A 54,599-nucleotide genomic window follows, 5' to 3' on the forward strand; every position below is an offset into this window, starting at 1 on the left:
TATCAAATGATGCTAAAACTATCTTAGCGCCTATGGGCGAACGCCGGGACCCATAACCCCAGGGAGTGGTTTGGGGCACGCGGGACGACCAGTCTTTTCCAACCGCGAGATCACGCGGTATGGGTCCCGGCGTTCGCCGGGACGACGGCGGAGTATGAGGGAGCACAGCAGCCCTCATCGTCCGTCCGCCGCGTCCGGGCGCCAGACCAGCAGCCGCCGTTCGACCAGTGTGACGCAGATGTCGATCAGGATGACGAAGGCCGAGAGCACGAACATGCCGGCGAACACGCCGGCGACGTCGAACACGCCCTCGGCCTGCTGAATCAGGTAGCCAAGCCCGGCCGCGGAACCGAGATATTCGCCGACGACGGCGCCGACCACCGCGAAGCCCACCGAGGTGTGCAGCGAGGAGAACATCCACGACAGCGCCGACGGCCAGTAGACGTGGCGCATCAATTGCCGCTCGCTCATCCCCAGCATGCGGGCGTTGTCGCGCACCACGGTCGAGACCTCCTTCACGCCCTGATAGACGTTGAAGAACACGATGAAGAACACCAAGGTCACGCCGAGCGCGACCTTCGACCAGATGCCCAGGCCCAGCCACAGCGTGAAGATCGGCGCCAGCACCACGCGCGGCAGCGCGTTGGCCATCTTGACGTAGGGATCGAACACGGCTGCGACCAGCGGCTTGCGCGCGAACCAGAAGCCGACCAGCACGCCGCCGAGCGAGCCGATCGCAAACGCCAGGATCGACTCCCACAGCGTGATCGCGAGATGCTTCCAGATCGCGCCGGTCGCGAACCACTTCACGACCTGGGCAAACACGTCTTGCGGGTTCGAGAAGAAGAACGGCGGCAGCCAGATGCGCCCGAACAATGGCACGGTGGCAAGGAGCTGCCACAGCGCGAGCGCGACGACGGCGACGAGAAGCTGGAGTGCGAGCAGACCGAGGCGCGACATCAGGCTGCTCCGAAGTGGATGGCATGAGCGGGCTGCGCACCCCATGGGCGGTGCGCCCCCTCCCCCCTTGCGGATCGCGACGAGCTTCGCTCGCGCTGAGAGGGTCGGGGTGGGGGGTCCACACGGGAAGTCTTTGCTGGGACCCCCACCCCCGCCCCCTCCCCGCAAGGGGGAGGGGAGTTCGGCCTGAGTGCTTGGCTGACAGTCGCACGCGCCATCACACCGCCTCCGCCTGCTTGTAGGTCTTCTCGACCTCAGTCTTCAGCGTCTGCCAGATCTCGCGGTGCAGCTCGTGGAACTCGTGCTTCATGCGCACCTCGAAGATGTCGCGCGGGCGTGGCAGCTCGACGCGCCAGTCGCCGATGATGCGCGAGGCAGGCCCGGCCGACATGATGACGACGCGGTCGGCGAGCGCGATGGCCTCCTCGAGGTCATGGGTCACGAACAGCACCGCCTTGCGGTCGGCGTTCCAGAGATCGAGCAGCAGATTGCCCATGATCTGGCGCGTCTGCGCATCGAGCGGCCCGAACGGCTCGTCCATCAGGATGATGCGGGGATTGCGGATCAAGACCTGGGCGAGACCGACGCGCTTGCGCTGGCCGCCCGACAGCATGTGCGGATAGCGGTTGCCGAACGCGCCTAGGCCGACCGAGGTCAGCCATTGCTGCGCCTTCGCTGCCGCCTCGCGCGCCGGCGTGCCGGCAACCTCCAGCCCGATGGCGACGTTCTCCAGCGCCGTCTTCCACGGGAACAGCGCATCGGCCTGAAACAGGTAACCGGCCTCGCGATTGAGGCCGGCGAGCGGCTGGCCGAAGATCCGCACATGGCCGGCGGCGGGCTTCAGCAGGCCCGCCGCAACGTTCAGAAGGGTGGACTTGCCGCAGCCGGTCGGCCCGACGATGGCGACGAACTCGCCGTCGGCGACGGCAAGATCGGCCGTCTCCACGGCGGTGTAGGTGCGACCGCCGGCGAGACGGAATGCGACCGTTGTCCCGTCCAGCGAGACGGCGGCGGCCGTTGATGGCGTCACGTCCAAGTTCCTCCCCCGAAAATGGCCGGGACGGCTTAACCGCTTGCGCGGCGAAGTTCAACGCGCCGGCCGGACGTGCTAGGTGCTGTCTGGCGCGCTGCTCACCCTCCCCTGGAGGTCGGCAGCGCGAGCTTCGAGATCGCCGAAAGGCCGCATGCCGCCCACGCCTCTCATCACCTACAGCAACGTCCGCAAGCGTTTCCCCGGCCCGGCGGGCGCCGTGGTCGCGGTCGACGACGTCTCGCTGGAGATCGCCGAGGGCGAGTTCCTGGCGATCGTCGGCGGCTCCGGTTCGGGCAAGACCACCTTGCTGCGGCTCACCAACCGGCTGATCGAAGCCGACAGCGGCACGATCCGCATTGCCGGCGAGGACATCAACGGCATTGATCCGGTCGGCCTGCGCCGCCGCATCGGCAACGTGTTCCAGAGCGGCGCGCTGTTTCCGCACATGACGGTTGCCGCCAATATCGGCATCACCCCCAAACTGCTGGGCACGCCGGCGAGCGAGATCGCCGCCCGCGTCGACGATCTGCTCGACCTCGTGCAGCTCGATCGCAAGGCGCATCGCGACCGCCTGCCCGACGCGCTTTCCGGCGGCCAGCGCCAGCGCGTCGGCGTCGCCCGCGCGCTCGCCGCACGCCCCCGCATCGTGCTGATGGACGAGCCGTTCGGCGCGCTCGATCCGCTGACGCGTGATACGCTCGGAAGTGACTACCGCGCGCTGCACGAGAAGCTGGCGCTGACCACCGTGATGATCACGCATGACATCACCGAGGCGCTGCTGCTGGCCGACCGGATCGCGGTTATGCGCAGCGGCCGCCTGGTCGAGGTCGGTACGCCCACGGAGCTTGCGGGGAGCCGCGAGCCTTACGTGTCGGAGCTGATGACGACACCGCGCCGCCAGGCCGCGCGGCTGAAGGCGCTGCTGCCCGAGAGCGGCGCCGCATGAGCCTGTTGTCGGACCCGCGCTTTACCGAGGCGCTGTCGCATCTCGCCGACTATCTCGGCAGCCATCTGCGCGTCAGCATCGCCGCGCTCGCGCTCGGCCTTATCGTCAGCTTTCCGCTGGCGCTGCTCGCGCGCAACCGCCCCGCGCTGCGCAACCTGCTGCTCGGCGTCGCCAGCGTGGTGCAGACCGTGCCGGGACTGGCGCTGCTCGCACTGTTCTATCCGCTGCTGCTGGCACTGGCGGCGCTGAGCCTGCGCTGGTTCGGGCTGTCGTTCTCCGCCTTCGGCTTCCTGCCGGCGGTGCTGGCGCTGGCGCTGTATTCGATGCTGCCGGTGCTGCGCAACACCATCACCGGGCTCGATGGTGTCGACGCCGGCCTGATCGAAGCCGCCAAGGGCGTCGGCATGACCGAGCGTCAGGCGCTGACGATGGTGGAACTGCCGCTGGCGCTGCCGGTCATCATGGCCGGCATCCGCACCGCAGCGGTGTGGGTGATCGGCACCGCGACCCTGTCGACGCCGATCGGGCAGACCTCGCTCGGCAACTACATCTTTGCCGGATTGCAGACGCAGAACTGGGTGCTGGTCGTGTTCGGCTGCGTCGCCGCCGCGGTGCTGGCGCTCGTCGTCGACCAGCTGCTGGCGCTGATCGAAAATGGCCTGCGCGCGCGCAGCCGCGCCCGCGTCGGCCTGGGGACGGCGACGATCGCGCTGATGGTCGGCGCCAGCCTGCTGCCTTCGCTCGCCGGCAGCGCCGCGCGCTACACGATCGGCGCCAAGACCTTCACCGAGCAATATGTGCTGGCGGCGCTGCTGAGCGAGCGGCTGCAGGCCTCGGGCCTGTCCGCGGCGTCGCGCGCCGGCCTCGGTTCCAGCGTCATCTATGGCGCGCTCAAGAGCGGCGACATCGACCTCTACGTCGAGTACTCCGGCACGCTGTGGGCGAACCAGTTCCACCACACGGAGCAGCTGCCGCGCGCCGCGCTGCTCGACGCGTTGAAGGCCGATCTCGCCAGGGACAAGGTCACGCTGCTCGGCGAGCTCGGCTTCGAGAACGCCTACGCGCTGGTGATGCCGCGCAAAAAGGCCGAGGCGCTCGGCATCCGCTCGATCGCAGACCTTGTGCGCCATACGTCGCAGATGTCGATCGCCGGCGACTACGAGTTCTTCTCGCGTCCGGAATGGGCGGCGTTGCGCGATGCCTATGGGCTCGCGTTCCGCACCCAGCGCCAGATGCAGCCGGATTTCATGTATGCCGCGGTGGCCTCCGGCGAGGTCGACGTCATCGCCGGCTACACCAGCGACGGGCTGATCGCCAAATACGATCTCGTCGTGCTCGATGATCCCAGGCAGGCGATCCCGCCCTATGACGCGATCCTGCTGCTGGCGCCGAAGCGCGCCGACGATCGCGCCTTGCAGGAGGCCTTGCGTCCCCTGCTCGGCCGCATCGACATCGCCACGATGCAGCAGGCCAATCTGCGCGCCTCCGGCAACGATGCGGAGTCGTCGCCGCAGGCGGTGGCGCGCTGGCTGTGGAGCAAGATTGCGAAGTAGGCCACCGGTCTCTCCTCGTCATTGCGAGCGAAGCGACTTGTCGGCCGAAGCTCGAAGAGCGAAGGCGGAAGCAATCCAGAGTCCTCGTGACGCTCTGGATTGCTTCGCTTCGCTCGCAATGACGGCGGGGGTGGCGCGACGACCACCCTCACCCATCAGCAAACGCCGCTCACATCCCCGGCTCGATCGGCTTCTCCACCGCGCCGCCATTGTCGGCCCAGTCCTTGAAGCCGCCGACGTTGAACACCTTGTCGTAGCCGAGGTCCTTCAGCGTCTTGCCGGACAGCGCGGCGCGGCCGCCTGAGGCGCAGTACAGGATCACGCTCTTGTCCTTGGCAAAGGCCTTGTCGTGATAGGGCGAATCCGGGTCGGCGCGGAACTCCAGCATGCCGCGCGAGACGTGGTGCGCGCCTTCGATCTTGCCGCTCTTCTCGACCTCCGGCGCATCGCGCACGTCGAGCACCAGCGTGTTGCCCTTGGCGATCATCGCCTGTGCCTCGGCGGGCGTGATCTTCGGCACCACGGCGTTGGCGGCGGCCATCAGCTCCTTGACGGATGTGGACATGTCGATCCTCCCATTGAACGGAGCGCAGGGGTAGCCCGGCACGGGAGACACGGCAATCCCTCGAACAGATGAGGGGTCGATCGCAATGCCGTGAGTAGGCTCCTCGCGTCGGACGGCAGCCTACAAGCCCCGGATCAGCTCGGCGTCGATCAGCATGCGGTTGAAGCGGCGCGCCTCGGCGCCGTCGCCGCAGGCGTAGAACACGCCCTTGCAGCGCAGCATGATGTCCTTCTGCTCGGCGAAGGACGGATCGAGCGGAATGCCGGCCGCCTCCAGGGTGACCAGCGGCAGATAGGCAGCGTCGATCCGGTCCATGACGACGTCGCTCCGGCGCGGCTCGAAATTGACGGCGTCGATGGCGAAATAGGTCGCATAATAGCGCGGATCGTAGCTCTCCAGCCTCTCACCGATGCCGGCCTCGTCGAGCTTGGGATCGAGGATGTGCGGCGAGAATTCCGGCTGGTGATCGCCATAGCGCACGATCAGGAACGGCTGGTCGCCGAAGCGCTTCTTCAGGCTGGCCAGAAACTTCTGATAGTCCGACGCACTCATCGCCTGCCGGCGCATGTATTCGTCGATCGCCGGCAGATTGCCCGGCGCGCGCCAGGACGGCGTCAGGTCGGGCCGGAACGTCGTCTCCCAGGGAAAATGGTTGGCGGCGAGATAGACGAACATGAACAGCGGCTTTCCGCGCTGCCGCTGCTGCATCAGGTCGAGCGCGGCATCGTAGAAGAATCCGTCGGGCTCGACGCCCTTGGCGCCGAGGTCGCGGGCGTCGAGGAAGCGGTCGACGCCGACCGTGGTCTGGAAGCTGCGCGCACTCATGAAGGCGCCGTGCGCGGGATACAGCGACACGGTGTCGTAGCCACATTGGCGCAGCGTCAGCGGCAGGCCACGCTCGACCCGGCCGGAGGCGATCCGCGTCACGAAATAGGCGAAGCGGCCGAACGAGCGCGACGACAGGCCGGCGAGCACGTTGTATTCGGTGAACCAGCTCGGCCCGCCATTGCTCTCGGCCATGAACTGGCGCGCCTTGCCGTCGAACGACTTGAAGTGGCTGCCATAGTCCGCGGGCACCTTGATGCCCGGCGCCGAGCGGATGTCGAAGCTGGATTCGTCATGGATCAGCACGATGTTCGGGCGGCGCCCGGCCGGATGGCAGGAGTCCGGGATCGCGGCGGCCAGCTTGCGGTCGGCGGTGGCATCGGACTCCATGAAGCCGTTGGCGAGGAAATCCGACACCGCGGTGACGCCGGAGCGCGCGAACTTGGAGAGATAGCCGTCGTCGTAATAGCCGCGCCAGGCCTCGTCGCGCCAATTGAGTGAATACAGCGTCAGCGCCGCGAGGCAGGCGAGCTTGCCCGCCAGCGCCGGCAGCCGCGCAATCCGGTACGGATCGGCCCACCACAACAGCCCCATCAGCGGCAGCACCACGGCCGCCGCCAGCAGCACCGACAGCTTCAGGTTCGGGAAGATCGTGAACAGGAACGCCGCGCTGTCGTGGTCGATCAGCATCACGTCGACGAAGTTCGCCGTCATCTGCACCACGGCATGCTTCAGCTGCGACAGCAGCACCAGCACGACGACCATGGTCAGCGCCAGCGCGCCCGACACCGCGGGCCGCCGCAGCAGCACCAGCCAGAAGCCGTTCAAAATGCCCCAGGCCAGCAGGAAGCCGAGCCGCGCGCCGAAATCGGTCTCGGTGTGCAGCATCAGGGCCAGCGCGGCGATATGCGGGGCCGCCACGGCCGAGAGCCGCATCACAGCGGAACGGGTCGCGTTCGCCGCGGCGAGCGTCGTGATCGGTCCGTGGTTCGGGGTCAATGACATGCGGCGGTCGTAACGCGGCGCCCTTCGCCGGCGCATGCCGGCAGATCAGGGACCGCCTATCCTGTCATGCGACCGTAATGAAATCGTCACAAATAACAACAGTCCGGATTTACCCGGAGTGCCCTTCGCGGTCTGTCGCGTCACAGCAGCGCGGCGCTGCTGCGGCCGTTGTCAGACGTTCATCATTCGCCGCTGCGGCCGCGCCGCACCCGCTGCGGTCCGCGGCACGGCGCGGCCGGATGTGCTGGACCCCCGACGCTGCCGCATGCGGCGGACGAAGGACCAGCCGAACCACAGCGCACCGCAGAACGGCAGCAGAGGAAGCAGCAGATTCGAGCCGCGATCGCGATCCACGATCGCAAACCGCGACGTCTCCTCGCTACGGTAGCGCACCGTGACCCGGTCGCCGACCCAATAGCGCGGCGAGCTGCCGCCGAAATCCTCGAAGCGCAGCAGCGCCCCGGACGCGGTCGCAAACTCGATCACGGGGTAATATGTCGGCTCCCGGCCCGGGCCATCGGCATCTACCCTGATCGTGACGACCTGGCCCTCCGTCCGCAGCCCCGTCAATTCCATGCGGATGACGTATCCCGCCAGCGCGATCGTGGTCGCGAGCAGGATGGCCGCCATGATGGCGGCCAGCCGCGCCGACATCCGCGAGGCGCGCCGGCGCGGCGCCTTCGCTGCGGCGGCCATGGACAGCAGAGCGATCTGGTAGTCAGCAGCCCCGCCAAAGAAATGATGATCGAACATTCCGATGCCCCCCCGCCGGAAGCTGCATCGAAAAAACCAAACGTGGGTAAAATACGACGCTCAAATTCTGCATAACCCTCGGATCGCAGGTGCGACCGATCGGAAGGCTCGCCAATTCCGCGGCTTGCGCGTGATCCACGATCGCGTTCAAAGCTGCGCGACCATCACCGCGTGCCGGCCGGTGTTGCTCTATTTCCCCCCAAGCGCGTGTTTCCCTCAACGCACGAACCGCGCGGTGATTCGCGTGACGCGTCACACCGCCGCCGCCACATGATGTCCCGTGCGCGCGCGGCCGTTCGTTTGATCCGCCATGACAGGCAGCCGCGGCACGACCGCCCTGCGTGCGAAATTCACTGCTGGCGGCGCGGCGGTCCTCGGCGCCCCTCAGCGTTCGGAGCCGCCGGTCTCGAGCAGCCGCTCGCGCACCAGCCTGACCGCGCCGCGACTCCAGGAATAATTGGCGCCGAGGCGCAGCCCGCTGTCCCCGGCGGCGACCAGAGCGCCGGTATCCGCCTGGCGGACCCGGAAGCCGACGATATATTCGGTGCGGCCGATCCGTCGGATGATCCCGAGCAGCGACTGCTGGGCGCCGACCGCGCGGGCGGCCCGGGCCTCGCAATCGTCGCACGCCAGCAACGGCTGTCCCGGCTTGATCTCGCCGGCCGCGTCCTGCAGCCGATAGCGCCCTGACTGCGCCAGCAGCTGCCGCACCGCCTCGGTCGCCTCCTGCAGCCCCTTCTGGTCGGACTCGGTCTCGCCGAGCGCCGCACCCGCGCTGGTGTCATCGAGCTCGAAGGGCAGCAGCACCAGCTGGATCGGCTCCGGCGCCAGCGCGTCGCGAACCTGGCGCGACACGAAGATCTCGGCGCGCTCCCAGGCCTCGTCCGAGTCGCCCCGGAACGTGAAGATCTTGTCGAACAGCACGCGATTGGACGCGACGTCGATCGCCGACGCCCGCGCCCATTGCACCAGCGTCGACAGCTTCTGCACGCCGCCGGTAATCACGACGCCGGCGCCGGCGCCGGCGGCCATGTGCAGCCGGGCGGCGGGCGGCGCATCGGCTGCCGGACAGGAGGCGCCGCAGGCCGGACTGACGAGGCGCAGGCGCGCATCGTCCGCGACGTCGCGCCTGAGTGCGGCGATGAAGGCCTCCAGCCGCCGCTGATGCGCCGCCGTCTGGTCGGCCGGCTCACCGGATGTGTCGAGATAGCTGAAATCGTCGACCAGCACGGCCGGGACATGGTCGGCGGCGCGGACCGGGCCGGCAGCGAGCGTCAGGACGGCGAGAGCAAAGCAGTGCAGCGTGCGAAGATCTGACATCGGGCTCTCCCAGGAGGTTTGCAGCGCACGAACGCTAGACGCACCGGCCGGCCAAGAACCGGGTGCGGTCCCGACGATGGCCGGGAAAATTTCACGACGTCGCAGCCATCAAGCGGGCGTGCTTTCGGCCCCGCTCGTTCTGCCGTTAGATGGCCGCTCGGCTTCGCCATGACTGGCTTCGAGAGGCGTCGAGATGAGCATCTTCACCGCATGGGACCTCAAGGCCCGCCTGACCTTGCGGATCTCGCTCGTGTCTGCGCTGTGCTTCGCGGCGATCTCTGCCTATGTCCTGGTCGACATCGACCGTTCCGCGCATGCACGCAACGAGCGCATCGCCGAGATCACCGCCCGCACCCTGCAGCTGCAGCAGAGCAAGCTGCATTGGGTCAACAGCCCGCCGGCCGGCTTTCCCGACCTCGATGCCGTCGCCGCGGCCGCGATCGCCCCCGGCCTCTGCATCGCCTACCGCACGATCGACGGCCCAATTCTGCAGCAGATCTGCAGCGGCGCCGAAGTGCTGACGCAGCCTCCGCCCCGCGCCTTCGCGGCGCTGTACCAGCGGCTGTTCGATCCCAGCCGCGCAGCGACACGGCCGGTGCTGTTTCGCGATGCCAGGACCGGGGATGCTATGGTCTGGCTCGATGCCGACGTGATGACCGCGGATGCCTGGCGCGAGCTCGGCCGGCTGCTGCCGGTGCTCGGAACGGCGCTGCTGCTGCTCTGCGTGCTGGTCTACGCAGCGCTGGCGCGCGCGCTGCGTCCGACCCGCCTGATCCGCGCCGGCCTCGAGCGCATCGCGGCCCACGATCTGTCGGCGCGGCTGCCGCCGTTCGACCTCGCCGAGCTTTCGGCGATCCGCGACGCCTTCAACCAGCTCGCCGAAGGGCTGGAGTCGGCGCTGGCCCAGCGCAGCGAATTGACCCGGCGTCTCATCGCCCTGCAGGACGACGAGCGCCGTCACCTCGCGCGCGAGCTGCATGATGAATTCGGCCAATCGCTGGCGGCGATCCGGGCGCTGGCGGCCTCGGTCCGCCACAGCGCGGCGCGCGATTGCCCGGACATGGTGAGCGAATGCGACGTCATCGCCCAGACCGCGACCGGGATGATGGAGACGCTGCGCGGAGCCTTGGTGCGGTTGCGTCCGCCCGAGATCGACGAGCTCGGGCTGGCGGCAAGCCTCGAAGGCCTGGTGGCCGGATGGAACAGGCGGCAGCACGGGCTTCCCAGGTTCGAGATCAGCCTGTCGGACGGGATCGATCGCGTCCCCGACATCGTCGCCACCCACGTCTACCGCATGGCCCAGGAAGCCCTCACCAACGCGGTCAAGCATGCCGGGGCCACGCGCGTCCGGCTGCAGGTCGCGCTTGGCGAGCGGCTGGGCCATGCGGATGAGACCATCGTCCTCGCTGTCGAGGATGATGGCGCTGCCGGCGAGGCCAGCAGCCGATCCGGCATGGGCCTGCTCGGCATGCGCGAGCGCACCGCATCCCTAGGGGGCCAGATGAGCTTTGCGGCCGGAGCGGACGGCGGCTCGCGGCTGCGTGTCGTCATCCCGCTCGCGGGTGTTTCGACGCAGACGGCGATCGGGCGCGCGGCATGACGGCACAGGCCGGCACCATCATGCTGGTCGACGACCATGCCGTCGTCCGCGAGGGCTATCGGTCGATGCTGCAAAAGCAGCCGGGGCTGCGCGTGGTCGCCGAAGCCGCCGATGGCGCCGAGGCCTACCGGCTGTTCAAGGCCGTCAGGCCCGATCTCGTGATCATGGACCTGACCATGCCCGGTGTCGGCGGCATCGAGGGCATTCGCCGGATCCGGCAATGGGACCGCAGCGCGCGCATCCTGGTGTTCACGATGCATGAGAATGCCGGCTTCGCGGTGCAGGCGATCCGGGCCGGCGCACGCGGCTATGTCACCAAGAGCAGCCCGCCGGAAACCCTGGTCCGCGCCGTCACCGATGTCCTGGCCGGTCACATCGCCATCAGTCCCGACATCGATCACGAGCTGGCGCTCAGCCGCCTGTCCGGCGAGCAGGCCGCCGCCGACGTGCTGACCGCGCGCGAATTCGAGGTGATGCAGATGCTGCTGGCCGAACGGACCACCGAGGAGATCGCCTCGAGCCTTCATCTCAGCCCGAAGACGGTCGCCAATCTGCACTCGCTGATCAAGGACAAGCTCGGCGTCGCCACCGACATCGAGCTGGTACGGCTGGCGCTGCGGCAGGGATTATTGACCTGAACGCGCAAGACCGGAGAACCGGCGGCACGAGGCCTCAACTTAAGGCTCGTCCGCGGGGATGCGCGGCATCGGCTGTGCGTCGGATGCCTGTTCTGCGCCGTCCTGATCCATCACCAGATGAAACTCCCGCCCGAGCCGGCGCTGAACGCTCATCACGGCGCGGTCGACGTCGCTGATCAGGCTGTCGCCGAGGATGACGTGCGGAATCTCCCAGTTGCGGCCGCTGCGCACGTCGAGCCCCTGCACGGCCGGCACGCGTGCCGTGTCGCATCCCGGCTGCGCACGGATCGCCTCCTCCACCAGACAAGTGAGCTCCGCCTGGGTCTTGCCGGTCGTCGTCACCGCCGGCATCAGGGCTTGGTCACCGGCGTCAGGCCGAGCCGCTTGGCGATGATGCGATCGACGGTCCGCTTCGGAAGCGCGCGCACGATCCATTGCTGCAGCGCATCGGGCGCGATCTCGTAGCGCACCTTGGGCGCCGGCGCGGTCAGCGCCTCATACACCCGCCCGGCGATGGTTTCGGCCGGTAGGCCGGTCTTGGCCAGATGCAGCATGAAGCCGCGAATTTTCTGCAGCGCCGGGAAGAACGGCGAGCCCTGGTACGGCGACAGGTCGACCTCCTCCGCCTTGGCCCAGATCGGCGTCTTCACCGCGCCGGGCGCGACGATGATGACGTCGATGCCGAACAGCATCAATTCGCGGCGCAGGCTCTCCGACAGCCCCTCGACCGCGTGCTTGGAGGTCGAATACGGCGCGAGTAGCGGATTGCCGTTGCGGCCCGCGACCGAGCTCATCATCACGATCCGCCCGCGCGGGCCGGTCATCGCGGGATCGGCCCCGAGCAGCGGCGCGAACGCCTGGGTCGCGATCACCGGACCGATGACGTTGACCTCGATCTGATGACGAAACTGATCGATCGGCAGCTCCGTAACGGGACCGGCGACGGCGATGCCCGCATTGTTGACCAGCCCGGCGAGAGCCTCGCCATTGAGAGCGGTGCGCACCTCTTGCGCCGCTGTCTTCACCGCGGCCTCGTCGGTGACGTCGAACAGCAGCGGCGTGAAGCTGGCGCCGAGCTCGCTGCGCAGCCGCTCCGCATCGGCCTGCTTGCGAACGCTCCCGAACACCCGGAAGCCGCGTGCGAGCAGAAGCTTCGAACAGGCGTGACCGATGCCGGTGGATGCCCCGGTGATGACGACGGATTTCATGGCGACCTCAGAGATTTGCCAGCCGATTATCGCACGGGATGCGGCGCAATGCTGGCGCTGATTTTCCACGCGAGATCACGCCTTGTCACGCTTGCGCGTGAAGGCCGGAACGCATGGCATCCCGCCCGATCCATCGGCAAGACGGTCGCGGCAAGAATGTGATTTAAGTTTCAATGCTTGGGAAGGTGACAGCTGAGGTAAGATCGAGAGAGGCCGGCAAAGTGGATGAAGGAAGGTTTGTGACCTTATGAGATCATTAACCTTTTCGTTTCGATCCCTCGTCTTCGCAGGTCTGCCGGGCGCAGTTCCGTGTCACACCGCTCGACGGCCGCGCCGACCGTGCCCTTCCGCTGTAACCGCTTCGTCTTAATTTTCCGTATCCGTGTTTCTCCGGAGTACTACGCCCCCCGCCCCTAACACATTGTTATCGCAGCTGCCGAAAGCTGATCCTGCCGAGAGCCACGCAGCGCGAGCAGCAGCGCGTCGCTGCCGCCTTTGGCAATCCCGACAAACGAGCGCGACCGTGTCACAGCCAGAACAGCTTCCGCCTTCAGAAAATTCCATCATCACCGAGCTCGAAGAGGCCGTTCGCAGCGGCTCCTCGGCGAAGCGTGTCAATACGCTGCGCCAGGTCACCAACCTGTTCCTGCATGACGGCGAACGCCTCACCGAGGACCAGATCAAGGTGTTCGACAACGTGCTGTGCATGCTGGTCTCCCGGGTCGAGACCCGCGCGCGGGCCGAGCTCAGCAAGCACCTCGCCCCGGTCGACTATGCGCCTGTCGACATCATCCAGCAGCTCGCCCGCGACGACGAGATCTCGGTCGCCGAGACTGTGCTGATGCACTCGACCCGGCTGACCGAGCACACGCTGGTGGAGGTCGCAGCGACCAAGGGCCAGGATCACCTGATGGCGATCTCGAGCCGGGCGCATCTGACCGAGGCGGTGACCGACATCATCGTCGACCGCGGCGAGCGCCGGGTCATCCGCAAGCTCGCCAACAACCAGACCGCGCGCTTCTCCGAGACCGGCTACTCGGGAATGATGGCCCATGCCGAGAACGACGATGAGCTCTCCGAGATCATCGGCCTGCGCGTCGATCTGCCCAACAAGCACCTGCGCGACCTGCTGCGCCGCGCCACCGACTCCGTGCGGGCCAAGCTGATGGCCTCGGCGCCCCCGGCGCTGCAGCAGGAGATCAAGAAGGTCATCAAGGCGATCGCGGACGTTGCGCGCAGCGATGGCGGCCTGATCGGCCGCGACTTCACGCTGGCCGAGGAAGCCGTCAAGCGCATGAAGGGGCTGAACGAGCTCAACGACGCCGCCATCGGCTTCTTCGCCGAAACCCGCCGCTTCGGCGAGGTGGCCGCCGCGCTCGGCCTGCTCAACAACGTCCCGACCGAGATGATGGCCAAGGTGCTGGAGGGCCCGCGCACCGACATCGTGCTGATCCCCTGCCGCTCCGCCGGGCTGATCTGGCCGGTGGTGGCAAAGATCCTGACCCACCGTCCGATCAAGCACGCCATCGACACCGACACGCTGAAGCTCGCCGAGCGAGACTATGGCCGCCTGTCGCTCGACACCGCCCAGCGCACCCTGCGATTCTGGATGGTGCACAACAAGGTGGAGAAGTGAGCTTCGGCTCACAAGCGCCCTCGGCGACACCCCGCGGCCTCGCCCCACGCTCCGCTGTCGTCCCGGCGCACGCCGGGACCCATACCGCGTGATGTGAGTTGGCGGACAAAGTCTAGATTACCCGGTTCTCGTAACACCAACGCCGGTGGTTATGGATCCCCGCATTCGCGGGGGATGACGGCTGTGGGTGTCGCAGGCAGTCGACCACGCCCATGCTGCACAACGACGCAGTAGGATCATCTCGTCCCGGACGAGGCCGGACGATTGGCTGGGGGAAGGCAACGCGACAGCAGCCAGGCTCCGCCAGCGGCGAGAGCAAGCAAGAAAAGACCGGTCAGAACGGTCGGAGCATGCAACGGCAGCAGCCGCCATTCCGGTCCGATGACCACGCCGCTGTCGAACGTCTCGCTGCTGTTCGAGCACAGCGCGGCGAAGGCCGGATCTGCGGCGATGTCGGCCGCGATCCGCGCTTCGAGCGCCGAGGCCGCCGACTGCGCGCCGGGCATCGTCGACAGATGCGCGAGCAGCGCACGAATGCCGGCCATGTCGGCATGGGCGCATTCGTTGAACGGGCTCGCCTCGTCGGTCAGGCTGCCGGGAACGAGGCCCCACCAGCAGGCGAAATGCTGCAGGCTGACGAAGCCCATGAGCCGGCGCAAGGTTGCGTCGGTTCGCGCCTGACGCGCGGCGAGATCAAGGATATCGGAGCGATGGCGGGCGACCACCTGCATCTCACCATGGCCGATCGCGGGAATGGCGAGCCCGACCAGCGTGCCATCCGAGGGTCGCGGATGATGCGCCCGGACCGGCACGACGGTGAAAAGCGAGGCCAGCGCCATGATGACGCCCAGCCATCGGCCGGCGATCGCACACCTCCCGCCGCGCGCCATCATCGCTCGTCCTTCCACGGCACCAGGGCGGCGAGCGTCCAGCGACCGCCGACGCCCGACAGCCTGGCGCGCGTCAGCGGCGCGACGTCGATGCGCCGGAACGTCTCCGGGCCTGCGCCGATCGCATGCGCGATCGCCGCGCGCATGACCAGCGCATGCGTGATCGCCAGAACCGAGCCGTCGACGGCAAGCAGATCCGTCATCCATCCACTGATGCGGGTCATCACATCCACAAACGACTCGCCGCCATGCGGAGCCGCCTGCGGATCCTGCAGCCACGCGGCGACGGCGTCCGGCGTCTCCGCCTGGACCTCGGCGAGCGATCGTCCCGCCCAGCGGCCAAAGTCGCAGTCCCGCAGCGCAGGCTCTGGCCGAGCGTCGAGGGCGAGCCCTTCGGCGGTGTCGGCGGCGCAGCGGGCCGGGCTGCGCAGTGCGATGTCATGGGAGGGAAGCCGGCCGACCAGCCGGGCGAGACTGTCTCGCCCGCGCGCGTCCAGCGGCTCGTCGGCCGCGAAGGCCATTGCCGCCGTGGCCGGGGTCGCCGCCGCGCAGATGAGATGCAGGCGCGTCGTCATGGCCGTCGCGGCCGTTCAAGCGCGCGCGCCATGCGGCGCCATCAGACGCTCGGCAAGCACGCCGAACAGCAATCCGAGCGTGGCCCACATGATGGCCTGCCCGCCGAGCGAGGCGACGCGGAACTGCCAGAGCACGGTGGCCGGAAACTCCTCCGGTACCTCGTTCACATCAGGCAGCGCGAGACTGATGCCGATCATCACCGCGACGTAGACGCCCGCCGCAATCAAGGCCGCATTCCATGCGCCGAGCCGCGGCAGCAGGCGGATGCGCAGCATTCCGGCCGCGATGATGACCGCAAGCGAGATCAGGATCAGCGCAAAATACAGGCTGGTGCGCATTCCGATCGTCTCGGCCAGACCGACCGAGGGCGGGTTGGCGGGATATTTGAGCATGGGCGCGGCATAGACGGCGACGAAGCCAAGTGCGGCGAGCACCGCCGAGGTCGCCCGCGGACCGAGATCGGCCATGCGTCGGAAGCACAGCGCGAAGGCGAGCGCGAACAGGCCGCCGAACGCCGTACTGTAGACGACAACGCCGGTCAGCAGTCCAACGCCGGCCTGGACCGGCCGGCTGACCAGCTCGGTCTCAACCGCCGCGACGGGCGCAGGCTGGCCCTTGGCAGCGGCCTCCTCCGCGCTCGCTTTGGCTTTCGCCGCGTCGGCCGCCGTCTCGAACGCGATGGCGCGCTCGACCGATGATTCGCCGGCCAGCTTGAGAAAGCCGAAGGACAGCAGTGCGGCGACGAGGCCGGCCAGCATGCCGCGCAGGAGCAAGCGCCCCGTCATCGATCGTCTCTCAGAGATTGGGAACCTCGGCTGCTGCCGTCAGGGCCGGCGTGCAGCGGAACGGCTCCGGCGCAGCGGAGCCGGCCGTTCAGTGGCACGGGAATCCGAGCAGATGCCGTCCGTCATGGACGAATTCATGGACATAGGCGCTGTTGAACACAGCCGCCGCGCCCTCTTCGACGCCGACGAAATAGATGCCGAGAGCGAGCATCAGGCCGCCGAAGATCGCCCACGGCAGAATCTCGCGCACCGGAATGGCTGTGGGCAGAGTGACCGGAAAAGACGTCGCTGTTGCCACGGTGAAGCTCCTTGTTGGGTTCCGGCTGACCAAGCCAGCGCCGGGAGGCAGTGAAAGCCCTCCACGTCCGACACACGGTGCCGCAGCCGATGAATGCTCGCAAGATTATAACCGCGATCGCGGGCGGATCGATAGTCGAAAATGCTCGGGTCCCCCGCGCCGCCCCCGGGCCAGCGGAGGCGCTGCCCGGCGTGGTCGCGAGGGGACCGGCGAAAGCGGGTGCCGACCGGCTGACAGCGGCTGCGGCGATCGACTACAATCGCGGCGAAGGAGATCGCAATGGCTTTCGACGTCACCGCCGCGCCCCGCCCCGAGGCTCGCCTCATGCCCGTGCCGCAGCGGCATGCGACCACGTTCTGCTTTGCGGTGCTCACCGCAGCGTGCGCGCTGGCGAGCTTCGCCTTTGCCTGCGCGACGCCGTTCGCGGCGTTTGCGGTGGTCGCAGCCGCCATGCTGCCGCTGCGCTCCGCCTTGCCCTGCGTGCTCGGAGCCTGGCTGGTCAACCAGGGTATCGGCTTCGGCGCCCTGCATTATCCCGTCGACGCCAACACGCTGGCCTGGGGAGCCGCGATCGGCGCGGCAGCCCTCGTCGCCACGCTCGGCGCGCGTCTGGTGCTGCAGGCCTTGTGCGCCGTACCGGCACCGATCGCGCTCGCGGCGGCCCTGCTCGGCGCCTACGCGGCCTATGAGCTGGTGCTGCTCGCGGTCACGCCCGTGCTCGGCGGCGCGGCGAGCTTCACGCCTGCGATCGTCGCGCGCCTCGGACTGACCAGCGCCGCCTGGCTGGCCGGGCTCGCCGCCACCTGTGAGATCGTCCGTCTGCTGACGCCGCTCGCCTCACGCCGCGCGATGTCCTGACCGGACCAGCATCAGCGAGTGAGAGGGCCGCCGCCTCCTCATACTCAGCTGTCGTCCTCGCGAACGCGGGGACCCATACCGCGTGATGTGAGTTGGCGGAAACCAGTCCGAGTCACCACCGTTCGTCAACACGAACAACTGTGGTTATGGGTCCCCGCGTTCGCGGGGACGACAGCGTGGCTTGTCGCAGGCAGCGGGGCTGAACTCCGCGATGTCGCTATCGCATTGACGAAAAAAAGCCTCCGCCCAACAAGGACGGAGGCTTTCATTGAGCTCCAGGTCGAGACCGCGATACCCGCAGTCTCGACCGGCCATCACGACAGCTCAGTTCTTCGACTTGTCGACCAGCGCGCCCTTCTTGATCCAGGGCATCATATCGCGCAGGCGGGCGCCGACGTCCTCGATCGGGTGCTGGGCGAGACGGGCGCGGGTCGCCTTGAACGAGGACTGGTTGACCTTGTTCTCCAGCATCCAGTCGCGCGCGAAGCGGCCGGACTGGATGTCGTCGAGCACCTTCTTCATCTCCGCCTTGGTCTCGGGCGTGATGATGCGCGGGCCGGTGACGTACTCGCCATATTCGGCGGTGTTGGAGATCGAGTAGTTCATGTTGGCGATGCCGCCTTCATAGATCAGGTCGACGATCAGCTTCACCTCGTGGAGACACTCGAAATAGGCCATCTCCGGCGCGTAGCCGGCCTCGACCAGGGTCTCGAAGCCCGCCTTGATCAGCTCGACCAGGCCGCCGCACAGCACCGCCTGCTCGCCGAACAGGTCGGTCTCGCACTCTTCCTTGAAGGTGGTCTCGATGATGCCGGCGCGGCCGCCGCCGATCGCCGACGCATAGGACAGGCCGAGGTCATGGGCATTGCCCGAGGAATCCTTGGCGATCGCGATCAGGCAGGGCACGCCGCCGCCGCGCTGGTACTCGGAGCGGACGGTGTGGCCGGGGCCCTTCGGCGCGATCATCAGCACGTCGAGATCGGCGCGCGGGTCGAGCAGGTTGAAATGCACGTTGAGGCCGTGCGCGAAGACGAGCGCGGCGCCCTGCTTCATGTTGTCGGCGAGATGCTCGCGGTAGATGTCGCCCTGCAGCTCGTCCGGGGTCAGCATCATCACGAGGTCGGCCCACTTCGCGGCTTCGGCGACTTCCATCACCTTGAAGCCGGCGGCTTCAGCCTTCTTGGCCGAGGCCGAGCCCTTGCGCAGCGCGATCGCGACGTCCTTGACGCCGGAATCCTTCAGGTTCAGCGCATGGGCGTGGCCCTGGCTGCCATAGCCGACGATGACGACCTTCTTGCCCTTGATCAGGTTCAGATCGGCGTCGCGATCGTAGTAGACACGCATTGTCGTTTCCTCTTTGAGATGGCCGGAATTGGCTGAAAAGTCAGACGCTTGGGTGAGGCACGGGCGGCTGCGCCCGGACAAAATCCGGCCCGTGTCTAGAGCATTTTGGGCGTGCTTGGAAACCCCGATCTCGCATGGCGGCCACCTCCCTCATGCGTCCATGAAGACGGGATAGAGCGAGGCCAGCAGCAGCACCGCCATCAGGATGTTGAAGGCGCGCACCGCACGTTCTGAGCTGAGAAGCGGCCGCAGCGCGGTGCCGAACAGGGTCCAGGTGATGGTCGAGGCGACCGCCATCACGAAGCTGATCGCGACCTGCAGTGCAACATTGGCGGGAAAGCGCGCAATCGCGGCATAGGCGGTGATGGTGCTGATGACCATCACCCAGCCCTTGGCATTGACCCACTGAAACAGCGCCGCGCCCCAGAACGACATCGGCCCGCGCGGGTTGGCCTCGTCCGCCTTGGCCGATCCGGAGAACGCGATCACCACGGCGAGATAGATCAGATAGGCGGCGCCGAGATATTTCAGCACCTGCTGCAGCACGGGATAGCTGATGAACACCGTGGCGAGGCCGAAGCCGACCGCGCCGACCATGAAGGCAAAGCCGAAGCTCACGCCCATCATGTGCGGCACTGTGCGGCGGAAGCCATGGGTCACGCCCGACGACAGCAGCATGATGTTGTTCGGACCCGGCGTGAACGCCATCACGAAGGCGAAGGTCACGAAGGCGATGAGGAGTTGCTGGGACATCTAGGATGCTCTCGCTCTCGTCGCGAATTGACGAGCGGCCGCTTGACCGAGGCAGGCACGCCTATCGCGGCGATGGCGCTCTAACCTCTCCCCGCCTGCGGGGAGAGGTCGGATTGCATCGTCAGATGCAATCCGGGTGAGGGGGGCTCTCCGCACGGTCGGTGGGCGTGGCTGCCCCTCACCCCAACCCTCCCAGCGCGAGCGAAGCTCGTCGCGCCCCCGTAAGAACGGGGAGAGGGGGCGCACCGGCTGCTGCGCGGCAGCGTGCGCCGCCAACAAACACTTCATCTTTCAGCCCTGCCCTGCCGGCTTCTGCAGCACGTAGGTGGCGTGCATCGGCGCGTGGTAGTCGGCGGAGATGGTGATGAAGCCGACCTCGGCCAGCATGCGCTCCATCACCCAGGCGAAGGTCGAGTTCTCGTCGCGCATATGGGTGATGACGCTGTCGCGAGACAGATCGTGGTTCTTGATGTTGAAATCGGCCCATTGCTCGACCGAGCGCTCGGCGCCGTCGGGCATGCTGACATAGACGATGTCGCGCAGGAAGAACTGCGCGCCGGGCTTGAGCGCCGCGAAGATGCGCGCCAGCGCCACCGCCTTCCAGAAGTCCGGCAGATGGTGCAGCGTGAACTCGCTGGCGATCAGGTCATAGGAGTTGGGCTCGTAGGCGAACGACAACAGGCCGGCCGCATGCATCCGCACCGCGGTGCGGCGGTCGCGGGTGTAGAGCTTGGTCAGCGCCAGCATCGCCGGCGAGATGTCGATGGCGTCGACGACGGCGCCCATCAGCGCCGCTTCCGTCGCCAGCACGCCGTTGCCGCAGCCGATGTCGGCGACCCGCCAGCCGGGCTTGACGCCCAGCATCTTCAATGCGGCGCGCGCGCGCTCGTCGGCGTCATCCCCCGAATCGTAGATCGAGGCGACGGCATGATCGAGCCCGATCCGGTTACGTTCGTTGTAGTACCAGTCGCGCGCCAGCATGGCTCACATCCCTTCCGGTCCCCGCCCGATCGCCGCAACGCCGGTCCTGGCGACTTCCACCAGGCCGAGCGGACGCATCAGATCGATAAACTGAGTGATCTTGTCGGTGTTGCCTGTGATCTCGAACACGAAGCTTTCCGTCGTCGCGTCGATGACGCGGGCGCGGAACGCATCCGCCAGCCGCAGCGCCTCGACGCGCGGCTCGCCGGTGCTGCGCACCTTGACCATGGCGAGCTCGCGCTCGATCGCGCGCTTGGTCAGGGTCATGTCGACGACGCGGTAGACCGGGATCATGCGGTCGAGCTGATGCTTGATCTGCTGGATCACCATCGGCGTGCCGGTCGTGACGATGGTGATGCGCGAGAGATGTTTCTGGCTCTCGGTCTCGGAGACGGTGAGGCTCTCGATGTTGTAGCCGCGCCCGGAGAACAGGCCGATGACGCGCGCGAGCACGCCCGGCTCGTTCTGCACCAGCACCGACAGCGTGTGCGTCTCGTTCGGATCGTGGCGGTCTTCGAGGAAATAGGCTGACGCTGGCTGGTTCATTGGTGTCCCCGTTTTAGCCAAGTCGTCATGGCCGGGCTTGTCCCGGCCATCCACGTCGAGCGTCGCGCGCGCGACTCGTGGATGCCCGGGCCAAGCCCGGGCATGACGGCGGTGTTTGTGGTGCGCCGAGTGCCCATCACGACACTCCTGCCATTTCTTCGGAGGCCGCCGGCATGACCCAGCGCCTGAACAAATCGAGATCGATGTTGCCGCCGGTCAGCACCAGGCCGACGCGCTTGCCGGCGAGCTTGCGCTTCTCCTGCAGAGCGGCTGCGAGCGGGGCCGCGCCGGCGCCTTCGGCGAGATTATGGGTATCGGTCCAGAAGATACGAACGGCCTCGGCGATCTCGGCGTCGCTGACCTGGACGATGCGCGAGGCACCTTTGAGGATGATCGCGAGCGCATCGGCATCCGGGCTGCGGGTGGCGAGGCCGTCGGCATGGGTATCAGCGCTGTTGGTGGTCACGACCGTCCGCGCCGCGAACGACAGCGCATAGGACGGCGCGCCCGTCGACTGCACACCGACGATCTCGGTCTTCAGCCCGAGCAGGTCGCGCGCCAGGATGCAGCCGCAGATGCCCGAGCCCTGCCCGATCGAGACGTAAAGCACGTCGAGGTCCGGGGCGGAACGGAACAGCTCCAGCGCGTAGGTGGCGACGCCGCGGACGATGTCCGGGTGGAACGACGGCACCATCTGCAGGCCATCGTGCGCGGCATGCCGGATGGCCTCCTCGCGCGCTTCCTGGAAGTCGCTGCCATGCTCGATCAGCTCGGCTCCGAACGCCGCCATCGCGCGGTTCTTCTCGACCGAATTGCCCTTGGGCACATAGATCGTCACCGGCAGACCGTTGCGGCGGCCGGCAAATGCGACGCTCTGGCCATGATTGCCGCGCGTCGCGGTGATCAGCCCGCGCACCTCCGGCTGCGTGCGCTTGAGATTGTCGACATAGACCAGCCCGCCACGCACCTTGAAGGCGCCGGCCGGCGTGTGGTTCTCGTGCTTGACGACGACATCAGTCCCCAGCCGCTGCGCCAGCAACGGCCACGCATGCGCCGCCGTCGCCGGCACCGCGGCGCCGACGATGGCATGGGCGGCTTCGAGCTCAGCTAATGTGAACACCGCTGCCTCCACATAATCGCTGTCATGCCCGCGAAGGCGGGCATCCAGTACGCCGCGACGGTCGTGAGTCCCACGATAGCCGCGGCGTACTGGATCGCCCGGTCAAGCCGGGCGATGACAGTGAAGTTTGTGGGGCGCGCCGAGCTCACGATCCGTCCTCACACCAGCGCCTTGCCGCCCGCGAATGCGGCGGCAGGATCGGAGGCTTCCGCCGGCAGGATCATCTCGTTATGCGCCTTGCCCGACGGGATCATCGGGAAGCAGTTCTCGAGCGCCGCGACGCGGCAGTCGAACAGCACGGGCTTCTTGACCGAGATCATCTCCTTGATCGCGCCGTCGAGATCGCCGGGCTTGCTCACCTGCAATCCGACGCCGCCATAGGCCTCCGCGAGCTTGACGAAGTCCGGCAGCGCCTCCGAGTAGGAATGCGACAGGCGGTTGCCGTGCAGCAGCTGCTGCCACTGCCGCACCATGCCCATGTACTGGTTGTTGAGGATGAAGATCTTGACCGGCAGCTCGTACTGCACGGCCGTCGACATCTCCTGCATCGTCATCTGCACCGAGGCGTCGCCGCCGATGTCGATGACGAGGCTGTCGGGATGGGCGACCTGGACGCCGATCGCCGCCGGCAGGCCATAGCCCATGGTGCCGAGCCCGCCGGAGGTCATCCAGCGGTGCGGCTCCTCGAAGCCGTAGAACTGCGCCGCCCACATCTGGTGCTGGCCGACCTCGGTCGTGATGTAGGTGTCGCGCCCGCGCGTCAGCTCGAACAGCCGCTGGATCGCATATTGCGGCATGATGACGTCGCGGTTCGGCTTGAAGGCCAGCGAGTTGCGCGCGCGCCAGGTGGCGATCTGCTGCCACCACGGCTTGATGTCCGGCTTCTTCGCCTCGGCCTTGAACACCTGCAGGATGTCGGCAAGCACGTCGCCGCAATCGCCGATGATCGGCACGTCGACACGGATGTTCTTGTTGATCGAGGACGGGTCGATGTCGATATGGATCTTCTTCGAGTTCGGCGAGAACGCATCGGTGCGGCCGGTGATGCGGTCGTCGAAGCGCGCGCCGACGCACAGCATGACGTCGCAATCATGCATCGTCATGTTGGCCTCGTAGGTGCCGTGCATGCCGAGCATGCCGAGCCAGTTGGGGCCCGACGCCGGATAGGCGCCCAGCCCCATCAAAGTCGAGGTGATCGGGAAGCCCGTGACCTCGACCAGCTCGCGCAGCAGCTTCGAGGCCTCCCGCCCCGCATTGATGACGCCGCCGCCGGAATAGATCACCGGCCGCTTGGCGCCGGCCAGCAGCGCCACGGCTTTGCGGATCTGCATCGCGTCACCCTTGACGCGCGGGGAATAGGAGATGTGCACGTCGGACTTGCGCGGCGGATGATAGGTGCCGGTCGCGAACTGCACGTCCTTCGGCACGTCGACGACGACCGGGCCCGGACGTCCCGTGGTCGCGACGTAGAACGCCTCATGCAGCACCTTGGCGAGATCGTTGACGTTGCGGACCAGCCAATTGTGCTTGGTGCAGGGCCGGGTGATGCCGACCGTGTCGCACTCCTGGAACGCGTCGTTGCCGATCAGATGCGTCGGCACCTGCCCGGTGATGCAAACCAAGGGAATCGAATCCATCAGCGCGTCCGCCAGCGGCGTCACCATGTTGGTGGCGCCAGGACCGGAGGTCACCAGCACGACGCCGGGCTTGCCGGTCGAGCGGGCATAGCCTTCCGCGGCGTGGCCGGCGCCCTGCTCGTGGCGGACCAGGATGTGCTCGACCTCGCTCTGCTGGAAGATCTCGTCATAGATCGGAAGCACCGCGCCGCCCGGATAGCCGAAGAGGTGCTGCACGCCGTGGTCGATGAGCGCGCGCACGATCATCGCGGCGCCGGTCATCTGGTTCGGATCGTGGCTCTTGTCGGTCATGGTGGGCTCCGGATCGCTTTTGTCAGCGGCTTGTCGTCTTGGTCGGTCGGTTGGGTCGGATGGTTTCAGTGGCTCGGTTCAAGGTCGTCTCGGTCGGGGTCGTTTTTGGTCGGGGGTCATCCGGGCAATAAAAAAGGGCCCTCGAAGGCCCTGCGCACCGCTCGGATCATGGATGGCCGCTAGCCATCCCCGGCGATGCGCCTGGGTACGACTACGATAAGGAGGGCGGTAATAATGTTGCGCATGTTGCCGATCGAACTTCCCAAAGGTTGCGCGAACATAGCCACGGATCCCCCGATGTCAAGGCAAAGCGGGTTCGTCAGCGCGATTTTGTCAGGTTAACGCGGAATTTGCCGTTCGGCGAGCGGTAATTGCGACACATCTATCGTTTCGCTGCTGATCACTCCCAGGGGTTAATTAGCTTAACACCCAGTCCGGCGAAGTCGCGGACGTTACGCGTCGCGAGGTCGAGACCGTACGCTGACGCAATACCAGCGATCTGAAGGTCAGCGAGTTTGTTCGGGATCTGATGGAGCGGGAGCCCGTTCGCCCTCGCCTGGGCGAGCAGACGCGCAGCAGCCTGCGCCGCGGCTGCATCGAACGCGTAGATGCGGCTTCCAAAGCGCCTCACTGTCCGCGTGATCGCATTGTCCAGCGCATCCTTGCGCTTGCCGGGGCTGAGCATCGCGAGACCGGCGCCGAGCTCAAAGATCGTGACGCTCGACAGCGCGCTGCTGGCGAAGTTCGAGTCAAGCCAGCTGACGACATGACCAGACGGCGCAGACTTCAACGCCTCCGAAATCACGTTGGTGTCGAGCAGGATCATTCCAGAGCGGCCGGCCGGATCGGCGCAGAGCGCAATTGGTCGAGCACGTCATCCAGATCGACGCCCGGCCGGGAAATCGCCACCAGCCAAGTGCCAAAGGGCTCCGCATCGTCAGGCGATTCCGCTTCCTCCCGCGCGAGCTTCTCGAGGGTCTCCCTCAGGTCGGCTTCCAAGCTCTTCCCCCGCCGTTCGGCGCGAAGCTTCAGCAATTCCTTGGTCGTGTCATCCACTTTGCGGATGAGGATGTCAGCCATCGGAGCCTCCTCAGTTTGATATCAAGATATCACAACTCATTGAAATTTGCCACCACCCACGCCCGCGCCTGCTCCGGCGTCATCCATTCGAACTCCGGCAGCTGGTGCCGAAACCAGGTGAACTGCCGCTTGGCGTAATGGCGGGTGTCGGCCTTGCCGATGACGGCCGCCTCCTCCCGCGAGATCTCGCCCCTGATATAGCGGATCAGCGCCGGCACGCCGTGCGCCTTCATCGCCGGCAACAGCGGATCGAGGCCGCGCGCCGCCAGCCGTTCGACCTCCTCCAGCGCCCCGCTCTCGAGCATTGTGTCGAACCGCGCGTCGATCCGCGCATACAGCGTCTCGCGCTCCGGCGCGATGAACAGCGCCCGGTAGCTGCCCTCCGGCAGCAGCGGCGGGGTGGTCTCGGCATGCCAGTCGGCCAATGGCCGACCGGTGGCCTCGATCACCTCCAGCGCCCGGGCGACACGGGTGCGGTCGCGGACGTTCAGCCGTGCCGCCGCCGCGGCATCGCACCGCGCCAGCTCGGCATGCAGCGCCTCGACGCCGTCGCGATCGAGCCGAAGACGGACCGCCTCGCGGACCTCGTCCGGCACGGGCGGCACGGCCGACAAGCCCCGTGTCAGCGCCTTGAAATACAGCCCGGTGCCGCCGATGAAGACCGGCCGCCGCCCCTCCCGCCCGATCTCGGCGAGAACATCAGCTGCATCACGGACATAGTGGCCGGCCGAGTAGTTCACGGCGGCATCGACATGGCCGTACAGACGGTGCGGCACGCGCGCCTCCTCCGCAGGGGTCGGCCGCGCCGTCAGCACCCGGAGGTCACGGTACACCTGCATGGAATCGGTGTTGATGACCACCCCGCCCGCTTTTTGCGCAAGTTCCATCGCAAGCGCCGACTTGCCGCTGGCGGTCGGCCCTGCGATAAGCACCGCTTTGTTGTCGCTTAGCGAAGTCACCTGATGTCTCTCGTCGCCACCTTCATCTGCAATCCCGCCGATCCCGCGCTTGATACCACGATCGTGGAGGCCTTCCTGGCCGTGCTGCCCCAGCCGGGCACGCCGCGCTGGCTGTTCGACGAGGTCGCCATCGACATCCCGTTCGGCGGCGAAGGCGAAGCCCACAAGATCGAGGCCCGGCTGCGCGACCTGCGCGGCGACATGCCGATCGATATCGTCGTGCAGGCGGAAGCCTTCCGGCGCAAGAAGCTTTTTCTGGCCGACATGGACTCGACCATGATCGGTCAGGAATGCATCGACGAACTGGCCGATTTTGCCGGGCTGAAGCCGCAGGTCGCCGCGATCACCGAGCGGGCCATGCGCGGCGAGATCGCGTTCGAGCCGGCGTTGCGCGAACGCGTCGCCCTGCTGAAGGACCTGCCGGTGAGCGTGGTCGACGAAGTGCTGACCAAGCGCATCAAGCTGACGCCGGGCGGCCGCCACCTGGTGATGACCATGCGCGCGCATGGCGCCTACACCTGCCTGATCTCCGGAGGCTTCACGCTGTTCACCCGCCAGATCGCGGCGAAGCTCGGCTTCCAGGAGAACCGCGCCAACGAGCTCGTCGTCGACGGCGGCAAGCTCACCGGCGAGGTGCGCGAGCCGATCATCGGCCGCGACGCCAAGCTCGCCACGTTGATCGAGTTGCGCGAGTCGTTCGATCTCGACGAGATCGACACGCTCGCGGTCGGCGACGGCGCCAACGACCTCGGCATGATCGAGGCCGCCGGCCTCGGCGTCGCCTATCACGCCAAGCCCGCAGTCTCCGCCGCGGCATCCGCCCGCATCGACCACGGCGATCTCACCGCCCTGCTCTACGCACAAGGCTACACGCGCGATCAGTTCGTGGAGTGACGGGCTGTCGCCGAGACGCCGCTGCCGACCCTGCGCATCTCTTGCCGTCGTCATTCCGGGGCGCGCGTGAGCCGCGAGCCCGGAATCCATAGCCACAGGCAGCCGTGAGGCGACGAGACGGAATTGGCGATTGTCGTCGCGACAATCGCCTCTTGCGGTTATGGATTCCGGGCTCATCGCCGCGCGATGCCCCGGAATGACGGCGGGGACAACGACCGTGCGCGTCGTCCTGTGCCGGCGATGGTGAGCGGCGCTATCCTTGTCGCGGTCGAGTGCTCTCGTTCAAGAGCACCTTGATCAACGGGACGAGGTCCTCCGCGAATGACGGATCGCCGCCGTCTCCGCCGATTGTGACAATCATCTTTAAAATTGCGAATGCTGGACGATTGCAATTTGCGCGTCGTGCCTGAATCGCAATTGAAAGTGAGAGTCTCCGCCAGAAGCGGCGCGCCGTCCGGCCGGCGATCAGCGGACCGGGATTTTGTTTCAATTCAGCCCGTCTCCGCGCAACTCCATTCCAATTTCATTTCAGAACGCAAATCAGATCATTCGCCCTCCGCATCGAGGCGAGTCCGGCGCTGCCAACATTAACCGCATCACCAATCGATGAGTTGTCAAACCATGCTGCATTGCATATATCCGGCCTAACGCAAGGGAATGTCCAAGGAAACGAAAGCGATTGCACGTGATGCAATCGATCATCGTCACAGAAGGACTTTCCGATGACCATCAAGCACATCATCCCCGGCTCTCTCGTTGCCCTCGCGCTGCTGAGCGGCGCTGCCGTTGCGGCGGAGCTGCCGAGCTACGAAGTGGGAGCGCTGCCGGCCACCCCGCATCAGCTCTCCGTCGTCGGCGCATCCGCCGCGCAGCAGACCATCGCCGCGGACAACGCCACCTCGCCGCACCAGCTCGCCGTGCTCACCCACCACCGCCGCAGCGCGGCCCTCGTCATCCCGACCACCGTCGGCAGCGTTCGCAACTAAGCGGCGCGACGTCTCTGGCGATCAGGTCACCTGCTGCTCTTCACCGCCTGCGCGTATGGCCGGGGACAGCAGCAGGAGGGCCACGGCGCTCGCCGCTGCACAGACCAGCGCCGCAACCTCGAACATCCAGACATATCCCCCGGCTCGATCCGAGCCTCCCAGAACGGCGCCGAGCACGGCGATGCCGATCGCGAAGCCGGCTTGGCGCATGATCACCGTCACGGCCGCAGCCATCCCGGCGTGAGCAGGCGGTACGAGTGCCACCACAGCTCCTGACAACTGCGGATGCGCCAATGCGGCGCCGCATCCGATCCCGCCCATGGCGATGCCTGCGAGCCACAATCGCAGCATGGCGTCGGGCGCCGCCAGGGCGGCGACAAAAGCGAGATCGCCAGCGGCGATGATCGCGAGCGCAATGGCAAAGTGCCAGCGCCATCCCAATCGGACAACGAGCCTCGCGCCGAGCGGCGGCACCACGAGCATCGGCAGCGTCGCCATGAGCATCGCGACGCCGCATTCCGCCGTTGTCCATCCGAACGTCGCACCGAGAAGCCCAGGCAGATAGACCAGAACCGCCCAATAGCCGAGCGACACGGCATTCAGCAGCAGCCCGACGGCGACCATCGCGCGGTTGACGAAGATGGCGGGATCGAAGATCGGCTCCCTGCGATGCCGCTGCTGCCACAGGAAGCCCGCCAGCAGGACCCCGGCCAGACCGATGCCGATGGTCATGCGTAATCCGCCCTGGACGTTGAGCAGCGTCGCAACCAGCACGCAAAGCGCCGCGCTGAACAGCGCCATGCCGACATGATCCAGAGCGCGCCGCACCGACGGCCGCATCTCGGGCACGAGACGGGGAATGCTCACGGCGGCCACCAGGCACGCCGGCAGGTTGGCGAGGAAGATCCAGCGCCAGCCGAGCCACCCGGAGATGGCGCCTCCGAGGCTTGGTCCGAGCGCCATCGCAACGCCCGACGCCACGCCGAGGCATGCCAGAGCACGGGTGCGCTGGTCGGCCTGCGGATAGAGCCCGGCGATCAGCGCGATACCGCCGGTCATCACGAATGCTGCGCCGATTCCCTGCACCATCCGCGCAAGTCCGAGGCTCAGGCCGCCGACAGCCATCGCGCACGCAGCCGATGCGGCAGCAAATACCAGATTGCCGGCAAGCATCGTCCGCCGGCGCCCAGAACGGTCGGCGACACCACCGGCGACCACCAGCGCTGCCGTGAAGGCGAGACTATAGGCGTCCATCATCCATGCCTGGCCGGCGATCCCGAGCTGCAGCTCGGTCGCAACCGCGGGCAACGCCATGATCACTGCCGTCACGTCGAAATTGGTGAGGAAGGCAGCGAGGCTCAGGGCAAGGGCCGGCCACATTGACGACCGCGTCCCTGCAGCAGCATCGGACAGCATTGAACGGGTTGTCGGCATCGGACGGCTTTCCTCGTGATAGCGAGCGGCATCCATGGACGCCGCAGCTATTCACGTCAGCATGAATCTCATTCATAGTCTCACTCATGCGCTCGCTTCCGCCCTTCGACGGCCTCGTCGCGTTCGAATCCACCGCGCGTCACCGCAGCATGACGCTGGCGGCGACCGAGCTCGGCTTGACCCAGAGCGCGGTCAGCCACCGTCTGCGCAAGCTCGAAGCCTTTCTCGGTGCGAAGCTGTTCAATCATCGCAGCGGAACCGGGCTGTCCCCGACGGTGGCCGGCGCCTCGCTGCTCACGGAGATCGTCGGTCTGCTCGACGACATGGCGATGCTGCGCGCGAGATATCGCGCGGCCGCGCAGCCGGCCGTCTTGAAGGTCGGCGTCGGCGCCGCCCTGTCGCATTATTGGCTGGTCCGCCGCCTGCCCGGCTTCCTGTCGGGGCATCGCGACGTCGGCATCGAGCTCGTGGTGGCCGAGAGCGAAGCCCAGGCGCGCGCCGCGGATGTCGATATCCAGGTTCTGTGGCTGCCGAAGACGGCAGCCCGCTCAACCTCGACGCAACGGCTGCTGTTCAAGGAGCGCGTGTTTCCGGTCGCGATGCCCAGGCTGCTGCCCCGCGCCCGTCCGCTTCGCACGGTCCATCAGCTCGCGAGCTATCCGATCATCCACAAGGGACGCGCCGGTCGCGACGACGGTGCGGAATGGTCATGGTCCGCCTGGTTCGCGCGCCTGGGTCTGGGCGCGCAGGCGCCGGATGGCATGCGCGTCGATACGATCAGTCTGGCGCTGGCCGCCGCGATCGAAGGCGCCGGAATAGCGCTCGGACGGTCGTTGCTCGTACACGACGCGCTGGCTGAGCGCCGCCTGACCCGGGTGCTTTCGGCTGAATGGGACATGCCGTCCAGCAAGGTGCATGTCGTGCGCTGGCCGGCCATATTGAGCAGCGACGCGCGCGTCCGGCTGTTCACGGGCTGGCTTGCGAGCGAAGCGGCACGCCTGTCCGACGCCGAGTAAGGCGCGGGCTGGCCGATGGAGGGTTTCTTGAACGACATCATGATCCGGCCGGCAATCGACCAGGACGCTCCCGCCGTTGCTTCGCTCCACGCGGCGAGCTGGCGCGATACCTATGCCAACATCCTGTCCGCGGATTTCCTGAGCGACGGCGTCGATGCGGACCGGCGCGCCGTCTGGTCGCAACGGCTGAGCGCCCCCACCGCGGATCAGTTCGTCAATGTCGCCTACGACCCGGACGGACGCCTGCTCGGCTTCATCTGCTGCTATCGCGATGCCGATCCGGTCTGGGGAAGTCTGGTCGACAATCTGCATGTCGCGGCCGCGACACGCGGCTCGGGTCTCGGCGAGCGGCTGCTGCGGGACGCAGCACGGCTGCTTGCGCCAAGCGCGTCGCACTCGGGACTGCACCTCTGGGTCTTCGAGGCCAACACCGCCGCCCTTCGCTTCTACACGCGGCTCGGCGGCCGCGTCGTGGAGACCGGAAGCTCCGAAAATCCGGCCGCGGGCGGCAAGACGGTCCTGCGTGTGCATTGGCCCGATGTCACGCAACTGGCCTGATTATCCTGGCGCGGGGCGGGCCGAGGCGCTGCATCGAATCCGTGCGCGATCCCGCCGTTGACCGGCAGGATACAGGCCGCCATGTTGCATCGAGCCGCTCGCAAGGCCATCCGGTCTGCCCCCGCTGGGGAGTGACCAGAGGCCGACCGCCCCTGGGGTGCCGCGTTGACCGACGACATGCCGCAATTGGACGACACCTCCTTCCATCCGATCGATCGCGCCAAGCTGCTCGAGCCCTCGCTCTCCTCCCACCCTCCGCGCATTCTGCTGCTCTACGGGTCGCTGCGACAGCGCTCGTTCAGCCGGCTGCTCACCGAGGAGGCGGCGCGCATCCTGGCGCGCTTCGGCGCGGAGACGCGGAGCTTCGATCCGCACGGGCTGCCGCTGGTCGACGACGCCTGGCCCGATCATCCCAAGGTCGGAGAGCTGCGCGATCTCGTGACCTGGTGCGAGGGCATGGTGTGGTGCTCGCCGGAGCGGCACGGCGCGATGACCGGGGTGATGAAGACCCAGATCGACTGGATCCCGCTATCGCTCGGCGCCGTCAGGCCGACGCAGGGCAAGACGCTGGCGGTGATGCAGGTCTCCGGCGGCTCGCAGTCGTTCAATGCCGTCAATCAGCTGCGGGTGCTGGGCCGGTGGATGCGCCTGATCACCATCCCGAACCAGTCATCGGTGGCCAAGGCGTTCGCGGAGTTCGACGACGACGACCGCATGAAGCCGTCGGCCTATTACGACCGCGTCGTCGACGTCATGGAGGAGCTGGTCAAGTTCACGCTACTGACCCGCGACCGAGCGGACTATCTGGTCGATCGCTATTCCGAGCGCAAGGAGAGCGCCGAGGAGCTGTCGAAGCGGGTCAATCAGCGATCGCTGTGAGCGGGCGCGGCGCCGGATGTCGATCCTGCGGAGCGCCGATCGTTTTCCGACTTCTGATTAAAATAAATATCTTGCGCATTATCGCAAATCATGATTGTATCCTCGCATCCCGCCTCACCGCAGAGGGCGTTGCGCGCGATCGTCACGACACGCGAGGTGGGATGCGATGGCCGCGTTGTTGCCGCAGCATGCTTTCGGGCGTGCGGACGAACGGCAGTGCGTGGACGTGAAGTCGCAGCGTCCTGATACCCCGACGCTGGTATCAAGCCGCGTGGCACCGATGTGCCGCGTGGCGATGGTGGCCAACAAGCCCGGCGCACCAGGGAGACTGCGTATAAGCGTGAAGACCATCGCGCAGGGAATGCCGGCGTGTTCGGCTTTGCCTGTGGTGACTGCCGCCTGCTTTTCTTGTTGCAGGCGGGCCATGGGTGAGGCCTTCACCCGGCATTCTCTGCGCCCTCTGCATTTTCAGAGGGACGAACTGATCGCAAAGCTCGGGCTGCATCGGCCGCGAGACCGCGTCCTCATGTCGAAACGCTGTTTGAACCGTGAATCCGATCCAACGAACGCTGTCGTCCCGGGCAAGCCGTGACGCGCCACGCGCGTCGCGGCGCCGACCCGGGACCCATACGCCGCAGCGGATGTGATGTGCGGGTTGCTAACGACGCGCCTGCCTCAAACCGCTGCCTTGGGTTATGGGTACCGGCTCAAGGCCGGGACGACAGCGGAGTGTGGAGCTGCCGTAGGGGGGCCAAAGGCGCGCCCCGCTTTTCATGAGCCCAGCGAGATGTCTCGCGCGCCGTGCCCGCCATCGCGCCGGCGAGTTCGCTGCAAGACGGTGGGCACGGCGCGCGAGAGAGCATCGTACCAAGCGCATACCACGGCGCGCCTTTGCCCACCTACAAACGACCAACTCAGCGATCGTCAGCGCGCTGCCAGATACAGCGCCCTCTCCCCTTGCGGGAGAGGGCATGTACGGCCCATCCACGCATGCGGTTGGGTGAGGGGTATCTCTCCGCTGGCTCGCTCGTGGAGAGATACCCCTCACCCAAGCGAGCCTGCCGCTCTTTCCTACATGCCCTCTCCCGCAAGGGGAGAGGGCGCATTCACTTGCACTGCGCTCATCTTCGCATCTCAAAGCGCGGATGTGGTCACGACCGCCTGAAGCCCCTACTGCAAACTCAGCGCGACGAACCGCAGCTCGCCGTCGGCGTTGGAGACCAGCAGCAGCACCGACTTCTTGCCGTCCTTCTTGAGCTGGTCGACGCGCTTCTTGATGTCGGCGCCGGAGGTCACCGCCTCCTGGGCGACCTCGACGATGACGTCGCCGGCCGACAGCCGCTTCTCGGCGGCGTCGGAGGCCTGGTCGACGCCGGTGACGACGACGCCCTTGACGCTGTCCTTGATCTTGTAGCGCGTGCGAAGGTCCTTCGACAGCGCGGCGAGATCGAGCCCGAGCGCCTTCTGGGTCACCGGCTTCTCGGCCGGCTCGTCCTTCTTGATCGCCGCCTGCTGGACCTTCTCGTTGTCCTCGAGCCGGCCGAGCTTGACCTTGAGCGTCTGCTCCTGGCCCTTGCGGATCACGACGACGTCGACCTCCTTGCCGACGGCGGTGTCGGCGACGATGCGCGACAGGTCCTTCGGCTCCTTGATGTCGCGGCCGTCGAACTTGACGACGACGTCACCGGGCTCGATGCCGGCCGGCTTGGCCGGACCCTTGTCGTCGACGCCGGCGACCAGCGCACCGCGCGCCGGCTTGATGTTGAGGCTCTCGGCGATCTCGTCGGTGACGCCCTGGATGCGCACGCCGAGCCAGCCGCGGCGCAGCTCGCCGAACTGGCGCAGCTGATCGACCACGCCGGCGACCGTCTTGGACGGCACGGCGAAGCCGATGCCGATCGAGCCGCCGGAGGGCGAGATGATCAGCGTGTTGACGCCGATGACATCGCCCTCGAGGTTGAACAGCGGGCCGCCGGAATTGCCGCGGTTGATGGCGGCGTCGGTCTGGATGTAGCTGTCATAGGGACCCGACGAGATGTCGCGGTTCTTGGCCGAGACGATGCCGGCGGTGACGGTGCCGCCGAGGCTGAACGGGTTGCCGATCGCGACCACCCAGTCGCCGAGCCGGAGCTTGTCGGAATCGCCGAACTTGACCACCGTGAGCTGCCGCGGCGGCTTGAACTTGAGCACCGCGAGGTCGGTCTTCTTGTCGACGCCGACCAGCTCGGCCTTGATCTTGGTGCCGTCGTTGAGGATCACGTTGATCTCGTCGGCGTCCGCGATGACGTGGTTGTTGGTGACCACCACGCCGCTATCGTCGACGATGAAGCCGGAGCCGAGCGAGTTGGTGCGGCGGGGCGTGGCGTCGCCGCTGCGACCACCCGGACCGCCGCGGCGGTTCTTGAAGAAGTCGTCGAAGAACTCCTCGAACGGCGAGCCCGGCGGCACCTGCGGATTGGCACCGCGGTTCTCGCCACCGCCCTTGGCCTCGACGGTCTGCGAGGTCGAGATGTTGACGACGGCGTCGATCACCTTCTCGGCGACGTCGGCGATCCCCTCGGGTCCCCGCGCCGAGGCCGGCACCGGCGCAAGCGCCCAGCCCGCGGCAAGGACGGCCGCGGTCAGGACCGGACGCAGGCGACGGCTGAAAGCAAGGGTTGCGGTCATCAGGCGGATCTCCAGAAAAGGCTGCAAATTCAACCGGCACAGTGCGCCGGAACCGGGCGGCGACGCAAGCGCGCCGGCGCGCGGCGCCGGATTCATCATTGAAGGCGACCTAATACGGCAAAATGGCGCGGCCATCGCCTCACAATGGCGTTGGCCGGGCAACGGACGGGGGTCATCGTGACGGCGGGTTCTGAGGACCTCCCAGCGGGGCGGGGTCTGACCGCAGCAGCCCTCGCTCAGATCGGGCGCCGGATCACCCAGATCAGCACCAGGCCGGCGACCGCCGAGCCGATGCCGACCGCACGCAGCACATTGTCCGGCGTGGTCATGGCCGTCTTCATCGCCCGCCGCATCCAGTCCGGACTGGCCGCGAACATCAGGCCCTCGAGCACGAACAGGATACCTAATCCGATGAGGAAATCGGAAAACGCAATGGACCTCATCGGACCCGGACCTCCCGTTCGACCTTTTTGATAGGCAACGGGGCGAAGCAACGGCTTCGCCCCGTCCGTGTCAACTCTTATTCACCGCGATCAACCGCGCCCTGCCGACATCAGGGTTTCGCGGCTTGCGCGGCGGCTGCGGTGGCGTTGGTGGCCGCCGACGGCGTTTCCGAGCCCGGCTTCCCCGACGGGTTGGCGAAGTAGCGGAAGAACTCCGAATCCGGCCGCAGCAGGAAGCGGGTCTCGCCGGACTTCAGCCCGTTCTCATAGGCCGTCATCGAGCGGTAGAAGGCGAAGAAGTCGGGATCCTTGCCGTAGGCCTCGGCGAACAGCCGGTTGCGCTCGGCGTCGCCGGCGCCGCGGGTCTGCTCCGCCTGCGAGTTGGCCTCGGCCACGATCACGGTGGCCTCGCGATCCGCCTTCGACTTGATCTCCTGCGCCTTCTGGCCGCCGAGGGCGCGGAACTCGGCCGCTTCACGCTGCCGCTCGCTGTTCATGCGGTCGTAGACCGCCTGGCTGTTGGCCTCCGGCAGGTCGGCGCGGCGGATGCGGACGTCGACCACCTGAATGCCGTAGTTGTCGGCCTCCTTGTCGAGCTGGTCGCGGATCTTGCGCATCAGGGTCTCGCGCTCGTCACGCACCACCTGGGTGAAGGTGACCTCGCCGAGCACACGCCGCAGGGCGGCGTTGAGAAGGGTGCCGAGCTGGACGTTGGCATTCTGGATCGTGCCGGCGCGCTGGTAGAACTGCAGCGCGTTCTTGATCCGGTAGCGGGCGAAGGCGTCGACCACGAGCCGCTTCTGATCGAAGGCGATGACCTCCTGCGAGGGGTTCTCGAGGTCGAGGATGCGCTTGTCGATCGAGATCACGTTGTCGATGAATGGCGCCTTCACGTTCAGGCCGGGCTCGGTGACGACGTCGACCGGCTTGCCGAACCGGACGACCAGCGCCTGCTCGGTCTGCTGCACGGTGAACAGCGAGCTGTAGCCGATCACGACCACCGCGAGCGCGATGACCAGCGCCAGGATTCCAGTGACGGGGGACCTCATCGGACGCCTCCCTGCGGAGCGGCGGGCGCCTGGCGGCGCGGCGCGAGATCGCCGAGCGGCAGCAGCGGCACGGGGCCACCGCCAGGCCCGCTGTCGAGCACGAGCTTGTCCGAGCCGGAGAGCACGCGCTCCATCGTCTCGAGATAGATGCGTTCGCGGGTCACGTCGGGCGCCTTCTTGTACTCGTCATAGACCTTCAGGAAGCGCGCGCTCTGGCCCTTGGCCTCGGCGATCGCCTGCTCCTTGTAGCCCTCGGCGACCTGCAGGATCTGGGCAGCACGCCCGCGGGCATCGGGGACGACCTTGTTGGCGTAGGTCTGGGCCTCGTTCTGCGCCTTCTCCAGGTCGGCGCGCGCCGCCTGCACGTCGCGGAACGCCGCAATCACCTGCGCCGGAGGGTCGACCTTCTGCATCTGCACATTGTCGACCTGGATGCCAGAGCCATAGGCATCGAGCGTCTTCTGCATCAGCTCCAGCACGCTCTGCTCGATCTGGGTGCGGGCGCCGGTCAGCACCGGCTGGATGTTCGACCGGCCGATCACCTCGCGCATCGCGCTCTCGGCCACCGCCTTCACGGTGCCTTCCGGATTCTGGATGTTGAACAGGAAGTCGGCGGCGCCCTTCGGCTTGATGCGCCACAGCACCGTGACGTCGACGTCGACGATGTTCTCGTCGCCGGTGAGCATCAGGCTCTCCTCCGGCACGTCGCGACCGCCGCGGCCACGGCGGCCCGGATCGTCATTGGCGGTGAAGCCGATCGAGATCGAGTTGACGCGCAGCGCCTTGGGCAGCAGCACGGTCTCGATCGGATAAGGCAGGTGGTAGCGCAGGCCCGGCTGCTCGTCGCGGACATATTTGCCGAAGCGCAGCACGACGCCGAGCTCCTCGGACTGCACCCGGTAGAAGCCGGACAGGAGCCAGATCGCGATCGCGCCGACCACGATCAGGAGGACGCCGACGGTGCCGAAGCCGCCGCCGGGGATGAACTGCTGGAGCCGGTCCTGGCCGCGCCGCAGAAGATCTTCCAGATCGGGTGGCCTTGGACCGACCGGTTGCGGTCCCGAGCCCCAGGGCCCCTTCGGACCCGGACCCCACGGGCCTCCGCCCTGATTCTTCCACGCCATCGATCGATCTCCTCCGAGAGGCTGATACTGCCCGAACGCCGGCCCCCGACGGCGGCCGGGTTATAAGGGACGGCCCGGCCCCTTACAACGTAGCGCTCCAGCTAAGCCCGAACCGGGTTTTGTCAATGTAAACAGGGCGGCAAGCGCCGGTTTGCCGCGGCTGAAACGCCCGGGAGCGGCCAAACAACGCGACTTCATCATTAATGGATGGTCTTGAAGCCGCGGCCGGGCCGGAGGGCGCCGGGAGGTTCAGCGTCTCCGGCGGTAGGTGACGTAGGAGAATTCAGCCTGATCGTCCGGTCCCGAGGCTTGACGCTCGCGTGCCACCTCCTGCCACTGGGCAGGGTCGATCGCCGGAAACAGGGTGTCGCCCGGCGGGCTCGCATGGACCTCGGTGATTTCCAGCCGGTCGGCCAGCGGCATCGTCGCCGCGTAGATCTCGGCGCCGCCCACGATCGCGATCTCCGCGGCTGAACGCCGCAGCGCATCCCCGCGCGCAATGCCGAGCGCTTCGTCGATGGTGCGGGTCACGATCGCGCCGGGGGCACGGAAATCAGCATCGCGGGTGACGATGATGTTGGTCCGGCCCGGCAGCGGCCGGCGGGGAAACGACATGAAGGTCTTGCGGCCCATCACGATCGGCCGGCCCATCGTGAGTGCCCTGAAGCGCTTCTGATCGCTCTTCTGTCGCCAGGGAATGGCGTTCTCAGCGCCGATCACGCCATTCTCGGCGACCGCGACGATCTGCACGATCTCGATCATGGCGCTCTCTCGGCGAGCTGCGTCAGCGCAGGTCCCGTGACCTTGCACACGGTCCAGTCGTCCATCAGCTCGGCGCCGAGCGATTTGTAGAAGGTGATCGACGGCGCGTTCCAGTCGAGCACCGACCATTGCAGCCGCGCCCAGCCGCGCTTCACGCAGGTCGCCGCGAGATGGCCGAGCAGCGCCTGGCCGAGGCCGTTGCGGCGGAACGCGGGACGCACGAACAGGTCCTCGAGATAGATGCCGGGCTTGCCGGCAAAGGTCGAGAAATTGACGAACCAGATCGCGAAGCCCGCGACCTCGCCGTTCCATTCCGCGAGATCACAGAACAGCGTCGGATGCTCGCAGAACAGCGCGGCGGCGATATCAGTTTCGCTGGCAACCACCTCATGCGCGAGCTTCTCGTAGTCGGCGAGCTCGTTGATCAGCGCGAACACGACGCCGATGTCGGAAGGCTTGGCGCTTCGGATCGACAGCATGCCCTAGACCGCGACCTCGGCCTTGATGTGCGGATGCGGATCGTAGCCGGCGAGCGCGAAATCCTCGTAGCGGAAGGCGAAGATGTCCTTGATGTCCGGATTGAGCGTCATGGTCGGCAGCGGCCGCGGGGTGCGGGTCAGTTGCAGGCGCGCCTGCTCGATGTGGTTGGAGTAGAGGTGCACGTCGCCGAACGAGTGCACGAAATCGCCGAGCTTCAGGCCGGTGACCTGCGCCACCATCATGGTGAGCAGCGCATAGGAGGCGATGTTGAAGGGCACGCCGAGGAAGACATCGGCCGAGCGCTGATAGAGCTGGCAGGACAGCTTGCCGTTGGCCACGTAGAACTGGAACAGGCAGTGGCAGGGCGGCAGCGCCATCTTCTCGACGTCGGCCGGATTCCAGGCGGTGACGATCAGCCGGCGCGAATCCGGGTTGCGCTTGATCATGTCGACGACGTTGGTGATCTGGTCGATGTGGCCACCGTCCGGCGTCGGCCAGGAGCGCCACTGGTAGCCGTAGACGGGGCCGAGATCGCCGTTGGCGTCGGCCCACTCGTCCCAGATCGTCACACCATGGTCGTGCAGGTATCTGACGTTGGTGTCGCCCTTCAGGAACCACAGGAGCTCGTGCACGATCGCCTTCAGCGGCAGCCGCTTGGTGGTGACCATCGGGAAGCCAGCGGCAAGGTTGAAGCGCATCTGATGGCCGAACACCGACAGCGTGCCGGTGCCGGTGCGGTCGTGTTTCTCCGCGCCGTCGGACAGGATGCGTTCGAGCAGGTCGTGATACTGGTGCATGGCCGATGCTTGCCGTTAAAACGCAAGCTGTAGCGGAGGAGATGTCATCCTGACACAAGATTCAGGCGATTATACCCAAGAAGCTGGGCTCCTGTCGAAGCGAGAATGAGGGCGAAAACGAGTTCCCGCCCATTCCGCCCCGTGGGCCCTACCCCTCCACGAACACCTCGTCGCGCTTGCGCCGCAGCGCTGGCAGGACCGCCAGCACCAGCAGGACGGCGGCGATCGCCAGCAGCGCGGCGGAGAGCGGGCGGGTCAGGAACACCGACCAGTCGCCGCGCGAGATCTGCAGGGTGCGGCGCAGGTTCTCCTCCATCAGCGATCCCAGCACCATGCCGAGCAGCAGCGGCGCCGGCTCGAAATCGTGCTTGATCAGCCAGTAGCCGAACAGGCCGAAGGCCCCGGCCAGGACCACGTCCACGGGCGCATTGTTGATCGAGTAGATGCCGATCGCGCAGAACACGACGATCGAGGGGAACATCAGCCGGTACGGCACGCGCAGCAGCCGCACCCAGATGCCGACCAGCGGCAGGTTGATGATGATCAGCATCAGATTGCCGATCCACATCGAGGCGATCATGCCCCAGACCAGGTCCGGCTGCTTCGCCATCACCTGCGGCCCGGGCTGGATGCCGTGGATGGTCATGGCGCCGACCATCAGCGCCATCACCGCGTTGGGCGGGATGCCGAGCGTCAGCAGCGGAATGAACGAGGTTTGCGCCGCGGCGTTGTTGGCACTCTCCGGGGCCGCGACGCCTTCGATCGCACCGCGGCCGAAGCGTGAGGGATCGCGCGCGATCTTCTTTTCGAACGTATAGGCGGCAAAGGAGGCGATCACGGCGCCGCCGCCCGGCAGGATGCCGAGTATGGAGCCGAGAATGGTGCCGCGGGCGATTGCAGGCGCCGAATCGATCAGGTCCTTGCGGGTCGGCATGAGGCCCGTGATCTTCTGCTGCACCAGTTCGCGATCGGATTCGGCGCCACTGTCGAGATTGCGGATGATCTCGGCGAAGCCGAACACGCCCATCGCAACGGTCGCGAAGCCCAGCCCATCGGCAAGCTCGGGAATGTTGAAGGCCATGCGCGAGGCGCCGGTCTCGAGGTCGGCGCCGACCATCGACAGCAGCAGCCCGAGCGCGATCATCGCCACGGCCTTGAGCACGCTGCCCTTGGCGAGCACGACGGCGAAGATCAGGCCGAGCACCATCAGCGAGAAATATTCGGCCGGCCCGAACAGCAGCGCGAGCTTGGTCAAGGGCGCGCCGAGCACCGCGATCAGAACGGTCGCAAAACAGCCGGCGATGAAGGAGCCGATCGCCGCGATCGACAGCGCAGGACCCGCACGCCCCTGCTTGGCCATCTGGAAGCCGTCGAGCGTGGTGACGACGGAGGTCGCCTCCCCAGGGATGTTGACGAGGATCGAAGTCGTCGAGCCGCCATACTGGGCGCCGTAATAGATGCCGGCGAGCATGATGAGGGCGCCGACCGGCGGCAGGCCGAAGGTGATCGGCAGCAGCATGGCGACGGTGGCGATGGTGCCGATGCCCGGCAGCACGCCGACGAGCGTGCCGACCAGCGCGCCGACCAGGCAGAGCAGCAGGTTGGTCGGGCTGAGCGCGACGCCGAAGCCGAGCAACAGGTTCTGAAACAGATCGAGCATGCCGGCCTCACTGCACCAGGAAACGCGGGAACAACGGCATCGGCAGGCCGAGCACGTAGGGGAAGAGCAGCGCGCAGCCGAGCGTCAGGACGACGCCGACGATCAGCGTCTCGCCCCAACGGGTCTCCGCCGTGCCGAGCGCCGCGATGAGGAAGCTCGCGAGCGCTGCGACGATCAGCCCCAGCGGCCGAATCGCGACGGCAAATGTCAGGATGGCCAGCGACACGAACAGCGGCCCGCGCCAGTGATAGACCTGGAGCGCCGGCCCTTCGGTCACGAGGCCGATCACGGCGACGGCAGCCCCCATTCCGAGCAGCAGCACGCCGAGCATGCGCGGCGCAGTGCCAGGGCCGAACGTGAAGCCGCGCATGCCCGACAGATCGCTCGCGGCCCACAACGCGAACAGGGCGATCGCCATCAGCACCACGCCACCGAAATAATCCTGCGGCGCGCGCGGGCGTGCCAGGCCGGTGAACAGCGCAATGGCGATGAGCGGATAGGTGTAGATCAGCGCCAGCAGCGCATCGGATCGCAAGGTGATCTTGCCGCCATCCATCCACTGGCGAAGCAGCGCCGACAGCGATTCGACGAGGGCGGCGCCATGCGCCGAAACGACCTGCAGCGGAGACCGCGCCGACACGGGAGCAACGAGGCTGGCGAGCGCGATGGCGAGTTCGACGAGTTGTGGTGCGAAAGCGAGCAGCAGAATGATCGATGCGCCGGTCACATTGCGCGCGGACGGCACGGCCGCCCCGCTCGACAACTGACCCGTGGTCTCGGCCATGTCCTCGCCCTCCCCGATCGGCCTTGGTGGCCGATATTGTTTTTCGGCGGTCCGGAGCCAGCCCGGCCGCTTCTGTTTTGCTAGCGGCTTTCCCTAGAGAAGGCCAGCGAAACCAAGACAGCCGCCCGCCGCCAGCAGCCAGAGCGGATTGAGCCGCGTCAGAGACGCAACAACCGCAGCCATCACGGTCAGCGCGAACGCCCGCCATGTCTGATCCGACGCCACGCCGAGAACCCACGTGCTCGCAGCCATCAAGCCGATCGACAGCGGCACCAGGGCAGCCTGCAGCATGGCGGGCCAGCGCAGGTCTCGCGCGTTCGCGAGCCATCGGCTGACGACGTAGGAGAGAATTGCGGTGGGACCGCACATGGCGATGGTCGCGGCCGCCGCGCCCCCGACGCCTGCGACCGAATAGCCGATCAGGGCGACGATCAGAACGTTGGGGCCGGGCGACAATTGGGACAGCGCAAATGCATCCGCGAACTGCTTGTCGGTCATCCAGTGCCGGACATCGACCGCGACGCGATGCAATTCGGGAATAGCCGCAACCGCGCCGCCGACAGCGAACAGCGAGATCAGCGCAAAGGTCCAGAACAGCTGGAACAGCGGATTGTCGTCCCCGCTCATCGTGCCCACCGCGTCTTGGCGTAGGTCTTGGCATAGGTGACAGCGAGGCTGAGCGGCACGGCCGCCAGCAGAACCTCCTGCAGCGGCAGGCGGACCAGTCCGATCGCGACGAACACGCCCGCCATGACCACGAGGCCGACCACGTCGCCCTTTTTCAGGAGCGGCGACATCATGCGAAACACCACCGAGGCCAGCAGGCCGACGGCTGCACAGGACACGCCGGCCAGCCCCTGCCGGAGCGTGTCGGCCTGCCCCGCACGATCGTAGAGCGCCGCAAGGGCGGTGATCAGCAGCATCGGCGGGACGAGCAGGCCGGCGAAGGCCGCGATTCCACCGGGAATGCCGCGCAGCCGCGCGCCGAACACCATAGCGAGATTGACGATGTTGGGCCCGGGCAGGAAATGGCACAGTGCGAAGGTCTCGTTGAACTCCTCCGCCGTCATCCAGCGGTGCTCGTCGACGATGGCGCGGCGCGCAAACACCAGCACGCCGCCGAACCCGGACAGCGACATTTTTGCGAATGCGAAAAAGAGCGTGCGAAGGCTGGGCGGGGTTTTGGCGATGTCGGCTGCAGACGAGGCCGCCGGCGCAATCTCGGAGGTCATGCGACACTCTAGGAGGATGGGTTCGCGCCTGCCAAGATCGAACGCAGGGTTCCGCACACCCGCCCACATTTTTGTCGCAGCCCGTGACATCTGGGCTCTGTGCATCGGGCGGCGAGCGGCCTATATAGGGTGTGCCGGCTTGCCGGCTATGGAAATAAATCGCCGTCGAAATAAACCATTCGGACCCGGGGGCGGTACCCGGCGCCTCCACCAAAGCCCGCCGCTGGAATCGATATCCAGAACGGGTTTTGGCGGGGGCGAAATAGGATCGACGAGGGCGTAAAGGGCGAGCTTTTTCCCGGTATTGTTCCGCCGTTATCGGGCTACTGCAATAGTTGCCAACGACAACTTTGCTCCGGTTGCTCAGGCTGCGTAACGCGGTTTGAAAAACCACCTTAAAGTCCTAACGGGTTAAGCTCCGTTAGGCGGGGTTCGGAGGCACCTGGCAACAGAAGCCTCCACTTTCTCTTCGCTCACGCTCACTCGTCAGCGCTGCTTGGCTGCGCATTTTTGCCGTTTCGAGCGTTCATTCCCTTGCCGCATGGACTCCCGCCGGCCACGGTGCGTTCCCATATGTCGACGCGGACCGGCTTGGCTGCTGACCTCGGCGCCTGTCCGGAGTACCATGTGACAAATGCGAGTCGGAACGCTGCTGCCCACCAGGCGCGGTCGTCCGGCACCGGGGCGCGGCCCATCAGGATACAGGACCGATCATGGCGACCGATCATATTCGATACGATGTGCTGGCGCGCGACGCGCTGCGCGGGGTGCTGCGCCGTGTGCTGAGTGATGCGGCCGTGCATGGCCTGCCCGGCGAGCACCACTTCTTCATCACCTTCATTTCCAAGGCCGAGGGCGTGAAGCTGTCGCCGCGGCTGCTGGCGCAATATCCGGACGAGATGACGATCATCCTGCAACATCAGTTCTGGGACCTGGTGGTGACGGAGGAGCGCTTCGAGGTCGGCCTCTCGTTCGGCGGCATCCCCGAGCGGCTGGTGGTCCCGTTCCACGCCATCAAGAGCTTCTTCGATCCGTCGGTGCAGTTCGGACTGCAGTTCGAGCCGTCGGAGGCGATCGCCGAGACGCCGGCTTCGCCGAAGCTTCCGGCCGCCCCTGCCCCCGCGGCGGTCGCCGTGCCGATGCCCGCACCGGCCAGCGAAGCGAGCGACGACAAGCCGGCCTCGCCGGGCGGCCCCAGCGAAGGCGCCGAAGTCGTCCGCCTCGACCGCTTCCGCAAGAAATAGGCGCATTCGCCGCGCGCGGAACGGCCAACGAGCCCATAGATTGACGCATGCTTGAACCGGCCACTGCCGGCTCACGACCAATCATGGGCATGTGTCATGACGACATCAGCGAATTCATCATCTTCCGGACCGACCCGGACCGAGACCGACAGCTTTGGTCCGATCGAGGTGGCGGCCGACCGCTATTGGGGCGCCCAGACTGAGCGCAGCCGGCAGAATTTCCGCATCGGCCACGACCGGATGCCGATGGGCCTCGTGCATGCGCTGGCGCTCGTGAAGCTGGCGGCGGCCCAGACCAATCGCGAGCTTGGTTTGCTCGAGCCGCGCATGGCGGAGGCCATCATCGAGGCGGCGCAGGAGGTCATCGACGGCAAGCTCGACGACCATTTCCCGCTCGTCGTCTGGCAGACCGGCTCCGGCACGCAGACCAACATGAACCTCAACGAGGTGATCGCCAATCGCGCCAGCGAGCTGCTCGGCGGCGAGCGCGGGACCAAGAAGCCGGTGCACCCGAACGATCACGTCAACATGAGCCAGTCGTCCAACGACTCCTTCCCCACCGCGATGCATATCGCGGCCGCACGGGCGATTTCCGGCCATCTGGTGCCGGCTTTGTCGGAGCTCCTGGCGGCGTTGCGTGCCAAGGAGGATGCATTCGCAGACATCGTCAAGATCGGCCGCACCCACACCCAGGACGCCACCCCGCTGACGCTCGGCCAGGAGTTCTCGGGCTATGCCGCGCAGGTCGAGAGCGCGATCGCCAGGATCGAGACGGCAGCCCGTGATCTTCTGCCCCTCGCCCAGGGCGGCACCGCCGTGGGCACCGGTCTCAACGCGGATCCCGAATTCGCGGCGTCATTCGCGAGACACGTCGCCCACATCACCGGGCTTCCGTTCACCAGCGCCGCGAACAAGTTTGAAGCTTTGGCCTCGAACGACGCGTATGTCTACGCGCATGGCGCGATCAATGCGGCGGCCACCGGCCTGTTCAAGATCGCAAACGACATACGCTTCCTCGGATCGGGCCCGCGGTCGGGATTGGGCGAATTGATTCTGCCGGAGAACGAGCCGGGCTCCTCGATCATGCCGGGCAAGGTGAACCCGACTCAGTGCGAGGCGCTGACGATGGTGTGCTGCCAGGTGTTCGGCAATCACACCGCGATCACCGTGGCCGGCAGCCAGGGCCATTTCGAATTGAATGTGTTCAAGCCATTGCTCGCACATTGCATGATGCAGTCCATACAATTACTAGGCGATGCTGCGCGTTCATTCCGCGAACATTGCGTGACCGGGATTCAAGCCGACGAAACGCGGATTCGCGAGCTGATGCAGCGTTCTTTGATGCTGGTCACGGCGCTTGCGCCGAAGATCGGCTACGACAACGCCGCCAAAGTGGCCAAGGCAGCGCATCAGCGCGGCACGACGCTGAAAGAGGAGGCCGTGCGGCTCGGCCTCGTCTCCGAGGAGGAATTCGACCGCCTCGTGCGGCCCGAGCAGATGACGAGGCCCGGAAGACCCTGACGGTAGTCCCGTAGTACTACGGGGGGTGATGCAATTCTCGCTGTTAACCCCTAAAGGATACTCTCGACTACAAGTTCTGCTGCGTTTGGTGAGTACAAAACCCGCTCGCAACGACGCGAATGGCATTCGAACTATCAGGGAGCGATGACGTGATTGTCTGGAGAACGCCTGGGCTCATCCGCGCAATGCGCATGCTCTCCTCGCGACATTCGATGCCTTAGATGATTGGAGCAAGCATGGGGGACGTCATCAACTTAAAGCGTTTCAGAAAGCGCGTAGAGCGCGATCAGGCAGCAAAGGTCGCCGAAAGCAACCGCGCTCGCCACGGCAGGACGAAGTCCGAACGCGCAACTGACGCACAACGCGACAAGCGCGCGAACGAATTACTCGATCAACATCGTATCAATGGCGAGGACGCGTGATGAAGTCGCCCGTCGTAAAACGTTCAATCGTAGTCGCAGGTCACAAGACCAGCGTCAGCCTCGAAGAGGCATTCTGGAACGGCATGAAGGAGATTTCGGGTCTCCGGAACATGACGCTGTCCGAACTGGTCGGAGAGATCGACAACAATCGCCAGCAGGGCAACCTGTCTTCGGCGATCCGGCTGTTCGTTCTCGACCATTTCAAGAGCCGCGCAGCGGCGTCCTCGGCGTCGTCGGGGATCGAGCCGAAGGCCGCGGTGGACAGCCGGCACTCGGCGGCTGCTGCCGCTCCTTGAGGCAGATCAGAGGGCGGCCGGTCCAGTCTGTTTAAAATCGCTCTAAGATGCCACTGCATGGTACACGCCGTGCTTGACCTCTTGGCATGCGATTGAAAATACAGGCTATGAGCGAAATCTGCGACACACGGCCGCCTTTGCCGCTCGGTCTGGCCCGACGTGGCTATACCGGAACGATCCAGCACCTTGCAGCGGGCGGGACGACGTCGTCCCTGCCGGACGTCGAATTGGAAAGCCGGCTCATCGAGCTCGGCTTCGTCGAGGGCGCCCGGGTCGAAATTCTGCACGAAGGGATCGTCGGGCGCGATCCGATCGCCGTCCGTGTCGACAACATCACCGTCGCGGTCCGCCGGCGTGAGGCCATGGCCGTCATCGTGGCATAGGCCGCGCGGGAAGCGTCGACCATGGAAAGCCCTCTGCTGCACCTGGCCCTGGTGGGAACTCCCAACAGCGGCAAGACCTCGCTGTTCAACGCGCTGACGGGAAGCCGTCAGAAGGTCGCGAACTATCCAGGCGTCACCGTCGAGCGCAAAGAGGGCGCATTCGTGACGCCGCAGGGCCGCCAGGTGTCGCTGGTCGACCTGCCCGGCACCTATTCGCTGCGCGGCCGCAGCCCGGACGAGGAAATCACGCGGGATTTCGTGCTTGGACGCGCCACCGGCGAAGTCCTGCCCGATCTCGTGCTGTGCGTCGCCGATTCGACCAACCTGCGGTTGACAATTCGTCTCCTGCTCGAGCTCAAGAGCACGGGCCGGCCGCTGGCGCTGGTCCTCAACATGTTCGACATCGCCAAGCGCCGCGGCGTGACCGTGGACGTCGCGGGCCTGTCGCAGGCGCTGGGCGTGCCGGTCGTGACCTCGATCGCGGTCCGCAAGGGCGGCACCGACGATCTGCTGAGGCTCACCGATCAGCTGGCCGCGGGGGCGGACGCCGCAGGCGGCGAACGTGCCAACACCTGGCGTCCCCTCACTGTCCCGGAGCTGCGCGCAACCCAGCGCGAGGCCGATCGCATCATCAATGCGACGGTCAGCCTGCCTGAGCGGCCCGACACCTGGACGGCTCGGATCGATTCCATCGCGCTGCATCCGGTGGGCGGCCTCTTCATCCTGCTGGCCATCCTGTTCATCATGTTCCAGGGCGTGTTCGCCTGGGCGCAGCCGCTGATGCAGCTGCTGTCGGCGGCCTTCGATGCGCTCGGCCAGCTCGTGCATGACCAGCTGCCCGAAGGGCTGCTGCAGAGCTTCCTGCAGAACGGCGTGATTTCCGGCGTCGGCAGCGTCATCGTGTTCCTGCCGCAGATCATCATTATCTTCCTGTTCATCCTGCTTCTGGAAGATTTCGGCTACATGGCGCGCGCGGCGTTCCTGATGGACCGCATCATGGGCGGCGCCGGCCTGCATGGCCGCGCCTTCATCCCGCTGCTGTCGAGCTTCGCCTGCGCCATCCCCGGCATCATGGCGACGCGCGTGATCGACAACCGGCGCGATCGGCTCACCACGATCCTGATCGCGCCCTTGATGACCTGCTCGGCGCGGATCCCGGTTTATACGCTGATCATCTCGGCGTTCATTCCGCCGACCAAGGTGCTGGGCCTGATCAACCTGCAGGGCCTCGTGATGTTCGGGCTCTATGCGGCCGGCATCGTCAGCGCGCTGCTGGTATCGTTCCTGGTCAAGTTCTTCCTGATGCGCGACTACCAGCCGGCGCCGTTCATGCTGGAGCTGCCGGACTACAAGATGCCGCGGCTGCGCAGCATCGCCATCGGCGTCTACACCCGCGCCAAGATGTTCCTGCAGCGCGCCGGCACCACGATCTTCGCGATGATGGTGCTGATCTGGTTCCTCGCCTCGTTCCCGCAGCCGCCGGCGGGCGCAACGGAGCCTGCGATCAATTACAGCCTCGCGGCCATGATCGGCCAGGCCCTTGCCCCCCTGCTCTCGCCGGTCGGCTTCAATTGGCAGATCGCGGTCGCGCTGGTGCCAGGCATGGCCGCCCGCGAGGTCGCGGTTGCCGCGCTCGGCACCGTCTATGCGATCGAAGGCGGCAAGGAGGCGGCCGAGCAGATCGGCCAGGTGCTGGCCGACAAATGGAGCCTCGCCACCGCGCTGGCGCTGCTCGCCTGGTACATCTTCGCCCCGCAATGCGCCTCGACGCTGGCGGTGATCCGGCGCGAGACCGGCAGCTGGCGCTGGATGGCCGTGACCTTCTTCTACATGTTCGCGCTCGCCTACGCGGCGGCGTTCGCGACCTACCACGTCGCAGTGGCGATGGGCGCGGGCTGACTGCTCGCGCCCGCCGCCATCATCGCGCGGCGTCCACATGCAGCGCGAAGCCGTGCGCGCCCTCCACGCCAAGCTCCGGCCGGAGCTGCATCGACGGAATCAGATAGTCGCCGTGGTTCTGGCGACGATAGGGAATCGGCTGATCCGTAAACAGCGTCCGCATCCGCGCGCGCAGCCGCTCTGCGACGTCTGAAAAACCCGCTTCATCGAGCCGGCCCACCTTGTGCGCCACGAAGGCCGGCAGCACGTCGAAGCCGGGATAGAACAGGATGCCGTGGTTGATCGGGAACAGCAGATCGTCGATCGGCCAGTTGATGCCGCGCTCCGAATAGTGCTCCTCCCAGCCGCCTGTGGTCACCACCAGCATGGCGCGCTTGCCGGCGAAGACGCCCTCGCCGTAGCGATTGCCCCAGCGCTTGTCGCTGTGCTCGCCGACGCCGTAGGTGAAGCCTTGGGAATAGACGCGGTCGACCCACCCCTTCAGGATCGCGGGCATCGTGAACCACCACAGCGGAAACTGCAGGATGACCGCGTCAGCCCAGAGCAGCTTGGCCTGCTCGGCCCTGACGTCATCGGTGAGGGTCTGCGCCTTGAAAGCTTCGCCGGACGCGATCGCGACGTTGAGGCGCGCCTCTGGTGAGAGCTGCGGGAAGTCGGCGCGGTCGGCGGCCGACTTCCAGCCCATGGCGTAGAGGTCTGAGACCCTGACCTCGTGCCCCTGAGCCGCGAGCTCGGCAACGGCCGCGTCGCGCAAGGCGCCGTTCAGCGAGCGGGGTTCGGGATGGGCGAAGACGAGAAGCACGTTCATGGCTTGGATCCTTCGTTGATACGGCCAAGACATAGACGCGCTCTCATCTATCCACTATATATCGCATATCAATAATATTATGCCGGATTATGGATAAATCAGACGTCAGCATCGCGCACATGCGCAGCTTCGTCCGGGTCGCCGAGCGCGGCAGCCTGTCGGCGGTGGCACGCGAGCTCGGCGTCGGGCAGTCCACGATCACCCGACATCTGCACGAGCTGGAGGAAACCGTCGGCGTGCCGCTGCTCAGCCGCACCACCCGCCGCGTGACCCTCACCGACGAGGGCAGCCGCTATTACGCCAACTGCGTTCAGATCCTGCGGCTGATCGAGCAGGCCGGCGATGAAGCGCGTGGCACGCGCGGCGCGGCCAGCGGCACAATCCGGATCTCCTGCACGGCGGCGTTCGGCATCCTCCACGTCATCCGGCTCATCTTCGCGTTCCAGGACCGCTACCCCGACATCGCCGTCGACCTCAACCTGACCGACGAACGCATCGACCTCGTCCGCGAAGGTGTCGATATCGCACTGCGTCTCGCACCGCTCTCCGACAGCTCCTTGAAGCTGCGGTCGCTCGGCTACTCACACCGGCTGCTGGTCGCTTCTCCCGACTATTTGGCAAGGCGCGGCACGCCGCGCACGCCGCAGGACCTGGTCGGCCATGACGGCATCCGCATGACCAACATCGCGGGCAGCGAGACGCTTGTCGTCCTCGGACCCCACGGAGAACGCCATGAGGTGCCGTTCAGAAGCAGCTTCCGCACCAATCACGGACTCGGGGTTCGAGAGGCCGTGCTGTCGGGGCGCGGAATCGGCGCAAGCCATGCCTGGCTGGTCGATGACCTCATTGCGGCGGGCAGGCAGACGGTGATCCTGCCCGACCACCGTCTGCCATCGACTCCGCTCAACATGCTGATCGTCCCGGAGCGCGCCGGCATCGCGCGCGTGCGGCTGCTGATCGACTATCTCGCCGAGGAGGTCGTCCGCCTGCCAGGGATCCGGCCCGAGCCCTGAGCTACAGCCGCGGCATCGTGTCGGGCCGCACCTCGCGGGCCTGCGCTGCGAGACGGATCGCGGCATTGGCTGCGCCAAACCCCTGATAGTTGCGGCGCTGTACGATCTCGAAGAAGAAGCGCTCCTCGAAGATGTGGGTGTAGACCTGGAAGAACTCCGCGTCGCCGTCGCGGTCGTACAGAATCTCGTTGGCGCGGAGTGCAGCGATGGTCTCGGGCGCGAGGTCGTATTTGGCTTCGAGATCGTCGTAGTAGTTGTCGGGAATGTCGAGGAAGCCGGCGCCGCGGGCGCGCATCTCGGCCACGGCCGCGAAGATATCATCGCAGGAGAAGGCGATGTGCTGCACGCCGGAGCCGAAGAACTCCGAAATGAAGCGCGACGAGAGCGTGCGGTTTGCCGTCGAACCGTTGAGGATGAAGCGCAGGCTTCGATCGCCGTTGACGATCGCCTGGCTCTGCACGAGGCCCCTGGGGTCCGCGATCTCCATCTGCGGCAGACGGGAGAAGTCGATGAGCCCCGAGTAGAACAGCAGCCAGGACAGCATCTCCTCATGCGGCATCGACTGCGCGATGTGATCGACCGCAACGAGCCGGTCCGTGCCCTTGTCGCTGGCAACCGCCTCGAAGTCGACGTCCCAGTGCCGGCCGTGCGTGTCCAGGAAATACAACAGGCTGCCGCCGACGCCGTGGATCGCCGGGATCTCGAGCTCTCCGGGACCGACCGGCTGCACGAAGGTGCGCGTCTTCAGAGACTGCGCCCGCGCCATCGCGCGATCGGCGCTGTCGACGTCGAGTGCGATGGCGCAGACGCCGGCACCATGCGTCACGTAATGCGAATGCGCAAAGCTCGCCGGCTCGCAGTTGATGACCAGTTCGATTGCCCCCTGTGTCCAGCGCTGCACCGCCTTGCTGCGATGACGCCCGGTGTTGCGGAAGCCGAGCTGGCCGAACAGCGTCGCCAGCACCTCGGCCTTGTCCTCGCTGACGGCGAATTCGACGAAGCCGATACCGTGGCTTTTGACGCGGGGAGCAAAGCGCTCGTCCGGCGACGCCGGCATCTTTCCGGCAAGATCATCCTGCAGCAGCAGCAGCGAGCGCATGCCGTCGAGCGCCGTCCGTGGCGATGATCCCGCGCGGAACTGGTCGTTGAAGATTTCGAGCGACAGCGGCCCGGCATAGCCGGTCGCAGCCACGGCCTCCATGAACTCGCCGACCGGCAGGTCGCCCTGCCCCGGGAAGCTGCGGAAATGCCGGCTCCAGGACAGCACGTCGAGCTCGAGCTTGGGCGCGTCGGCCAGCTGCACCAGGAAGATCTTGTCGGCCGGAATGGAGCGGATCGCGTTGGTCGGCAGCGCCGGCGCCAGCGCATGGAAGCTGTCGAGGATGACGCCGATCGCCTTGTGATCGGCGCGGCGCACGATCTCCCAGGCGTCGCGATAATCATGGACGTGGCGGCCCCAGGCCAGCGCCTCGTAGCCGACGCGCAGGCCACGTTTTGCGGCGCGCTCGCCGAGCTCGTGGAAATCAGCGGCGGCGCGGTCGATGCCGCCGAGCGACAGCGGCGACACGCTGCTGCAGATCAGCAGCAGGTCGGTGCCCAGCTCCTGCATCAGGTCGAACTTGCGTTCCGCGCGGACGAAGTTGCGGGCGCGCTGCGGCTCGGGCATGCCCTCGAAATCGCGGAACGGCTGATAGGCGCAGATCGAGAGCCCTAGGTCGCGGCACATCTGCCCGATCTCGCGCGGCCGCATCCCGAACGCAACGAGATCATTTTCGAAGATCTCGACCTCCTCGAAGCCCGCCGCGGCAATCGCCTTGAGCTTTTCATCGAGGGCACCGCTGATGGAAACCGTCGCGATCGAGCGCTTGTTCATGCCGCCGTCTCCTCCATTGCGCCGCCCAGGAACAGCTGGCCGATGCGCGGATCGGCCAGCACGCGGTCGGCCTTGTCGATGATGCGGGTGCGGCCGAGCTCCAGCACGATGCCGTAGTCGGAGATCTCCAGCGCCGAGCGGGCGTTCTGCTCGATCAGCAGCACCGAGACGCCGCGGTCGCGCAGCTGCTTCAGCATGTCGAAAGTCTGCTGCACCATCAGCGGCGACAGGCCGATCGAGGGCTCGTCGATCAGCACCAGCTGCGGCTCAAGCAAAAGGCCGCGCGCGATCTCGAGCTGCTTCTGCTCGCCGCCCGACAAGGTCGAGGCCTGGCGGTCCGCCTTCTTGCGCAGCACCGGAAACACGTCGAGCGCCGCCTCGACACGGGCGGTGAGATCGAAGTCGCGAGCAGCCGCGACGCCGCCGAGCTCAATGTTGTGGCGCACCGACAGCTCGCCGAAGATGTTGCGGCCCTGCGGGATGTAGCAGATGCCGGCGCCGAGCAGCGCGCGCTGGCTCAAGCCGGTGACGTCACGCCCCTTGAAGATCACTTTGCCTTCGCGCAACTTCAAGAGACCAAAGATCGCCTTGAACACGGTCGACTTGCCGGCGCCGTTCGGGCCGATGACCGTGGTGATCGATCCCTTCGGCACCGAAAAGGTGGTGCCGTTGAGGATCGTCATCTTGCCGTAGCCGCCGACGAGGTTCTGGACGTCGAGAATGGGATCGCTCATGGCCGGCTCCCTCAATGTCCAAGATAGGCTTCGATCACGGCCGGATTGGCCCTGATCTCGTCGGGCTTGCCGATCGCAAGCACCTTGCCTTCCGCCATCACCATCACGCGCGAGCACAGCGACATCACGAACTCCATGTTGTGCTCGATCACGACGAAGGTGGCGCGGCGCTCGCGATTGATGGCAATCAGACGCTCCTTGAGGTCGCCGAGCATGGTCGGGTTGACGCCGCCGGCGGGCTCGTCGAGCAGCACCAGCCGCGGGCCGCCCATGAAGGCCATGGCCGCATCGAGCAGCTTCTGCTGACCGTAGGACAGGCCACCGGCCGGCTCGTTGGCGAGATGCTCCAGCTTGAAGAAGCCGATCATCTGATCGGCGGTCGTGGTGAGGCCCGCATCTGACGGACCGAACAGGCGCGACAGCATGCTGCCGCGATGCTCCTGGCCGGCAAGAATGAGATTGTCGCGCACCGAGAGCTTTGGGAACACCTGCAGCAACTGGAAGGTGCGGCTGACGCCGAGACGATTCAGGTCTGCCGGCCGCTGGCCGGTGACGAGCTTGCCATCGACCCTCACCTCGCCGGCGCTCGGCACCAGCTGGCCGAGGATGCAGTTGAACAGCGTCGACTTGCCGCAGCCATTGGGGCCGATCAGGCCGAGGATCTCGCCCTCCTGCACATCGAAGCTGACGCCGTCGACGGCCGTGATGCCGCCGAAGCTCTTCTTGACGTCGCGAACGTCGAGGACAGCGGTCATTGCGCGGCCTCCAGCTTGGATTGAGCCGCGGCCCGCAGCGCCGACGCGGCCTTGGTTCGCCGCTCGCTGAGGTAACGGTCGAGAATGCCGAGGATGCCGCTCGGCGAATAGATCAGCAGCAGGATGACGGCGGCCGCGTAGAGCATCAAATAGTAACCTTCGGCGAAGCGCAGCCATTCCGGCAGCAGCACGGCAATCATGGCGCCGAGGAACGGCCCGAGCATGAAGCCGGAGCCACCGACGATCACCATCATCAGGAGATCGAGCGAGAGCTGCAGGTTGAACGGCACGGGATCGACATATTGCGTCAGCGGCGCATAGAGCACGCCGGCAATGCCGCCGAGCACGGAGCCGATCGCGAACGCCATCAGAGTATAGCGCCGCGTGTCGATGCCGAGCGACTGCGCCCGGATCGGATTCTCACGCAGAGCCATGAAGGCGCGGCCCCAGGGCGAGCGGATCAGCCACCACATCGCAAGCGTGACGAGCCCGAGCGAGCCGAGACAGAGATAGTAGAACGGCAGCGGCCGGCGGGTCGGGAACCCGAAGATCTCGGGACGCGGAATGTTGCTGATGCCGTAGATGCCGTTGGTAAGCCAGCTCTCGTTGCGGAACACCAGGAACATCAGCGTCGAGAAGGCGAGCGTGACGAAAGCGAGGTAATGATGCTGCACGCGCAGCGCCGGATAGCCGAGCAGCCAGCCGACGATGAAGCAGATCACGATG

57 protein-coding genes and 1 other RNA gene (1 of these 58 running past the window's edge) are annotated in these 54,599 nt (G+C 66.5%); 20 read left to right on the forward strand and 38 right to left on the reverse strand.

The window, feature by feature from the left end; genetic code table 11:
• Positions 1–174: 174 nt before the first annotated feature.
• Together QQL87_RS21675 and QQL87_RS21680 are read right to left on the reverse strand one after the other, a co-directional pair.
• On the reverse strand, positions 175–960 hold the full coding sequence (locus QQL87_RS21675) for an ABC transporter permease (RefSeq protein ID WP_284420672.1): 786 nt from the start codon (positions 958–960) through the stop codon (positions 175–177).
• Between the two features lie 217 nt (positions 961–1,177).
• A complete protein-coding gene (locus QQL87_RS21680; RefSeq protein ID WP_284420673.1) occupies positions 1,178–1,990 on the reverse strand; it encodes an ABC transporter ATP-binding protein in 813 nt (270 codons plus the stop codon).
• A gap of 154 nt (positions 1,991–2,144) precedes the next feature.
• Between QQL87_RS21680 and QQL87_RS21685 the strand changes: the two genes are divergently transcribed.
• Together QQL87_RS21685 and QQL87_RS21690 are read left to right on the forward strand one after the other, a co-directional pair.
• Complete coding sequence (locus tag QQL87_RS21685) at positions 2,145–2,939, forward strand: ATP-binding cassette domain-containing protein (RefSeq protein ID WP_284420674.1); 795 nt, start codon at positions 2,145–2,147, stop codon at positions 2,937–2,939.
• On the forward strand, positions 2,936–4,492 hold the full coding sequence (locus QQL87_RS21690) for an ABC transporter permease/substrate-binding protein (protein ID WP_284420675.1): 1,557 nt from the start codon (positions 2,936–2,938) through the stop codon (positions 4,490–4,492). Before QQL87_RS21685 ends, QQL87_RS21690 begins: the two co-directional genes overlap by 4 nt.
• Before the next feature lie 169 nt (positions 4,493–4,661).
• Here the strand turns inward: QQL87_RS21690 and QQL87_RS21695 are convergent, their stop codons facing one another.
• From QQL87_RS21695 to QQL87_RS21710, 4 genes are all read right to left on the reverse strand, one after another.
• Positions 4,662–5,057 carry a rhodanese-like domain-containing protein gene (locus QQL87_RS21695; protein WP_284420676.1) on the reverse strand — a complete coding sequence of 132 codons (396 nt, stop codon included), beginning with the start codon at positions 5,055–5,057 and terminating at the stop codon, positions 4,662–4,664.
• Between the two features lie 120 nt (positions 5,058–5,177).
• Complete coding sequence (locus QQL87_RS21700; RefSeq protein ID WP_284420677.1) at positions 5,178–6,887, reverse strand: sulfatase-like hydrolase/transferase; 1,710 nt, start codon at positions 6,885–6,887, stop codon at positions 5,178–5,180.
• A 171-nt stretch (positions 6,888–7,058) separates the two neighbouring features.
• Complete coding sequence (locus QQL87_RS21705; RefSeq protein WP_284420679.1) at positions 7,059–7,640, reverse strand: DUF3592 domain-containing protein; 582 nt, start codon at positions 7,638–7,640, stop codon at positions 7,059–7,061.
• A 384-nt stretch (positions 7,641–8,024) separates the two neighbouring features.
• Positions 8,025–8,960 carry a DUF2380 domain-containing protein gene (locus QQL87_RS21710; RefSeq protein WP_284420680.1) on the reverse strand — a complete coding sequence of 312 codons (936 nt, stop codon included), beginning with the start codon at positions 8,958–8,960 and terminating at the stop codon, positions 8,025–8,027.
• A gap of 193 nt (positions 8,961–9,153) precedes the next feature.
• On the opposite strand from QQL87_RS21710, the gene QQL87_RS21715 reads away from it, so the two are divergent.
• Both QQL87_RS21715 and QQL87_RS21720 read left to right on the forward strand, forming a co-directional pair.
• The gene (locus tag QQL87_RS21715) at positions 9,154–10,560 is read left to right on the forward strand and encodes a sensor histidine kinase (protein ID WP_284420681.1); all 1,407 of its coding nucleotides are present in this window, start codon (positions 9,154–9,156) and stop codon (positions 10,558–10,560) included.
• The gene (locus QQL87_RS21720) at positions 10,557–11,198 is read left to right on the forward strand and encodes a response regulator (RefSeq protein ID WP_284420683.1); all 642 of its coding nucleotides are present in this window, start codon (positions 10,557–10,559) and stop codon (positions 11,196–11,198) included. The genes QQL87_RS21715 and QQL87_RS21720 overlap by 4 nt, the downstream gene beginning before the upstream one ends.
• Before the next feature lie 39 nt (positions 11,199–11,237).
• Here QQL87_RS21720 and QQL87_RS21725 read toward each other — a convergent pair whose 3' ends face one another.
• Both QQL87_RS21725 and QQL87_RS21730 read right to left on the reverse strand, forming a co-directional pair.
• Positions 11,238–11,549: a hypothetical protein gene (locus tag QQL87_RS21725; RefSeq protein WP_284420684.1), complete on the reverse strand. Its 312-nt coding sequence runs from the start codon at positions 11,547–11,549 to the stop codon at positions 11,238–11,240.
• On the reverse strand, positions 11,549–12,406 hold the full coding sequence (locus QQL87_RS21730; protein WP_284420685.1) for an SDR family oxidoreductase: 858 nt from the start codon (positions 12,404–12,406) through the stop codon (positions 11,549–11,551). Before QQL87_RS21730 ends, QQL87_RS21725 begins: the two co-directional genes overlap by 1 nt.
• A 523-nt stretch (positions 12,407–12,929) precedes the next feature.
• Here QQL87_RS21730 and QQL87_RS21735 point away from each other — a divergent pair.
• The gene (locus tag QQL87_RS21735) at positions 12,930–14,042 is read left to right on the forward strand and encodes a DUF2336 domain-containing protein (RefSeq protein ID WP_284420686.1); all 1,113 of its coding nucleotides are present in this window, start codon (positions 12,930–12,932) and stop codon (positions 14,040–14,042) included.
• 236 nt (positions 14,043–14,278) lie between these two features.
• On the opposite strand, the gene QQL87_RS21740 is transcribed toward QQL87_RS21735, so the two are convergent.
• From QQL87_RS21740 to QQL87_RS21755, 4 genes are all read right to left on the reverse strand, one after another.
• The gene (locus tag QQL87_RS21740; RefSeq protein ID WP_284424121.1) at positions 14,279–14,932 is read right to left on the reverse strand and encodes a hypothetical protein; all 654 of its coding nucleotides are present in this window, start codon (positions 14,930–14,932) and stop codon (positions 14,279–14,281) included.
• Entirely contained in the window at positions 14,932–15,507 is a 576-nt protein-coding gene (locus QQL87_RS21745; RefSeq protein WP_284420688.1) for a histidine phosphatase family protein, read from the reverse strand. The genes QQL87_RS21740 and QQL87_RS21745 overlap by 1 nt, the downstream gene beginning before the upstream one ends.
• 15 nt (positions 15,508–15,522) lie before the next feature.
• Positions 15,523–16,293, reverse strand: a complete 771-nt coding sequence (locus QQL87_RS21750) for a CbtA family protein (protein WP_284420689.1) — start codon at positions 16,291–16,293, stop codon at positions 15,523–15,525.
• A gap of 88 nt (positions 16,294–16,381) precedes the next feature.
• Complete coding sequence (locus tag QQL87_RS21755; protein ID WP_284420690.1) at positions 16,382–16,591, reverse strand: CbtB domain-containing protein; 210 nt, start codon at positions 16,589–16,591, stop codon at positions 16,382–16,384.
• Between the two features lie 279 nt (positions 16,592–16,870).
• Here QQL87_RS21755 and QQL87_RS21760 point away from each other — a divergent pair, with 279 nt between their 5' ends.
• Entirely contained in the window at positions 16,871–17,449 is a 579-nt protein-coding gene (locus tag QQL87_RS21760; protein WP_284420691.1) for a hypothetical protein, read from the forward strand.
• A gap of 324 nt (positions 17,450–17,773) precedes the next feature.
• Here QQL87_RS21760 and ilvC read toward each other — a convergent pair whose 3' ends face one another.
• The 9 genes from ilvC to miaA form a co-directional block, all read right to left on the reverse strand.
• On the reverse strand, positions 17,774–18,793 hold the full coding sequence (gene ilvC / locus QQL87_RS21765) for a ketol-acid reductoisomerase (protein WP_284420692.1): 1,020 nt from the start codon (positions 18,791–18,793) through the stop codon (positions 17,774–17,776).
• A 150-nt stretch (positions 18,794–18,943) separates the two neighbouring features.
• Positions 18,944–19,546: a LysE family translocator gene (locus tag QQL87_RS21770; RefSeq protein WP_284420693.1), complete on the reverse strand. Its 603-nt coding sequence runs from the start codon at positions 19,544–19,546 to the stop codon at positions 18,944–18,946.
• Positions 19,547–19,837: 291 nt separating this feature from the next.
• Complete coding sequence (locus tag QQL87_RS21775; RefSeq protein ID WP_284420694.1) at positions 19,838–20,527, reverse strand: class I SAM-dependent methyltransferase; 690 nt, start codon at positions 20,525–20,527, stop codon at positions 19,838–19,840.
• A 3-nt stretch (positions 20,528–20,530) separates the two neighbouring features.
• Positions 20,531–21,073, reverse strand: a complete 543-nt coding sequence (ilvN, locus tag QQL87_RS21780; RefSeq protein WP_284420695.1) for an acetolactate synthase small subunit — start codon at positions 21,071–21,073, stop codon at positions 20,531–20,533.
• A gap of 136 nt (positions 21,074–21,209) precedes the next feature.
• Positions 21,210–22,193, reverse strand: coding sequence for a threonine dehydratase (locus tag QQL87_RS21785; protein ID WP_284420697.1), 984 nt, complete (start codon positions 22,191–22,193; stop codon positions 21,210–21,212).
• Between the two features lie 158 nt (positions 22,194–22,351).
• Positions 22,352–24,121, reverse strand: coding sequence for an acetolactate synthase 3 large subunit (locus QQL87_RS21790; RefSeq protein WP_284420698.1), 1,770 nt, complete (start codon positions 24,119–24,121; stop codon positions 22,352–22,354).
• A gap of 400 nt (positions 24,122–24,521) precedes the next feature.
• A complete protein-coding gene (locus tag QQL87_RS21795; protein WP_284420700.1) occupies positions 24,522–24,947 on the reverse strand; it encodes a PIN domain-containing protein in 426 nt (141 codons plus the stop codon).
• Positions 24,944–25,201, reverse strand: coding sequence for a FitA-like ribbon-helix-helix domain-containing protein (locus QQL87_RS21800; protein WP_284420701.1), 258 nt, complete (start codon positions 25,199–25,201; stop codon positions 24,944–24,946). Before QQL87_RS21800 ends, QQL87_RS21795 begins: the two co-directional genes overlap by 4 nt.
• Positions 25,202–25,230: 29 nt before the next feature.
• On the reverse strand, positions 25,231–26,160 hold the full coding sequence (gene miaA, locus QQL87_RS21805) for a tRNA (adenosine(37)-N6)-dimethylallyltransferase MiaA (RefSeq protein WP_284420702.1): 930 nt from the start codon (positions 26,158–26,160) through the stop codon (positions 25,231–25,233).
• Positions 26,161–26,163: 3 nt separating this feature from the next.
• On the opposite strand from miaA, the gene serB reads away from it, so the two are divergent.
• The gene (serB, locus tag QQL87_RS21810) at positions 26,164–27,054 is read left to right on the forward strand and encodes a phosphoserine phosphatase SerB (RefSeq protein WP_284420703.1); all 891 of its coding nucleotides are present in this window, start codon (positions 26,164–26,166) and stop codon (positions 27,052–27,054) included.
• A 722-nt stretch (positions 27,055–27,776) separates the two neighbouring features.
• Positions 27,777–28,040, forward strand: a complete 264-nt coding sequence (locus QQL87_RS21815) for a hypothetical protein (protein ID WP_284420704.1) — start codon at positions 27,777–27,779, stop codon at positions 28,038–28,040.
• 21 nt (positions 28,041–28,061) lie between these two features.
• On the opposite strand, the gene QQL87_RS21820 is transcribed toward QQL87_RS21815, so the two are convergent.
• Positions 28,062–29,420, reverse strand: a complete 1,359-nt coding sequence (locus tag QQL87_RS21820; RefSeq protein ID WP_284420705.1) for an MFS transporter — start codon at positions 29,418–29,420, stop codon at positions 28,062–28,064.
• 140 nt (positions 29,421–29,560) lie between these two features.
• On the opposite strand from QQL87_RS21820, the gene QQL87_RS21825 reads away from it, so the two are divergent.
• The 4 genes from QQL87_RS21825 to QQL87_RS21840 all read left to right on the forward strand — a co-directional run bounded on the left by QQL87_RS21825 (position 29,561) and on the right by QQL87_RS21840 (position 32,519).
• Positions 29,561–30,490, forward strand: coding sequence for a LysR substrate-binding domain-containing protein (locus QQL87_RS21825; protein WP_284420706.1), 930 nt, complete (start codon positions 29,561–29,563; stop codon positions 30,488–30,490).
• 27 nt (positions 30,491–30,517) lie between these two features.
• Entirely contained in the window at positions 30,518–31,048 is a 531-nt protein-coding gene (locus QQL87_RS21830) for a GNAT family N-acetyltransferase (RefSeq protein WP_284420708.1), read from the forward strand.
• Positions 31,049–31,225: 177 nt separating this feature from the next.
• The gene (arsH, locus tag QQL87_RS21835; RefSeq protein WP_284420833.1) at positions 31,226–31,927 is read left to right on the forward strand and encodes an arsenical resistance protein ArsH; all 702 of its coding nucleotides are present in this window, start codon (positions 31,226–31,228) and stop codon (positions 31,925–31,927) included.
• Between the two features lie 166 nt (positions 31,928–32,093).
• Entirely contained in the window at positions 32,094–32,519 is a 426-nt protein-coding gene (locus QQL87_RS21840) for a hypothetical protein (RefSeq protein WP_284420709.1), read from the forward strand.
• 578 nt (positions 32,520–33,097) lie between these two features.
• Here the strand turns inward: QQL87_RS21840 and QQL87_RS21845 are convergent.
• The 11 genes from QQL87_RS21845 to QQL87_RS21895 all read right to left on the reverse strand — a co-directional run bounded on the left by QQL87_RS21845 (position 33,098) and on the right by QQL87_RS21895 (position 42,925).
• Positions 33,098–34,594: a Do family serine endopeptidase gene (locus tag QQL87_RS21845; RefSeq protein ID WP_284420710.1), complete on the reverse strand. Its 1,497-nt coding sequence runs from the start codon at positions 34,592–34,594 to the stop codon at positions 33,098–33,100.
• A 236-nt stretch (positions 34,595–34,830) separates the two neighbouring features.
• Positions 34,831–35,037 carry a DUF2065 domain-containing protein gene (locus tag QQL87_RS21850; RefSeq protein WP_284420711.1) on the reverse strand — a complete coding sequence of 69 codons (207 nt, stop codon included), beginning with the start codon at positions 35,035–35,037 and terminating at the stop codon, positions 34,831–34,833.
• Positions 35,038–35,147: 110 nt separating this feature from the next.
• Positions 35,148–36,086 (reverse strand): protease modulator HflC, encoded by a 939-nt coding sequence (hflC, locus tag QQL87_RS21855; protein ID WP_284420712.1) that lies wholly within the window; start codon positions 36,084–36,086, stop codon positions 35,148–35,150.
• Positions 36,083–37,210 carry an FtsH protease activity modulator HflK gene (gene hflK / locus QQL87_RS21860; protein ID WP_284420713.1) on the reverse strand — a complete coding sequence of 376 codons (1,128 nt, stop codon included), beginning with the start codon at positions 37,208–37,210 and terminating at the stop codon, positions 36,083–36,085. Before hflK ends, hflC begins: the two co-directional genes overlap by 4 nt.
• Positions 37,211–37,459: 249 nt before the next feature.
• Positions 37,460–37,972 (reverse strand): dihydrofolate reductase, encoded by a 513-nt coding sequence (locus QQL87_RS21865; RefSeq protein WP_284420714.1) that lies wholly within the window; start codon positions 37,970–37,972, stop codon positions 37,460–37,462.
• Positions 37,969–38,451 (reverse strand): GNAT family N-acetyltransferase, encoded by a 483-nt coding sequence (locus tag QQL87_RS21870; protein ID WP_284420715.1) that lies wholly within the window; start codon positions 38,449–38,451, stop codon positions 37,969–37,971. Before QQL87_RS21870 ends, QQL87_RS21865 begins: the two co-directional genes overlap by 4 nt.
• Before the next feature lie 3 nt (positions 38,452–38,454).
• Positions 38,455–39,249 carry a thymidylate synthase gene (locus QQL87_RS21875; RefSeq protein ID WP_284420716.1) on the reverse strand — a complete coding sequence of 265 codons (795 nt, stop codon included), beginning with the start codon at positions 39,247–39,249 and terminating at the stop codon, positions 38,455–38,457.
• Positions 39,250–39,397: 148 nt separating this feature from the next.
• A complete protein-coding gene (locus tag QQL87_RS21880) occupies positions 39,398–40,909 on the reverse strand; it encodes a tripartite tricarboxylate transporter permease (protein ID WP_284420718.1) in 1,512 nt (503 codons plus the stop codon).
• Positions 40,910–40,916: 7 nt separating this feature from the next.
• Entirely contained in the window at positions 40,917–41,693 is a 777-nt protein-coding gene (locus tag QQL87_RS21885) for a tripartite tricarboxylate transporter TctB family protein (protein WP_284420719.1), read from the reverse strand.
• A 93-nt stretch (positions 41,694–41,786) separates the two neighbouring features.
• A complete protein-coding gene (locus QQL87_RS21890) occupies positions 41,787–42,320 on the reverse strand; it encodes a chromate transporter (RefSeq protein WP_284420720.1) in 534 nt (177 codons plus the stop codon).
• Entirely contained in the window at positions 42,317–42,925 is a 609-nt protein-coding gene (locus QQL87_RS21895; RefSeq protein WP_284420721.1) for a chromate transporter, read from the reverse strand. The genes QQL87_RS21890 and QQL87_RS21895 overlap by 4 nt, the downstream gene beginning before the upstream one ends.
• A gap of 94 nt (positions 42,926–43,019) precedes the next feature.
• On the opposite strand from QQL87_RS21895, the gene ssrA reads away from it, so the two are divergent.
• The 7 genes from ssrA (at position 43,020) to feoB (ending at position 48,690) form a co-directional block, all read left to right on the forward strand.
• Positions 43,020–43,388: a transfer-messenger RNA gene (ssrA, locus tag QQL87_RS21900) on the forward strand.
• 250 nt (positions 43,389–43,638) lie between these two features.
• Entirely contained in the window at positions 43,639–44,169 is a 531-nt protein-coding gene (locus QQL87_RS21905) for an SspB family protein (protein WP_284420722.1), read from the forward strand.
• Between the two features lie 96 nt (positions 44,170–44,265).
• Complete coding sequence (gene fumC / locus QQL87_RS21910) at positions 44,266–45,690, forward strand: class II fumarate hydratase (protein ID WP_284420723.1); 1,425 nt, start codon at positions 44,266–44,268, stop codon at positions 45,688–45,690.
• 236 nt (positions 45,691–45,926) lie between these two features.
• Entirely contained in the window at positions 45,927–46,112 is a 186-nt protein-coding gene (locus QQL87_RS21915) for a DUF4169 family protein (RefSeq protein ID WP_284420724.1), read from the forward strand.
• Entirely contained in the window at positions 46,112–46,408 is a 297-nt protein-coding gene (locus tag QQL87_RS21920; RefSeq protein ID WP_284420725.1) for a ribbon-helix-helix domain-containing protein, read from the forward strand. Before QQL87_RS21915 ends, QQL87_RS21920 begins: the two co-directional genes overlap by 1 nt.
• Positions 46,409–46,515: 107 nt before the next feature.
• Complete coding sequence (locus QQL87_RS21925) at positions 46,516–46,791, forward strand: FeoA family protein (RefSeq protein ID WP_008963599.1); 276 nt, start codon at positions 46,516–46,518, stop codon at positions 46,789–46,791.
• Between the two features lie 21 nt (positions 46,792–46,812).
• Complete coding sequence (gene feoB / locus QQL87_RS21930) at positions 46,813–48,690, forward strand: ferrous iron transport protein B (protein WP_284420726.1); 1,878 nt, start codon at positions 46,813–46,815, stop codon at positions 48,688–48,690.
• Between the two features lie 19 nt (positions 48,691–48,709).
• Here feoB and QQL87_RS21935 read toward each other — a convergent pair whose 3' ends face one another.
• The gene (locus QQL87_RS21935) at positions 48,710–49,498 is read right to left on the reverse strand and encodes an NAD(P)H-dependent oxidoreductase (RefSeq protein ID WP_284420727.1); all 789 of its coding nucleotides are present in this window, start codon (positions 49,496–49,498) and stop codon (positions 48,710–48,712) included.
• Between the two features lie 89 nt (positions 49,499–49,587).
• Here QQL87_RS21935 and QQL87_RS21940 point away from each other — a divergent pair, with 89 nt between their 5' ends.
• Complete coding sequence (locus tag QQL87_RS21940; RefSeq protein ID WP_284420728.1) at positions 49,588–50,511, forward strand: LysR family transcriptional regulator; 924 nt, start codon at positions 49,588–49,590, stop codon at positions 50,509–50,511.
• Position 50,512: 1 nt separating this feature from the next.
• Here the strand turns inward: QQL87_RS21940 and QQL87_RS21945 are convergent, their stop codons facing one another.
• The 4 genes in view from QQL87_RS21945 to QQL87_RS21960 are tightly spaced (at most 11 nt apart) and all read right to left on the reverse strand, a layout consistent with a single transcriptional unit that may run on beyond the window.
• A complete protein-coding gene (locus QQL87_RS21945) occupies positions 50,513–52,384 on the reverse strand; it encodes a bifunctional sugar phosphate isomerase/epimerase/4-hydroxyphenylpyruvate dioxygenase family protein (RefSeq protein WP_284420729.1) in 1,872 nt (623 codons plus the stop codon).
• Complete coding sequence (locus QQL87_RS21950; protein ID WP_284420731.1) at positions 52,381–53,118, reverse strand: ABC transporter ATP-binding protein; 738 nt, start codon at positions 53,116–53,118, stop codon at positions 52,381–52,383. Before QQL87_RS21950 ends, QQL87_RS21945 begins: the two co-directional genes overlap by 4 nt.
• A gap of 11 nt (positions 53,119–53,129) precedes the next feature.
• Complete coding sequence (locus QQL87_RS21955) at positions 53,130–53,873, reverse strand: ABC transporter ATP-binding protein (protein WP_284420732.1); 744 nt, start codon at positions 53,871–53,873, stop codon at positions 53,130–53,132.
• A protein-coding gene (locus QQL87_RS21960; RefSeq protein WP_284420733.1) for a branched-chain amino acid ABC transporter permease crosses the window boundary here: on the reverse strand, positions 53,870–54,599 show its 3' portion. 269 nt of this gene lie beyond the right edge of the window; the window shows 730 of its 999 coding nt (coding positions 270–999); its start codon lies off the right edge, out of view — the gene reads right to left on this strand; it ends in the stop codon at positions 53,870–53,872. Before QQL87_RS21960 ends, QQL87_RS21955 begins: the two co-directional genes overlap by 4 nt.

It is taken from the genome of Bradyrhizobium sp. SSBR45G, assembly GCF_030159255.1.
In the GTDB taxonomy this organism is placed as follows: Bacteria; Pseudomonadota; Alphaproteobacteria; order Rhizobiales; family Xanthobacteraceae; genus Bradyrhizobium.

Excerpts from the sequence above, each read along its gene's own strand:
- QQL87_RS21740 (WP_284424121.1), bottom strand. The coding sequence starts at position 14,932 with ATGGCGCGCGGCGGGAGGTGTGCGATCGCCGGCCGATGGCTGGGCGTC.
- QQL87_RS21775 (WP_284420694.1), bottom strand. The coding sequence starts at position 20,527 with ATGCTGGCGCGCGACTGGTACTACAACGAACGTAACCGGATCGGGCTC.
- QQL87_RS21920 (WP_284420725.1), top strand. The coding sequence starts at position 46,112 with ATGAAGTCGCCCGTCGTAAAACGTTCAATCGTAGTCGCAGGTCACAAG.
- QQL87_RS21750 (WP_284420689.1), bottom strand. The coding sequence starts at position 16,293 with ATGACGGGGCGCTTGCTCCTGCGCGGCATGCTGGCCGGCCTCGTCGCC.
- QQL87_RS21700 (WP_284420677.1), bottom strand. The coding sequence starts at position 6,887 with ATGTCATTGACCCCGAACCACGGACCGATCACGACGCTCGCCGCGGCG.
- QQL87_RS21825 (WP_284420706.1), top strand. The coding sequence starts at position 29,561 with ATGCGCTCGCTTCCGCCCTTCGACGGCCTCGTCGCGTTCGAATCCACC.
- QQL87_RS21885 (WP_284420719.1), bottom strand. The coding sequence starts at position 41,693 with ATGGCCGAGACCACGGGTCAGTTGTCGAGCGGGGCGGCCGTGCCGTCC.
- serB (WP_284420703.1), top strand. The coding sequence starts at position 26,164 with ATGTCTCTCGTCGCCACCTTCATCTGCAATCCCGCCGATCCCGCGCTT.
- QQL87_RS21760 (WP_284420691.1), top strand. The coding sequence starts at position 16,871 with ATGGCTTTCGACGTCACCGCCGCGCCCCGCCCCGAGGCTCGCCTCATG.
- QQL87_RS21730 (WP_284420685.1), bottom strand. The coding sequence starts at position 12,406 with ATGAAATCCGTCGTCATCACCGGGGCATCCACCGGCATCGGTCACGCC.
- QQL87_RS21710 (WP_284420680.1), bottom strand. The coding sequence starts at position 8,960 with ATGTCAGATCTTCGCACGCTGCACTGCTTTGCTCTCGCCGTCCTGACG.
- hflC (WP_284420712.1), bottom strand. The coding sequence starts at position 36,086 with ATGAGGTCCCCCGTCACTGGAATCCTGGCGCTGGTCATCGCGCTCGCG.
- QQL87_RS21820 (WP_284420705.1), bottom strand. The coding sequence starts at position 29,420 with ATGTGGCCGGCCCTTGCCCTGAGCCTCGCTGCCTTCCTCACCAATTTC.
- hflK (WP_284420713.1), bottom strand. The coding sequence starts at position 37,210 with ATGGCGTGGAAGAATCAGGGCGGAGGCCCGTGGGGTCCGGGTCCGAAG.
- QQL87_RS21880 (WP_284420718.1), bottom strand. The coding sequence starts at position 40,909 with ATGCTCGATCTGTTTCAGAACCTGTTGCTCGGCTTCGGCGTCGCGCTC.
- QQL87_RS21945 (WP_284420729.1), bottom strand. The coding sequence starts at position 52,384 with ATGAACAAGCGCTCGATCGCGACGGTTTCCATCAGCGGTGCCCTCGAT.
- QQL87_RS21705 (WP_284420679.1), bottom strand. The coding sequence starts at position 7,640 with ATGTTCGATCATCATTTCTTTGGCGGGGCTGCTGACTACCAGATCGCT.
- arsH (WP_284420833.1), top strand. The coding sequence starts at position 31,226 with ATGCCGCAATTGGACGACACCTCCTTCCATCCGATCGATCGCGCCAAG.
- fumC (WP_284420723.1), top strand. The coding sequence starts at position 44,266 with ATGACGACATCAGCGAATTCATCATCTTCCGGACCGACCCGGACCGAG.
- QQL87_RS21840 (WP_284420709.1), top strand. The coding sequence starts at position 32,094 with ATGGCCGCGTTGTTGCCGCAGCATGCTTTCGGGCGTGCGGACGAACGG.
- ilvC (WP_284420692.1), bottom strand. The coding sequence starts at position 18,793 with ATGCGTGTCTACTACGATCGCGACGCCGATCTGAACCTGATCAAGGGC.
- QQL87_RS21720 (WP_284420683.1), top strand. The coding sequence starts at position 10,557 with ATGACGGCACAGGCCGGCACCATCATGCTGGTCGACGACCATGCCGTC.
- QQL87_RS21890 (WP_284420720.1), bottom strand. The coding sequence starts at position 42,320 with ATGAGCGGGGACGACAATCCGCTGTTCCAGCTGTTCTGGACCTTTGCG.
- QQL87_RS21795 (WP_284420700.1), bottom strand. The coding sequence starts at position 24,947 with ATGATCCTGCTCGACACCAACGTGATTTCGGAGGCGTTGAAGTCTGCG.
- QQL87_RS21685 (WP_284420674.1), top strand. The coding sequence starts at position 2,145 with ATGCCGCCCACGCCTCTCATCACCTACAGCAACGTCCGCAAGCGTTTC.
- QQL87_RS21950 (WP_284420731.1), bottom strand. The coding sequence starts at position 53,118 with ATGAGCGATCCCATTCTCGACGTCCAGAACCTCGTCGGCGGCTACGGC.
- QQL87_RS21715 (WP_284420681.1), top strand. The coding sequence starts at position 9,154 with ATGAGCATCTTCACCGCATGGGACCTCAAGGCCCGCCTGACCTTGCGG.
- QQL87_RS21695 (WP_284420676.1), bottom strand. The coding sequence starts at position 5,057 with ATGTCCACATCCGTCAAGGAGCTGATGGCCGCCGCCAACGCCGTGGTG.
- QQL87_RS21745 (WP_284420688.1), bottom strand. The coding sequence starts at position 15,507 with ATGACGACGCGCCTGCATCTCATCTGCGCGGCGGCGACCCCGGCCACG.
- QQL87_RS21955 (WP_284420732.1), bottom strand. The coding sequence starts at position 53,873 with ATGACCGCTGTCCTCGACGTTCGCGACGTCAAGAAGAGCTTCGGCGGC.
- QQL87_RS21800 (WP_284420701.1), bottom strand. The coding sequence starts at position 25,201 with ATGGCTGACATCCTCATCCGCAAAGTGGATGACACGACCAAGGAATTG.
- QQL87_RS21940 (WP_284420728.1), top strand. The coding sequence starts at position 49,588 with ATGGATAAATCAGACGTCAGCATCGCGCACATGCGCAGCTTCGTCCGG.
- QQL87_RS21905 (WP_284420722.1), top strand. The coding sequence starts at position 43,639 with ATGGCGACCGATCATATTCGATACGATGTGCTGGCGCGCGACGCGCTG.
- QQL87_RS21690 (WP_284420675.1), top strand. The coding sequence starts at position 2,936 with ATGAGCCTGTTGTCGGACCCGCGCTTTACCGAGGCGCTGTCGCATCTC.
- QQL87_RS21925 (WP_008963599.1), top strand. The coding sequence starts at position 46,516 with ATGAGCGAAATCTGCGACACACGGCCGCCTTTGCCGCTCGGTCTGGCC.
- QQL87_RS21815 (WP_284420704.1), top strand. The coding sequence starts at position 27,777 with ATGACCATCAAGCACATCATCCCCGGCTCTCTCGTTGCCCTCGCGCTG.
- QQL87_RS21850 (WP_284420711.1), bottom strand. The coding sequence starts at position 35,037 with ATGAGGTCCATTGCGTTTTCCGATTTCCTCATCGGATTAGGTATCCTG.
- QQL87_RS21895 (WP_284420721.1), bottom strand. The coding sequence starts at position 42,925 with ATGACCTCCGAGATTGCGCCGGCGGCCTCGTCTGCAGCCGACATCGCC.
- QQL87_RS21845 (WP_284420710.1), bottom strand. The coding sequence starts at position 34,594 with ATGACCGCAACCCTTGCTTTCAGCCGTCGCCTGCGTCCGGTCCTGACC.
- QQL87_RS21865 (WP_284420714.1), bottom strand. The coding sequence starts at position 37,972 with ATGATCGAGATCGTGCAGATCGTCGCGGTCGCCGAGAATGGCGTGATC.
- QQL87_RS21915 (WP_284420724.1), top strand. The coding sequence starts at position 45,927 with ATGGGGGACGTCATCAACTTAAAGCGTTTCAGAAAGCGCGTAGAGCGC.
- QQL87_RS21770 (WP_284420693.1), bottom strand. The coding sequence starts at position 19,546 with ATGTCCCAGCAACTCCTCATCGCCTTCGTGACCTTCGCCTTCGTGATG.
- feoB (WP_284420726.1), top strand. The coding sequence starts at position 46,813 with ATGGAAAGCCCTCTGCTGCACCTGGCCCTGGTGGGAACTCCCAACAGC.
- QQL87_RS21870 (WP_284420715.1), bottom strand. The coding sequence starts at position 38,451 with ATGCTGTCGATCCGAAGCGCCAAGCCTTCCGACATCGGCGTCGTGTTC.
- QQL87_RS21875 (WP_284420716.1), bottom strand. The coding sequence starts at position 39,249 with ATGCACCAGTATCACGACCTGCTCGAACGCATCCTGTCCGACGGCGCG.
- QQL87_RS21790 (WP_284420698.1), bottom strand. The coding sequence starts at position 24,121 with ATGACCGACAAGAGCCACGATCCGAACCAGATGACCGGCGCCGCGATG.
- ilvN (WP_284420695.1), bottom strand. The coding sequence starts at position 21,073 with ATGAACCAGCCAGCGTCAGCCTATTTCCTCGAAGACCGCCACGATCCG.
- QQL87_RS21725 (WP_284420684.1), bottom strand. The coding sequence starts at position 11,549 with ATGCCGGCGGTGACGACGACCGGCAAGACCCAGGCGGAGCTCACTTGT.
- QQL87_RS21675 (WP_284420672.1), bottom strand. The coding sequence starts at position 960 with ATGTCGCGCCTCGGTCTGCTCGCACTCCAGCTTCTCGTCGCCGTCGTC.
- QQL87_RS21935 (WP_284420727.1), bottom strand. The coding sequence starts at position 49,498 with ATGAACGTGCTTCTCGTCTTCGCCCATCCCGAACCCCGCTCGCTGAAC.